At 57.8% G+C, this 57,671-nt stretch carries 47 protein-coding genes (1 of these 47 running past the window's edge); 27 read left to right on the plus strand and 20 right to left on the minus strand.

Features of this window, described 5'->3' with window-relative positions:
- Both VG146_21715 and VG146_21720 read right to left on the minus strand, forming a co-directional pair.
- A partial coding sequence (locus VG146_21715; protein HEV2394976.1) for a hypothetical protein occupies positions 1 to 574 on the minus strand: 574 nt, incomplete at its 3' end.
- A 465-nt stretch (positions 575 to 1,039) separates the two neighbouring features.
- Entirely contained in the window at positions 1,040 to 2,254 is a 1,215-nt protein-coding gene (locus VG146_21720; GenBank protein ID HEV2394977.1) for an acyltransferase, read from the minus strand.
- Between the two features lie 295 nt (positions 2,255 to 2,549).
- On the opposite strand from VG146_21720, the gene VG146_21725 reads away from it, so the two are divergent.
- The 4 genes from VG146_21725 to VG146_21740 all read left to right on the plus strand — a co-directional run bounded on the left by VG146_21725 (position 2,550) and on the right by VG146_21740 (position 6,409).
- A complete protein-coding gene (locus VG146_21725; protein HEV2394978.1) occupies positions 2,550 to 3,287 on the plus strand; it encodes a methyltransferase domain-containing protein in 738 nt (245 codons plus the stop codon).
- Positions 3,288 to 3,498: 211 nt separating this feature from the next.
- On the plus strand, positions 3,499 to 4,440 hold the full coding sequence (locus tag VG146_21730; GenBank protein HEV2394979.1) for a glycosyltransferase: 942 nt from the start codon (positions 3,499 to 3,501) through the stop codon (positions 4,438 to 4,440).
- Positions 4,441 to 4,451: 11 nt separating this feature from the next.
- Positions 4,452 to 5,168 carry a class I SAM-dependent methyltransferase gene (locus VG146_21735; GenBank protein HEV2394980.1) on the plus strand — a complete coding sequence of 239 codons (717 nt, stop codon included), beginning with the start codon at positions 4,452 to 4,454 and terminating at the stop codon, positions 5,166 to 5,168.
- Positions 5,169 to 5,185: 17 nt separating this feature from the next.
- Positions 5,186 to 6,409 (plus strand): glycosyltransferase family 4 protein, encoded by a 1,224-nt coding sequence (locus VG146_21740; protein HEV2394981.1) that lies wholly within the window; start codon positions 5,186 to 5,188, stop codon positions 6,407 to 6,409.
- A 282-nt stretch (positions 6,410 to 6,691) separates the two neighbouring features.
- On the opposite strand, the gene VG146_21745 is transcribed toward VG146_21740, so the two are convergent.
- Positions 6,692 to 8,251, minus strand: coding sequence for an oligosaccharide flippase family protein (locus VG146_21745; protein ID HEV2394982.1), 1,560 nt, complete (start codon positions 8,249 to 8,251; stop codon positions 6,692 to 6,694).
- Here VG146_21745 and VG146_21750 point away from each other — a divergent pair.
- Entirely contained in the window at positions 8,250 to 8,516 is a 267-nt protein-coding gene (locus VG146_21750; GenBank protein ID HEV2394983.1) for a hypothetical protein, read from the plus strand. The genes VG146_21745 and VG146_21750 overlap by 2 nt on opposite strands.
- A gap of 253 nt (positions 8,517 to 8,769) precedes the next feature.
- Here VG146_21750 and VG146_21755 read toward each other — a convergent pair whose 3' ends face one another.
- Both VG146_21755 and VG146_21760 read right to left on the minus strand, forming a co-directional pair.
- Positions 8,770 to 10,740 carry a hypothetical protein gene (locus VG146_21755; protein HEV2394984.1) on the minus strand — a complete coding sequence of 657 codons (1,971 nt, stop codon included), beginning with the start codon at positions 10,738 to 10,740 and terminating at the stop codon, positions 8,770 to 8,772.
- Positions 10,741 to 10,753: 13 nt separating this feature from the next.
- Positions 10,754 to 12,088, minus strand: coding sequence for a PQQ-binding-like beta-propeller repeat protein (locus VG146_21760; protein HEV2394985.1), 1,335 nt, complete (start codon positions 12,086 to 12,088; stop codon positions 10,754 to 10,756).
- 988 nt (positions 12,089 to 13,076) lie between these two features.
- On the opposite strand from VG146_21760, the gene VG146_21765 reads away from it, so the two are divergent.
- Complete coding sequence (locus VG146_21765) at positions 13,077 to 13,754, plus strand: response regulator transcription factor (protein ID HEV2394986.1); 678 nt, start codon at positions 13,077 to 13,079, stop codon at positions 13,752 to 13,754.
- Between the two features lie 54 nt (positions 13,755 to 13,808).
- Here the strand turns inward: VG146_21765 and VG146_21770 are convergent, their stop codons facing one another.
- The 8 genes from VG146_21770 to cysK all read right to left on the minus strand — a co-directional run bounded on the left by VG146_21770 (position 13,809) and on the right by cysK (position 22,892).
- Positions 13,809 to 15,890 carry an FAD-dependent oxidoreductase gene (locus VG146_21770; protein HEV2394987.1) on the minus strand — a complete coding sequence of 694 codons (2,082 nt, stop codon included), beginning with the start codon at positions 15,888 to 15,890 and terminating at the stop codon, positions 13,809 to 13,811.
- Positions 15,891 to 15,989: 99 nt separating this feature from the next.
- Positions 15,990 to 17,000 (minus strand): dTDP-glucose 4,6-dehydratase, encoded by a 1,011-nt coding sequence (rfbB, locus tag VG146_21775; protein HEV2394988.1) that lies wholly within the window; start codon positions 16,998 to 17,000, stop codon positions 15,990 to 15,992.
- 25 nt (positions 17,001 to 17,025) lie between these two features.
- Positions 17,026 to 17,895, minus strand: a complete 870-nt coding sequence (rfbD, locus tag VG146_21780) for a dTDP-4-dehydrorhamnose reductase (GenBank protein ID HEV2394989.1) — start codon at positions 17,893 to 17,895, stop codon at positions 17,026 to 17,028.
- The gene (gene rfbC / locus VG146_21785) at positions 17,892 to 18,440 is read right to left on the minus strand and encodes a dTDP-4-dehydrorhamnose 3,5-epimerase (GenBank protein ID HEV2394990.1); all 549 of its coding nucleotides are present in this window, start codon (positions 18,438 to 18,440) and stop codon (positions 17,892 to 17,894) included. The genes rfbD and rfbC overlap by 4 nt, the downstream gene beginning before the upstream one ends.
- Before the next feature lie 56 nt (positions 18,441 to 18,496).
- Positions 18,497 to 19,372: a glucose-1-phosphate thymidylyltransferase RfbA gene (gene rfbA / locus VG146_21790; protein HEV2394991.1), complete on the minus strand. Its 876-nt coding sequence runs from the start codon at positions 19,370 to 19,372 to the stop codon at positions 18,497 to 18,499.
- Between the two features lie 110 nt (positions 19,373 to 19,482).
- Entirely contained in the window at positions 19,483 to 20,418 is a 936-nt protein-coding gene (locus VG146_21795; protein ID HEV2394992.1) for a WYL domain-containing protein, read from the minus strand.
- Between the two features lie 129 nt (positions 20,419 to 20,547).
- Complete coding sequence (rho, locus tag VG146_21800) at positions 20,548 to 21,690, minus strand: transcription termination factor Rho (GenBank protein HEV2394993.1); 1,143 nt, start codon at positions 21,688 to 21,690, stop codon at positions 20,548 to 20,550.
- Between the two features lie 218 nt (positions 21,691 to 21,908).
- Positions 21,909 to 22,892, minus strand: coding sequence for a cysteine synthase A (cysK, locus tag VG146_21805; protein HEV2394994.1), 984 nt, complete (start codon positions 22,890 to 22,892; stop codon positions 21,909 to 21,911).
- A gap of 1,478 nt (positions 22,893 to 24,370) precedes the next feature.
- Between cysK and VG146_21810 the strand changes: the two genes are divergently transcribed.
- The 3 genes from VG146_21810 to VG146_21820 all read left to right on the plus strand — a co-directional run bounded on the left by VG146_21810 (position 24,371) and on the right by VG146_21820 (position 27,395).
- On the plus strand, positions 24,371 to 24,916 hold the full coding sequence (locus tag VG146_21810; protein ID HEV2394995.1) for a hypothetical protein: 546 nt from the start codon (positions 24,371 to 24,373) through the stop codon (positions 24,914 to 24,916).
- Between the two features lie 326 nt (positions 24,917 to 25,242).
- Positions 25,243 to 26,133 carry a prepilin-type N-terminal cleavage/methylation domain-containing protein gene (locus tag VG146_21815; GenBank protein ID HEV2394996.1) on the plus strand — a complete coding sequence of 297 codons (891 nt, stop codon included), beginning with the start codon at positions 25,243 to 25,245 and terminating at the stop codon, positions 26,131 to 26,133.
- Positions 26,134 to 26,198: 65 nt separating this feature from the next.
- Complete coding sequence (locus VG146_21820) at positions 26,199 to 27,395, plus strand: pyridoxal phosphate-dependent aminotransferase (protein ID HEV2394997.1); 1,197 nt, start codon at positions 26,199 to 26,201, stop codon at positions 27,393 to 27,395.
- A 12-nt stretch (positions 27,396 to 27,407) separates the two neighbouring features.
- Here the strand turns inward: VG146_21820 and VG146_21825 are convergent, their stop codons facing one another.
- Complete coding sequence (locus VG146_21825) at positions 27,408 to 28,826, minus strand: sigma-54 dependent transcriptional regulator (protein HEV2394998.1); 1,419 nt, start codon at positions 28,824 to 28,826, stop codon at positions 27,408 to 27,410.
- Positions 28,827 to 29,258: 432 nt separating this feature from the next.
- Between VG146_21825 and VG146_21830 the strand changes: the two genes are divergently transcribed.
- Positions 29,259 to 29,570 (plus strand): isoamylase early set domain-containing protein, encoded by a 312-nt coding sequence (locus VG146_21830; protein HEV2394999.1) that lies wholly within the window; start codon positions 29,259 to 29,261, stop codon positions 29,568 to 29,570.
- 8 nt (positions 29,571 to 29,578) lie between these two features.
- Here VG146_21830 and VG146_21835 read toward each other — a convergent pair whose 3' ends face one another.
- The gene (locus VG146_21835; GenBank protein HEV2395000.1) at positions 29,579 to 30,568 is read right to left on the minus strand and encodes a malate dehydrogenase; all 990 of its coding nucleotides are present in this window, start codon (positions 30,566 to 30,568) and stop codon (positions 29,579 to 29,581) included.
- Between the two features lie 160 nt (positions 30,569 to 30,728).
- Positions 30,729 to 31,034 (minus strand): hypothetical protein, encoded by a 306-nt coding sequence (locus VG146_21840; GenBank protein HEV2395001.1) that lies wholly within the window; start codon positions 31,032 to 31,034, stop codon positions 30,729 to 30,731.
- 289 nt (positions 31,035 to 31,323) lie between these two features.
- Between VG146_21840 and VG146_21845 the strand changes: the two genes are divergently transcribed.
- The 7 genes from VG146_21845 (at position 31,324) to VG146_21875 (ending at position 40,265) form a co-directional block, all read left to right on the plus strand.
- On the plus strand, positions 31,324 to 32,115 hold the full coding sequence (locus VG146_21845) for an alpha/beta hydrolase (GenBank protein HEV2395002.1): 792 nt from the start codon (positions 31,324 to 31,326) through the stop codon (positions 32,113 to 32,115).
- A 1,096-nt stretch (positions 32,116 to 33,211) separates the two neighbouring features.
- Positions 33,212 to 33,742, plus strand: a complete 531-nt coding sequence (locus VG146_21850; protein ID HEV2395003.1) for a hypothetical protein — start codon at positions 33,212 to 33,214, stop codon at positions 33,740 to 33,742.
- 284 nt (positions 33,743 to 34,026) lie between these two features.
- Positions 34,027 to 34,188, plus strand: a complete 162-nt coding sequence (locus VG146_21855; protein HEV2395004.1) for a hypothetical protein — start codon at positions 34,027 to 34,029, stop codon at positions 34,186 to 34,188.
- Between the two features lie 203 nt (positions 34,189 to 34,391).
- Positions 34,392 to 34,691, plus strand: coding sequence for a type II secretion system protein (locus VG146_21860; protein HEV2395005.1), 300 nt, complete (start codon positions 34,392 to 34,394; stop codon positions 34,689 to 34,691).
- Positions 34,692 to 35,073: 382 nt separating this feature from the next.
- The gene (locus VG146_21865; protein HEV2395006.1) at positions 35,074 to 35,823 is read left to right on the plus strand and encodes a YebC/PmpR family DNA-binding transcriptional regulator; all 750 of its coding nucleotides are present in this window, start codon (positions 35,074 to 35,076) and stop codon (positions 35,821 to 35,823) included.
- Positions 35,823 to 38,606 carry an MMPL family transporter gene (locus VG146_21870; GenBank protein ID HEV2395007.1) on the plus strand — a complete coding sequence of 928 codons (2,784 nt, stop codon included), beginning with the start codon at positions 35,823 to 35,825 and terminating at the stop codon, positions 38,604 to 38,606. Before VG146_21865 ends, VG146_21870 begins: the two co-directional genes overlap by 1 nt.
- 234 nt (positions 38,607 to 38,840) lie before the next feature.
- Positions 38,841 to 40,265 (plus strand): hypothetical protein, encoded by a 1,425-nt coding sequence (locus VG146_21875; GenBank protein ID HEV2395008.1) that lies wholly within the window; start codon positions 38,841 to 38,843, stop codon positions 40,263 to 40,265.
- 219 nt (positions 40,266 to 40,484) lie between these two features.
- Here the strand turns inward: VG146_21875 and VG146_21880 are convergent, their stop codons facing one another.
- Entirely contained in the window at positions 40,485 to 42,815 is a 2,331-nt protein-coding gene (locus VG146_21880) for an IPT/TIG domain-containing protein (GenBank protein HEV2395009.1), read from the minus strand.
- A gap of 141 nt (positions 42,816 to 42,956) precedes the next feature.
- On the opposite strand from VG146_21880, the gene VG146_21885 reads away from it, so the two are divergent.
- On the plus strand, positions 42,957 to 43,694 hold the full coding sequence (locus VG146_21885; GenBank protein ID HEV2395010.1) for an HAD family hydrolase: 738 nt from the start codon (positions 42,957 to 42,959) through the stop codon (positions 43,692 to 43,694).
- A 128-nt stretch (positions 43,695 to 43,822) separates the two neighbouring features.
- Here the strand turns inward: VG146_21885 and VG146_21890 are convergent, their stop codons facing one another.
- Positions 43,823 to 44,611 (minus strand): PRC-barrel domain-containing protein, encoded by a 789-nt coding sequence (locus tag VG146_21890; protein HEV2395011.1) that lies wholly within the window; start codon positions 44,609 to 44,611, stop codon positions 43,823 to 43,825.
- A gap of 298 nt (positions 44,612 to 44,909) precedes the next feature.
- Positions 44,910 to 46,124 carry a type II secretion system F family protein gene (locus tag VG146_21895; protein HEV2395012.1) on the minus strand — a complete coding sequence of 405 codons (1,215 nt, stop codon included), beginning with the start codon at positions 46,122 to 46,124 and terminating at the stop codon, positions 44,910 to 44,912.
- A gap of 479 nt (positions 46,125 to 46,603) precedes the next feature.
- Between VG146_21895 and VG146_21900 the strand changes: the two genes are divergently transcribed.
- The 3 genes from VG146_21900 to VG146_21910 all read left to right on the plus strand — a co-directional run bounded on the left by VG146_21900 (position 46,604) and on the right by VG146_21910 (position 49,914).
- Positions 46,604 to 47,848 carry an outer membrane beta-barrel protein gene (locus VG146_21900; GenBank protein ID HEV2395013.1) on the plus strand — a complete coding sequence of 415 codons (1,245 nt, stop codon included), beginning with the start codon at positions 46,604 to 46,606 and terminating at the stop codon, positions 47,846 to 47,848.
- A gap of 284 nt (positions 47,849 to 48,132) precedes the next feature.
- A complete protein-coding gene (locus VG146_21905; protein ID HEV2395014.1) occupies positions 48,133 to 49,365 on the plus strand; it encodes an outer membrane beta-barrel protein in 1,233 nt (410 codons plus the stop codon).
- Positions 49,366 to 49,611: 246 nt separating this feature from the next.
- A complete protein-coding gene (locus VG146_21910; GenBank protein HEV2395015.1) occupies positions 49,612 to 49,914 on the plus strand; it encodes a hypothetical protein in 303 nt (100 codons plus the stop codon).
- Here VG146_21910 and VG146_21915 read toward each other — a convergent pair.
- Positions 49,911 to 50,357 (minus strand): DUF2721 domain-containing protein, encoded by a 447-nt coding sequence (locus tag VG146_21915; GenBank protein ID HEV2395016.1) that lies wholly within the window; start codon positions 50,355 to 50,357, stop codon positions 49,911 to 49,913. The two genes, VG146_21910 and VG146_21915, sit on opposite strands and share 4 nt — an antisense overlap.
- A gap of 205 nt (positions 50,358 to 50,562) precedes the next feature.
- On the opposite strand from VG146_21915, the gene VG146_21920 reads away from it, so the two are divergent.
- The 6 genes from VG146_21920 to VG146_21945 form a co-directional block, all read left to right on the plus strand.
- Complete coding sequence (locus tag VG146_21920; protein ID HEV2395017.1) at positions 50,563 to 51,327, plus strand: UvrB/UvrC motif-containing protein; 765 nt, start codon at positions 50,563 to 50,565, stop codon at positions 51,325 to 51,327.
- Positions 51,328 to 51,809: 482 nt separating this feature from the next.
- Positions 51,810 to 54,338, plus strand: coding sequence for a heavy metal translocating P-type ATPase metal-binding domain-containing protein (locus VG146_21925; protein HEV2395018.1), 2,529 nt, complete (start codon positions 51,810 to 51,812; stop codon positions 54,336 to 54,338).
- A gap of 177 nt (positions 54,339 to 54,515) precedes the next feature.
- Positions 54,516 to 54,704: a cbb3-type cytochrome oxidase assembly protein CcoS gene (ccoS, locus tag VG146_21930; GenBank protein HEV2395019.1), complete on the plus strand. Its 189-nt coding sequence runs from the start codon at positions 54,516 to 54,518 to the stop codon at positions 54,702 to 54,704.
- Positions 54,701 to 56,926, plus strand: coding sequence for a cytochrome-c oxidase, cbb3-type subunit I (gene ccoN, locus VG146_21935; GenBank protein HEV2395020.1), 2,226 nt, complete (start codon positions 54,701 to 54,703; stop codon positions 56,924 to 56,926). The genes ccoS and ccoN overlap by 4 nt, the downstream gene beginning before the upstream one ends.
- The gene (locus tag VG146_21940; GenBank protein ID HEV2395021.1) at positions 56,923 to 57,126 is read left to right on the plus strand and encodes a cbb3-type cytochrome c oxidase subunit 3; all 204 of its coding nucleotides are present in this window, start codon (positions 56,923 to 56,925) and stop codon (positions 57,124 to 57,126) included. The genes ccoN and VG146_21940 overlap by 4 nt, the downstream gene beginning before the upstream one ends.
- Positions 57,119 to 57,671: the 5' portion of a cbb3-type cytochrome c oxidase N-terminal domain-containing protein gene (locus VG146_21945; protein ID HEV2395022.1), read on the plus strand. 47 nt of this gene lie beyond the right edge of the window; 553 of the gene's 600 nt are visible here — the first part of the coding sequence; its start codon is at positions 57,119 to 57,121; its stop codon lies off the right edge, out of view. Before VG146_21940 ends, VG146_21945 begins: the two co-directional genes overlap by 8 nt.

Below are 57,671 nucleotides of genomic sequence, written 5' to 3' on the forward strand. Positions count from 1 at the left end.
AGAAGGTTCCTGTATGAAACTCGTCGCCGCGGGTGAATCCCTGCTTCCAAGCCAGAAAGATGCCGAATAGAAGCAGAAGCGCGATTGGAGCTCCACGCGCCGAACGTCTCAATCCCGCCGCCAGACTCCCGGCAACCAGGAGAAAAGCCAGAATCGCACACGCGAGGCGATTGGGGTCCGGAACGACCCCCATTGCCATTTGGTAACCGCGCGCGACTTCCTGCGTGCTCTGCAACCAAACCGGAATATTACCCCAAGGCTGGTGTGCCAGCTCACGCCAGGAAAAACCAAAAGCCAAAGCAAATCCGCCAAATATCGAAATCCCGCGGAGCGCCTGTCTGTTCAGCAGGCACCAGAGTAAGCCGCAACCAAGCATCACGCATATAAAGGCCAGATAGGTGCCTTTTACGAGCGCGATCAGGCCGAGAGCGGCTGTGCCTGCGATTTCGGGCCAACCGATCCCCTCCATACTGCAAATTCTCACGCCCAGAACAGTGATAAGCAACAAATAAAAGGAATCCCAATCCAACGCTGGTAACAAACCCATCAAACCGAGGATCATCCACTGCGGCATGCTCCTCATTTCGTTTCTTGGGGGAGACATCTGCGCAAGTCGCCATACCAGCGCCAAATAAATAGCCCTCGAGCCAGCCTCAAAAAGCGCCACGGCCAACCATGTCCCAGGGGCATATTGGTTTTGGGCCAGGTATCCTAGCGGCCCGTAGGTGAAGACCAAATCGCGCCCAAATTGGAGGTGGTGGACCGCGGCGTAATTCAGGACCGCTTGCCACGAAGGATCGGTTGTCGGAATCGGCAGCCGTGATGGAAGAACTAACAGGCAAAACCAGGCACCCACCAGGAAAGCTCGCAGAAGGATTTTGCGGGTGGCTAACCCGGGGCGACAGAGGCACTGGTTCGTTGCGCTTTCGATGGCCGTCAATGCCTGGATGATAGCGGCCTCCGCCGCCCGGTCAATCCGCGCCTCCAGGCATTACGATACAATCTTGTAACCGGGTCCCTTTCTCGTGCTCGACACTCGCTAACGCAACTTGACCCCAGTGGCTTCGAGATGGTCGGGACCTTCAGCAGCGGAAACCGACTGGGGGTCTGGGGGCCGCCTTTCGGCCTGGGTTCGCCGCTTATGAGAAAGAGCGATAAAAGGATGTTCGAAAAGCCGATAGGTCACCGCGGAGCAGGCGACCACAAAAACAGCGCATGCGCCGATCAAGCCCCAGTAGGGCAGAGGTTTCATGGCCACCACAGGATAAAAATGGTTCATAATGCGCAGCGCCAAATACAGTGCGATCCCATGAAGCAAATAGATGCTATAGCTGATGGTTCCAAGGACCTTGGCGCCACGAATACGTAGAAGACCCAATAGATCATTACCCAGTGCAAAGCACACGAAGGCCAGTCCTGCAAACTGCACATTCCAGAAGCTTCCATGGCTAAGAAGACTCAAGACGACAAGGAGCATGGCCAAAGCCCCGACCCAACTTCGTTTTGCTGTTCGGCAAACCAAGCTGCCTGAAAAATGTGCGACGAGATGGGCGGTGCACATCCCATAAAGAAAACAGAGGATCCTGTCTCCTGCGGGCCATTGGGGAAGCCAAATCCACGAACATGAGGTGATGATTGCTGCAAGTACCACAAATCGCCAGGAGAGGGGTCGGCGCACCAGCCGGGCTGTTAAGGGCAGGAGTAAGTAGAAGGCCCATTCATATCGAAGAGACCATGTCACCCCGGCATTCACTGGTCTTGTATCCACGCCGTTTATGACCCCAACGGGTCCCATCCCAAGAGACAGTGCGCGGCCAAGTTCAGCCATCAGGCCCAATGGACTGGAAGAAATGTGAAAATGCGAACGCTCGGCTACGATCAGAAGAATGACCAAAATCGAAAAAAGGTAAAGGGGTGCTAAGCGGAGGAACCTGTTTCGATAGAGACCGAGGGCCGGCAGGTGCCCGTTTTTAGCGATGGCCTTGGACCAAAAAAGGAATCCCGTGATCATGAAGAAAAACATAACTCCTGTAGGTCCCAAGGCGCTGTAAAACTGCGATCCAACCGCTCCCCAAGTCCCAGTACGATAAAAGTTGTATTGCACCACGGCGTGATGGAAAAACACCGCCAAAGCCAAATAACCCCTCAGTCCGTCCAGAGCCTCATAATGCGTGGCTTGGCTCGCCTGAATAGTTGCTCGGAAAAATGGAATCGACCGAAAGATCATCGCCCCCATCCCGAGCAGTAGCACCATGATGCCAAAATACGGGAGAGTACTGTTTACGGACTGCATCATTCCGTTGCTCTGTCAGCCTTCCGGCGATTCGTTATGGTACAACACGGTAGAAGATTGCCTGGTGAATCTACGCCAAGCAAGAACTCCCTGCTGGGCTTGGGGGAATGACGAGCGCGGCGCACCGGCGTTGACGGATCGTTACCTTTAGTTATCCTGCCGGCATGGGCCTGCAGCAAGATTCTGGCTTTTGGGCCAGGAGAAATCACAAGAAGCGCTTACCCACGCTTATCGCACGGCGCGGGTAGGACAACTCATGCCTGGAAATTTTACAACGCAAGCCCGGTGGGACGTCAGCTACCGCGATGTGGCTCTTCAGGCCGCTCCGCTAGGCGATCCGGTCCGAGGATGGCTGGAGCGCTGGGTGCCTCGCGGCCAAGGCCCCTGCCTGGAGTTGGGCTGTTTTCCAGGACGTTATTTGGCCGTTCTCGGTGAACTCGGTTACGAATTGCACGGAGTGGATCTGACGCCGCGCGTCGAATCCGATTTGCCAGCCTGGCTCCAGCAGCAGGCATATCGGGTGGGCCAATTCATAAAGGGAGATGTTTTTACCCATACTTTCGCCAGGAAATTCGAGGTCGTCTGCTCGTTTGGGCTGATTGAGCACTTTGGCAACTGGACTGAGTTGGTGGATATCCACGCAGGCCTGGTTGAGCAGGGAGGACTGCTTGTGCTGGCCACTCCAAATTTCCGTGGCTGGGTGCAGCATGGTTTGCATGCCTGGCTCGACGGCGCAAATCTGGCCGAGCACAACCTCGCCGCGATGCGTCCAAACCAATGGTCACACCAAGTTCGGGACGCCGGGTTTGAGATATTGATTTCTGGCTGGTTTGGCACTTTCGATTTTTGGGCAAACGCCGATCCCAGGCGGTCCCGATTCAAAAGAGCCATCATAAAAGTCGTCCGGCGTCTCATTCCAATGTTTCGACTGCTACCGGAGGGGGTCACGGCCTATGCCCCCTATTGTGGGTTGGTGGCACGGAAGGCAGGTTGAAATCATGATCCGGCGCCTCAGGGAATTTGTCCGCCGCCTGCTTCTACGCGGGCCGCTGTTAGATTGGTGGGTCGCACGGCGAGCGCGCCAATGGGAGGCGGCCTTTCGCGGACAATTGTCGGCGTTCGTCCGCGAAGCGGTTCCTATGGCTCCGCGGCCCCCTTTGGTCGTGGACGGGGCATTACGGCGTATTCTTTTTATCGCAGACTGTATGTGGGAGCTGAGGGACCTCGTGCCCGAGTTGCAAAAAATCGCGGCGGTATCAGTCCTCGACCTGCGGGATTCATTGAAGGACCCGGTTAGAACTGGCACAGATCGTCAGGCGGTTGCCTCAGCGTTGGAATGCCTCGCTGGAAACGGCGGAAGTCCCCTTCCAGACCTGATCCTGTTTTACGCCCGGCCCGCTCTGCTCTCCGAGGAAGCATTCCAGCATTTGCGGCGGCGCTGGAAGTGTCCTTTGTTCGGAATGAGCCTGGATGACCGGTTCGAGTTTTTTCCTCACGGTGTTTTCGCCTCCGGGAACGATGATTATCAGCATTGGGCCGGACACTTCGATATCAACCTCACCAACTGCCTTCCGGCAACCGAGTGGTATCAACGGCGGGGCTTGCATTGCATCTACATGCCTCAAGGCGTCCGGCAGCTAGACGCTCTCAGTTCACCCACTGCCGCAGATTACAAATACGAATTCAGTTTCGTCGGGTCTAGGAAACCCGAGCGGGGGACCGTCATTGATCAGCTTTTGCAGGCGGGGATTCCGATTCGCCTGTTTGGCGAAGGCTGGCCACACAGCCAATGGACCGATGATCCTTATTCGGTTTACCGCAGCACCCAAATTAACCTTGGCATAGGCTTCGCCACGCCATCCTCAGTCATCACGACCGTTAAGAATCGTGATTTTGAGTGTCCAGGCGCAGGCGGCTGCTACCTTACGACCTACAATTGGGAACTCGTAAAGCTTTTTGAATTAGGCAAAGAGATTCTCTGCTATCGGTCCGTTGAAGAGCTAATCGAGATGTACGCCTACTACCGCAGACGTCCCGAGGAGTGTTTGAAGATCGGGCAGGCAGCCTGGCGCCGGTGCGCCAACGAGCACACGTGGGAAAAGCGTTTCCGAAAGGTCTTTCTGGAAGCCGGCTTCAAACTCGATTAACCCAAGCTCCTATGGGCTATCTCGATTATTATAAATACCAGGCAACGGCGCGCGGCGTGAGAAGCGTCCAGGATGTTTATCGCATCGCCCATGAAAAAGCTTACGTCTATGATCGCATCGTTCTCCCGTGGCTCCCTGCGGACAAGAACAGCCCCATTGCCGAACTGGCCTGCGGTCATGGAAGCTTTCTGGCCTGGCTTAAAGAGCAACAGTTTCAAAAGCTGGTCGGAGCCGATTCGAGCGCCGAACAGATTCAATTCGCCCGGCAAATCGGTGCCGAGGTCTTCGAGACAGATTTCAAGAGTTGGCTAGCTTCCGAGCCGGACTCCAGCCGAGAGGCGATTGTGGCAATTGACCTGATCGAGCACATTTCTAAAGACGAGTTCATGGACTTGCTCGGCGACTCGTCCCGAGTGCTCGCCAGGGGCGGGCGGCTGATTTTGCGCTACCCCAACGGCGACTCGCCCCTGGTTGGTCGCAACCTGTTCAATGATATCACCCACGTTTGGACTTACACCACTAACTGCATCGAGACCCTGGGCCGCATGCATGGATTCTCACGATTCGACTTTGTGGACGAGAGCAGCGCAGCGATCCGCGACTCTCGCTGGCTGAAGGTCCCCCTTTCAAAGCTCGGCACCGGGGTTTTGAAGCTCCTGTTCCGGGCGGCGACCAAGGAACAGATCGATTTCTGGAGCCCTCATATTTGGGCGGCGTTGCAGAAATAGCGGTCTATTGAGAGGCGATGAAAGCCCGCATCCTGGTCCTGGTATTTACGTACGCCCCGAACGTGGATGGCGTGGCAAATGCCGCTGGGCTCGTCGCCGAGGGGTTGGCTGTGCGTGGCCACGAGGTGAGCGTCGCAACCTTGTGGCATCCGCAACGCAAATCGCCTGGTGCATCCGACAACCCGAAAGTCTTCCAGTTCAGGGTTGGTGGCTCAGCTCATTGGCGCGACCCGCTTCGGGGCGAGACATCGGCCTTTAGGCAGTTTGTCATGGGTTTTAAAGGCGACGTCATCCTTTGCCACTGCCTGGACACTGCCCCGGTACAACTGGCTCTTCCGGAATTCCGTCGCATAAAGGCTGCAAAAGCCCTGATCAGCCACGGCTTCGAGGCGCACAGGCTGGTCCTGCAGCCCGGCTTCCCTTGGGGGTTGCCCACTTGGCTGGGCTGGCAACCTTTCGTCTCGCGGCTCCCGTGTACATTGAGAAAATTCGAGCGTCTCGTCTTTTTAAGTCCTCGGCGCGATTTCGGCCGGTTTTTCGACCAGAAGGTCGCCTCAGCCATCGGACACAAAGGACTGCGGGTGATCCCCAATGGCGTGGATTGGAAAACGACTGAATTCAACCTGCCGGATTTCCGCCTGGCTTATGGTTTGCAACACCCGCTGATGTTCCTGTGTGTCGCCTATTACTGCGATGGCAAGAACCAACTCTCGGCCTTGCGCGCCTATCGCCAGGCGCGAATTCCCAATTCCGCCCTGGTCTTCATTGGAACCGAACGCAATGATTATTCACGCGCCATGGAACAGTTGGATGCCCAAATGGCTCCGGAATTTCCCGAGGGACGAGTCTTGGTCCTGGACAAACTGGGGCGCGCCATGACTGAGGCCGCATTCCGAACCATGGACATCTTTCTGTTTCCAACTAAAGCCGAGACGCAGCCCTTGGTCCTGATTGAAAGCATGGCAGCCGGCAAGCCGTTCATCTCAATGGACCGTGGGTGCATCAGTGATTTTGCCGGCGGGACTGTTGTCCAAACCGAGCCTGAAATGGTTAAGGAGATCCAGCGCTTGGCCCTAAATGCGGATTTGCGGGCCAAACTCGGCGCTCAAGGGCGCCGCGACTTCCTGGCGAAATATACGAAACAAAGTGTGGTCGATGCCTACGAGGAGGTGATCACCGAGCTGGTGGAACGCTCCGGGGGCTGCAGGAATGTTGCCCGCCGCAACCCGCCCGAGACGTAACTGTGCAGTTGGTTTTGGTCCCTGCATCAGGGCGTTACCACACGAAAGAACGCCTGCGGGCCGGACATAGGCCGGACAAACTGGATCGGGCCGGACGTTACCGTGGAGTTTGTGGCCACCGGCGACCACCCAACCAAAACCGGCCGCGCGCTCAGTCGTCCCTCCGGGACTTTTGTCTCATCTCGGGCTCAAACCCAACGCTGAAGCGTTGGGCTATTCTCGGGTGTCCCTCCGGGACACTCATCGCCTGGCGAGCCTTTAAACTTTTTGATCCCTCATCCTTCATCCCTCATCTTTCATCCTTGTAGAAGCGATTGTTCGTAAGAGAGGCTGAAATCGAGCGGGCGCCCGAGCCAGTATCTCCTTGCGAAGCTCTGCATCCAGGCCAAAACGCAACAGGAGCGGCAGGGCGAGCAGCGCGCTGGCCGCTCCGCGGATGAGCAGTTGCGGGCGCAGAGGAAGTGGCCGGGTCAGCCACCAAAGCAGGCCCGCCAATGGGACCAGGCCCAGCGCCAGGCGCAACGGGGGAAGCCACCACTCGAACGAGGGGACCTTCCACGGAACGTTGAAATACTGGCTGGTCCGCCAAAAGCCGTACGGCGCGCTGAAGAGCATGGTGCCCGCAATCGAGCAAAGTAACATGGCCGTAATGCCCCCCCACCGCAGCACCAGCAGCCCCAGGACCACGAAAAAGGTGCCTTCGGCCAGATAGATAAAACGCATCGAACGGATTTCTTTGCTCACCCCCACCAGCCCCAGATGGCAACGGGTGGTCGCTTGCAGCACCAGCCAGAACGCTAACAAACCATCGTTGAGTGGCCACCAGCCGTATTGTCTGCGCATCCAGAGCGCCACGAATGGCTGGTTGCAAATGGCAAAGATGGTTCCCGCGCACACGCTGAGCGAGGCGGATAACACCACCAGCGAACGGAACCGCTGGTAGAGCCGCTCCCGCTCGCCGCGAACGATCATTTCGGCCAGCGCCGGCCCGGCATAATCGAATACCCGGTAAATAATCTGGCTGACCAGGCTGAAGGTCCGTGTGCAAACCGACCAAAGGGCTGAGGCCTCGAGGCCGAGTTGGCGGGTCAGGATGACCGTTTGGCTCGCGCTCAGCATCTGGAACCCGAGGGCATAGAGAAACAGGTCCGAGCCCAAGGCAAACAATTCTCGGAAGCGGCTCCAAGTGGCGCGTCCCCAGCAACGTCGAGCCGGGAGGAGTTGCATCCGCAGCACCCAGACGCAGGTCAAGGCGCCGTTTACAAGCCAGGAGGCGAACTGGGCCCAAAGCGTGCTGTAAATGCCCTGGTGATGCACGAATGCAGCCCACATTGCGCCAAGGCCCAGGGCGAACCCGGCGGTCTGGGTATAATTGACGAGGTCATAGCGTTGATGGGCCGAGAGGACAAATGGGAAAATTCGGCTCAAAAAACCGGCCCCAAGGACACCGCATTGTCCGATTGTCAGGTATATAAACTGGTGCTTGAGCGTTCCCGGGATGTGCAGCACCGGGACCAGGGCAACGGCCAGCCCGATGCTGAGCAGCACAATGAGAATCGCCTGGATAAGGCTCACGACGAGAAATGTTTTAATCACACTCCCGTAATCGCCCGCGTCCCGGTGGTCTTTGTAGTCGATGAGAATCCGGGAAGTGCTGGTCATCCCCAGGTCAATGAGCGCGATGTATTGCGCCAGGTTTGTTACGACTGCCCAAAGGCCGAATTCCGCCGGGCCGAGGTATTTCCCCGCCAGCCGGAATGAGGTCAAGGTGTAGATGACGTTTGCGCCGAGCAGGACGTATCCGGACGCCAGAGAATGCGCGAGCCGTTTGATCCGCGACATGGCTCAGGAAAAGGAGCCCGGCTCGCGGGTGGACCGGATGTTGGCCCGCGTGCGGGACCGGCAGCCCGGCATCCGGTCGTCAGCAAATTCGATTCGCGCCGCGCGCCAATACATGCCGCGCACGATAGCTTTGCCCTTCCCGCCGCACAAGGAGGCAGAATGGATTTTTGAATTTGGATTTTGGATTTTCGATTTGCACCTGTGGGATGGAGTTCAGCCGTCCCTCCGGGACTGGATAGGTTTTGACGACCGGTCCCAATGCTGAAGCATTGGGCTATTATCAAATGTCCCTCCGGGACAGGCTGCCGCTTGCGCTACCACACCAACATCGGGATTTTGCATTCTGCCGAAATCGCCGGCGGTTTCGGGATTTGAAAGACAAAGGGGTTTTAGTGGCAATGCTTGTCCCCGAGGGACATCCGACAATAGCCCAACGTTTCAACGTTAGGTGACATTTGGAGTTGCAATTAGTCCCGGAGGGACGGCTGAATGGGGCATGCCTCACCCAACGCCCATTGTTACTGCAACTCCACCACCCGCCACTCCGACGGGCCTTCACCGGCGCGCAAATCCAATGATAGCGTCTGGAACGTTCGCGCGCCAATTTCCGAACACCACTGCTCCACAGGGATTCGGAATTCCTCGGCAAAGCGCGGGGAATGCAGGGCGATAAACCGGATGCCTTCGGCGCGGAGTTGGGCGGCGGTGTCGACCGGGCACACATCGATAACGCGGCGCGACCCGAAAGGTTTCCATAAACTCGTTTCGGGATCATCTACACCTATAAACCCGAGCCTCTTGTCGTCCGAGGGCAGGAGCCGAGTCAAAGGTTCGAGACCTTCGCCTCGAATCGAATAGGCCGAATACACCCGCTCGGTTCGCACGGCCAGCGGGCTGGACCACCCATGCTGCCGCAGCTTTTTGACAATCGTTAGCATTGGAAGCAACGGTCGAGGCGGGCTGAGCGCCAAAGGAATGATTGCCATGGCCGCTACGGCCAGGGCGGCAATCCGCCACCATCTTTGACGCACAATCTGCGCGTGGGCGAGCGGAAGGAGAAACGGGACTACCAGGAACGGGTAGTAGGCGCTCATGAGGCGCGCCTCGAACTCGGTGGCAAAGGATGCCGCGAGGAACACCAGGGTCGTCAGCGCAATGGCCGCCAGAACCCATGCCTGGCTTGGGCTCACAGCGCAGCGCGGGCGTCCTCGCCCGCGAGTTTGGGCGGCGTCTCGCCGCCCCAAACTCGGGCCAGACGTGGGGGACCTCTGAGCCCACGCAAACCGCAAGGCTGCAATCGTCGAAACCAACAAGAGGCCGCAAGCACCCAAACCCATCCCTGTCGTCTCTTCGATTGCCAGTTCGTCCAACCGGAACACAGGACTCTCCCGCATGTCTTGTCCAAAAGCCCCCATTTCTGAGGTCATGGCCTGCGAGGCTAGGCTCGGGGCCACCTGTGCATTCCACCATTTCGCAAACGGCGCTACTGGGGGCGCGAAGTTTTGCATAAACAAGACCCCGCTGTTTGCCTCGATCCTTGCCAATGGATGCGGGCTCCTCAATGGCGGAAACCCTTCGGCTTTTGTGCCTGTCCAATCCCCCGCATACCACGAGTTGAGAACGGCGGTTGGGAAAAAAGAAATCAGAAGGCAGACAAGCGCGGTTGAAACTGTGGCTATGGGCCTGGCAGAAAGCAGGCGCCAGCAGGGGGCAACCACAACCGCCCACACAAGCACCAGCGGGAGGTTGTTCGCCTTCACGCCCGTGGTCAGCGCGATGGCCAGCATCGAGAGCCATAGGTCCCCGCTTCGGCCCTGCTGGCGACCGCGCAATCCATAAGCAAACGCGCCCAACGCGAAGAATGCCGCGAACAGGTCATTGCCCAAACTGGCCGCCTGCAGCAGAAAGCAATAGCCCGCTGGCAGAATCCACATCCACTGCGCGGCGACTCGGCCTCTCACACCCACCCCGCGCAGGCTCATAAAAAACAGACCGGGCATCAGCGCGAACGAGATGAAGTTGATGAGGAAAAAGGGGCGATCGGTCTTTGTCAGCGCGATGAGCGGGGCCATCATCCATTCGAAGCCGCACCCACGCAGGTTGACCCGCGGAAAGACCGTGTGTATCCAGTGCCAGCGCCCTTCTGCCAGCCAATGCAGGACTCGCGGCACGCGGTAGGTGAGGGCATCCCAATTGGTCGGCGGATGCAATGCGCCCCCCACAAACGCCAGTGTTGACAGAATCAAAAAGGAGAGCGGCAACGGGCGTTTGAAGCGACGAACCAACTTCGAGGCAGGAGGAAGGCGCAAGCCAACCTCGGTTGTGCAAGCCCACAAGGCAAATCCGCCAAGGGCCAGGGCGAAAGCGACGATATACCCCAGCCCATTGAGCTCATGCAGGAGAGATAAAATCCAACCCGCACAACTGCAAAAGGCGCAAAGGAGAATCCACAGTGCGGCGAGATCGGGGGCTTTCTTGAAAGAGCGCACGAGAGACGGCATTCTATCGCACACTCTGAAGTTCAGCCGGCGCGGCGCGGCCAGTGTTTTCCGGGTTGCCCCGGAACTTCGGCCAGGGGGATTGGGCCAGAGGCGCATCCGTGCGCAGGGCCTGAAAGCAGATGCCATTCGTTGGGTACTGACCTGCGGTGTAGATACTACCGGAAGGCGCCACTGCGGGCGAGACCGTGCCGTTCCCGTACATGTAATAATGCCACTTCCACTTGCCATCGGCATCCAGGTTGGTGAGCAGCCCGTAATGCGATATGAAGCAAACCGAACCATCAGCCAATGCCAGCGGCGCGACTTCAACCGGGTCCCACCAGGCCACACCCAGCCCATACTGCCACTTCTTCTTTGGCTCGCGCGTAAGGGCCCAGAGCTGTTGGTTCACCCCCACATAAAGCATCCCGTCCTGCCCAATCACCGGCGAGGACTCGGTGATGCCGCCGGTCTTGAGCCGCCATTTCAATTGGCCATCCGGATCCAGGGCGTAAAAGAAACCATCGACGGAGGTGAAATACACCGTGCCGTCGCGGTCGATGGCTGGCGATGAAATTATCGGGCCGCCGGTGGCGAATGCCCAGGCCTTGGCTCCATCAGGCGCCAGCGCGTAGAAATTCCGGTCGTGTGACCCGAAATATATCCGTCCCGCGGCGCCAATCGCTGGCGAGGAGACAATCTCGCCGGCAGTCGGGAACTGCCACTTTTTCGAGCCGTCCGGATTCAGGGCGTAGAAGGTCTTGTCCCACGAGCCCACGTAAATGGTGCCGTCTGCGCCGATGGCGGGCGAGGAGTCCACCCAGGCGCCGGTCTTGAAATCCCACTTCTTTTTGCCGTCAGGGCCGACCGCATAGACCTTCCGGTCACGGCAGCCAAAATAGACCGTGCCGTCGCCGCCCAGGGCCGGAGCCGACTTTATCTCATGGCCGGTGCTGAAAATCCACTTGCGCGAGCCGTCGGATTTCAGCGCCCAGAGTTTGCCGTCCCACGTGCCGAAGAAAATATTGCCTTCGCTGTCAATGGCCGGGGATGAATCGCAGGGGTATTTGATGAGAACGGCCCATTTGTTGGAAACCGTGCTTACCTGTGCCGAAGCCGATGGGTTCAGCCCCAATAAGATGCCAAGAGCGGCCAGTGCCGCACCGGCCCCGCCATTTTGGAGTGCGGCGGCAAGCCCTGCGCGACGCCGCTTTGGATAGACGCGGAGTGCGTCCCGTCCCGGGCGCAGCAGGCGCCAAAGCACACCAAGACGATCCCTATCCACGGCTTGCGTGGGTCGAGCGGGGCCGGATTCTCGATGGGTGAAACGTTTCTTCAGCCAGACTGCAATCAACACCGCGGCAGGGTAATTGGAAACGCGAAAAGCAGAAAGCAGAAAGCGCTTCGCGCCCCTCTTGTCCCGGTCCGCGCGAAGCGTCGTGGACTGCGCCAGTCCTCTGGCGCTTTTCGGGCCGCCCCTTGCATAAAGTTCCACTCTCACGTCCAGTGGCATCGAATTGGGGGGGGGCAGGGTCAGAACGGCAGGACATCCAAAAGCGGCAGAGGACCGCTCTGGGACGGCACGGGACGGTCTGGGACGGCAGTGGGACGGTTGCAAGAGTGAGAATCGCCCGTGTTTACCGGCCTTGGGACGGTGGGACGGCTGTACACCCCCAAACCGCCCCCCTACCCCCCCTACCCCCCCTTGCCGCCGCATTCCCACAAAAGAAACGTGGAGCGTTGACGGTGGAGCGTGAGAGCGTCATAACCCGGTCTCGAGTCAAATTCCGGTAACCTCCCGGTAACCCAACGACCACCCGCGGTAACCGATGGTAACCGATAGGTAAGCCACGGAAGCCCACGGTAACCTACGGTAACCGATCCGGCCCTCCAACGCACAAGCAACAGCCGCCTCAAGCCGCCTCGGCCCCCTTACCCGCCGTTGCCGCGCACCGCCACGAGAATCTCCTTCATCCGCCGCGCCGGCAAAGAAAAATGGCCGCCCGGTTTTCACTGCGACGGGAGGCCGCCCCAACCCGCCGGCGCGTTACGGAGCTTTGTAATGGCCGCGGAATCCGGCAATAACCCGGGGATTTCCTTGTGGCCCTGATTGGACGATGCTTTTAAATTCAACCCGCTACGCGCCTGGGTTGGAAAAGCCGGTAATGCCTCAGTGACTACGGGGCTGCCGGCTGAAGCCGGCGTTCCGGACGCGCGGAACGCCGCCTTTAGGCGGCAGCGCCCGCCGTCACTAACCGATTACAAAAGCCGGAGCAAATGTCTTTACTTCCTAAGGAGGTTCTGGTAGCATTGGCGGTGAACACAAAGCGCAGAAGCTATAGCGGATGGTGAGTGCGACAAAAGAAAGAATCCGAATACTGGTGGTCGATGATCATCCGGTGGTGAGGCAGGGGCTGCAATCCTGCCTGTCACGGCTGGACCGGCTGAAAATAATCGGCGAAGCTGCGGACGGCCAGGAGGCCTTCGAGAAAGCGCTCAAGCTCTCACCCGATGTTGTTTTAATGGATATCTCCATGCCCCGCCGTGACGGGCTGTCTGTCACCCAGGATTTGCGCAAGGCGGCGCCCCATATCAAAGTGCTGGTGCTTTCCGTCCATAGCACCAAAGAATTCATCTTCCGCATTATCCAGGCCGGGGCCCATGGTTACGTGTCCAAAGAGGCCTCTCCGGAGACCCTCTTGCGCGCCATCGAGGCGGTCTATGCCGGCCAGAGCTCCTTTAGCCCCGAAATAGCCCAGGCTGCTCTGAACCAACTGGTCAATAGCGGAGGCAAAAAAGAGCCCTTCGCCCAGCTCACCGAACGGGAGCGCGAAGTGCTGGTGTTGATTGCCCAGGGCCGCAGCAACAAAGAAATTGCAGGCCAGCTTGGGATTGGTGTCCGGACCATCGAAACGCATCGGGAACGCATTATGCGCCGGCTGGACATCCACTCCGTAGCCGGCTTGACGAAGTTCGCGATCTCCAACGGGTTAGTCCCTCTCGAAGACGGGGCGCCGCAGTAGAGCGGAAAGGCTGAAGGCTGAAGGCTAAAGGCTAAATAAAAACGCAATACTCCATCACTTCGTTTCCCCGTTTCCTCTTGTTTCCTTCTGCACGTTTCCGGCCTGGTGATCCCGGCGCGCCGCCGTTTGCTTAAAGACATACGCCATGAGCCGGCGGACTCGCAGGCAGCCGGCCAGCTTCCGGCTCTCCTTATGCTCCACAACGGGCAACGTCTTGAGCCGATACTCGCGAATGACATTGCCGGCCACCGCGCAGTGGTCGTCGCTGGCGATTGTGACGGGGTTTTTTGTCATGAATTCGCTGACGGGCGTGTCGGGTGTGCCGTTATTGGCGTGGCAGCGGAGGAGATCGGTAATCGTGACGACCCCATCGAGGGTCTGGTTGTCGCTTGAAACAAAAAAAAACTCGTGGGGATGCTCGACAAAGGCATGGCCGGCATCGCGCATGGTGTCGGAGGGCTTGAGCAGCGGTTGGGGGACGGGTTCCATCAGATGCCGGACCGGGGTTTGTTTGAGCAGTTCGTGAACCTGGGGCTGGTCCTTCCACACGTCCAGGGTGCGGCGGTTGAGGGTTTGAGCCAAGGCATCGCGCAGCGGCGTCAGGGCTTCCGAGAACTGCGTGAAAACGTTTTTACCCATCACCAGGACATCAACCGGGGAGCGGGCCCGGACCGACATCACCCGCGGGCGGTTGCCCAGGAGCGCGCGCTCGCCGAAGAAAGAACCCGAGCCGAGCACGGCGATGACTTCACCGGCCTGCCCATCCTGGGAGCGCACCACCTCGACCTCGCCTTTTTCGAGCACGTAAAAATGCGTGGGGGCCTCCCCTTTGCGAATAATGAACTCACCCGGATCGTAATGGGCGTGCGACACCCGCTCGGTTTGCTCAGTGCGGACATAAGCCAGGTCGCGCGGGAACACCAGTAGAAATGCCCAATCAAATCCGACCTGCAAACGCCGGCCAAAGGTGGGGAGCTTGAACAGATAAACGCCACGCCAAACGAACCACGCGAGAAAGCCCGAGAGATGCATCCCGAACAGATCGGCGACGGCCGAATGGCCGCCGATGGAGCAGAGTTCACCCAGTTGTTTAAAGGAGAAATGCCTGGTGGGCCGTCCACGCAGGGTGCAGGCGATATTTTGGGCGCACTGCCGGCCTTGTCTCTCGGCAAACTGGCCGGTCGTTGGGGAAGGTTCCCCGTTATGCGAATTGATAATCCAGGCGCAGTCTCCAATCGCCCAGATATTCTGGCGCCCTTTGAGACGCATGTCCAACTCGGTCACCAATCGTCCTTTTTCCTTGGCCACATCCAAACCCGCAACCACGGGGGCAGGCGAACTGCCAATCGTGCAGACGATCGTGCCGCCCCGGAGAAAACGGCCATCTTGCAAACCGACGCCTTCCGGGGTGGCGGAGGTGACTCGCGCATCGAGGACCATCTGGACGCCCGCCTGTTCCATCTTCTTGCGGGCAAACTCGCGCAGGCTGGGACTGATCTCGGGAAGAATCTGGTCGCGCGAGTGAATCAGGATGACCTTTACATCGGACTTCTGCCACGTGCGAAAATAGCGGGAGCTGTCCCGCAGGAGATCGTTGATTTCGCCGGCGGCTTCCACCCCGCTATAGCCGCCGCCAACCACCAGCACCGTCAGATGCCACGCCCGCCGAGCCGGGTCGCGCGAAACTTCGGCCTGCTCCATTTGTTCCATCAAATGGGCCCGCAGATTGGCGGCGTCGCCGACCGTTTTGAGCGGGATGGAATGGTCCGCCATGCCCGGGACAACGTTGAGGTTGGTAATATTGCCGCAAGCAATCACCAGGTGATCGTAGCCCATCCGGGTGAGCTGCCCGTCCTCGCCCAGGTACTCGACTTCGCTGGTTGCCAGCGAGATGCTCCGCGCCTCTTCGGTGCGGCAAAAGACCCGGGGCAGCAATTGGCGCAACGGGACGATGACATCCAAAGGTTCGATTGACGAACCGACGACCTCCGCCAAAAGAGGGCTGAATACGAGATGATTCTGCCTGTCAAATAAAACAACATCCGCCGCGCCCGGCGGCAATTCGCGGCAAAGGCTGCCGGCGCATTTCACGCCACCAAAGCCCCCCCCAATGATGACAATTCGCTTTTTGTCCATATCCCTCACCCGGCCTTTCTGTTGCACGGGTCCGAGGCGTAGTCAATCCGCCCTGCGGCGTGAGCGGGCTACCTGCTCGTATCGGAGCGCGTCGAGGGTTCACCGGGCCATCACTGTTCGGACCCATTCCTGGTTATCCAAGTACCACCGGACGGTCTCGCGGATGCCTTGCTCGAACTTGTGGGCCGGGACCCAGCCCAGCTCTTTTTGAATCTTGGACGCGTCAATCGCGTAGCGGCGATCGTGGCCGAGGCGGTCCTGAACGAACGAAATCAACTTGCGCGAGTTGCCGCCCAGGCGCGGCGCCAGCTCGTCGATGAGATCGCAGATCAACTCGACGATGCGCAGATTGGCCCATTCATTGTGTCCGCCGATGTTGTAGGTCTCTCCATTGCGCCCTCGCATGAGGACCTGCCAAAGCGCCTCGGCGTGGTCGCGCACATACAACCAATCCCGCACATTCATGCCGTCGCCATAAACCGGAACGGCTTTGCGGGCCAGGACGTTTTGAATCACGACCGGGATGAGCTTTTCCGGGAACTGATATGGGCCATAGTTATTGGAGCAATTCGTGATGACTGTGGCCAACCCGTAGGTGTGGTCATAGGCGCGCACCAGCATATCACTCGAGGCTTTGCTGGCCGAATAGGGCGAATTGGGGGCGTAGGGGGTTGTCTCGGTGAAAAGGCCCTTGGGGCCCAGGCTGCCATAGACTTCATCCGTGGAGACATGGTGAAAGCGTGTGCCGGAGGCCGGAGTTTTCCATTGCGCGCGGCAGGCCTCGAGCAGGTTAAAAGTGCCCACTACGTTGGTATGGATGAAATCTCCCGGGCCGGTGATGGAGCGGTCCACATGGGATTCAGCGGCGAGGTGCATCACGTGCGTGATGTCGTGACGCTTTACCACATCGAAAACGGCTGGCTTATCGCGCAAATCCACTTTCTCGAAGGCGTACTTCGGGTGACGGCTGATTTGGTCGAGATTGGCCAAGTGCCCGGCATAGGTGAGGCAATCGAGGTTGATCAGGCGCTCGACTTCAGGGCTGCCGATGATGTGGTGGATGAGATTGGACCCGATAAACCCGGCGCCCCCGGTGACAAGCAGTTTCATGGATGGGAATAAAGTATCAAACCAGTCATTTCTCGAGAACGTGCGTCAGGCTCTCCTTCCAGTCGGGCAATTGCAGGCCAAAAACGCGCCGGAGCTTTTCAGAGGAGAGGACGGAATAAGCGGGGCGGCGTGCGGGCAACGGATACTCCTGAGTTGCTATCGGCTCGATGAGTTGGCACTTCTTCTGCGCCTCGGGCATGAGGGCCACAATCGCCTCGGCAAACCCGTGCCAGCTTGTCTGACCGGAGGCCGCGAGGTGATAGAGGCCCTCCCAATGGCCGGGCTCGGGGGCCCTGAGGACTTGCGCGAGTGCCTGGGCGGTAGTCTCGGCTATCATTCTGGACCACGTGGGGCACCCGAGTTGATCGCGCACCACACGCAGTTTCTCCCGCTCCCGGGCCAGGCGCATCATGGTGAGCATAAAGTTTTGACCGCGCGCCCCATAAACCCAGCAGAGCCGGAGAATCAAACGGCGGCAGCCGACCTGCTCGATGGCGCGGTCCCCGGCGAGCTTCGAGCGGCCATAGGCGCCCAGCGGGTTGGGGACGTCCTCTTCCACGTATGGGGCCGTTTTGGCGCCGTCGAAAACGTAGTCGGTTGAATAGTGGACTAGAAGCGCGCCGAGGGTTTTGGCCTCTTCTGCCAGTATTCCAGGAGCTATTCCATTGATTTGGTTGCAGCGCTCCGGTTCGGTTTCGGCCTTATCCACGGCGGTGTAGGCGGCGGCGTTGACGAGGAGGGCCGGTGAGGTTTTGCGGACCCAGTTTCGGATGGAGCTGCCATCGGTCAAATCAATCTCGGGATAATCAACGGCGGTTATCTTGCCCAGCGGCGCGAGTGTTCGCCTGAGTTCCCAGCCGACCTGGCCGATGCGGCCAATGATAAGAATGTTCATGGGAAAAGGCGTTCGCGGGCGATGTCTCGCAACAGCAGACCTTTGGCGTCTTTATCGGAGAGGATGGGAGCGGCCATTGGCCACTCGATTGCGAGTTGGGGGTCGTTCCAGAGCAGGGTCATTTCGTCTTTTGGAGAGTAAAACTCAGTGCATTTGTAATGGAACATGGCCGATTCGCTCAGCACAAGAAAACCATGGGCGAAGCCGACCGGCACGAAAAACTGGCGCTTATTCTCGCCCGAGAGATGCGCGGCGTGCCATTTGCCGAAGGTGGGCGAATTCAAGCGTAGGTCAACGGCTACGTCGAAGACCTCACCCTGAAGGACGGAGACGAGTTTGCCCTGGGGGCCTGGGTTTTGGAAATGGAGGCCGCGCAGGATGCCTTGGCGGGATACGGAGAGATTATCCTGAACGAAAGTGGCAGGCACCCCGGCCTGCTGGTAACGTTTTTGGTTCCATGTTTCCATGAAGAATCCGCGCGCATCACCGAACACCTTTGGTTCGAAGATCAGCAAACCCTCAATGTCGCAGCGGATAACATTCATAAGGTGCGGGGGCGGGCTGCGGCTTTAAAGTCCATGCGCGAGTTTCCGGGCTTGCTTCATGACCTTTTGGCCTCGGCGATGACCTCGTTTTCCAGGTAATCCCGGTACTCGCAGCGAGGCATTCGCTGGACCAGCCCCTGTAGTTGTTCGAGCGAAAGAAAGCCGCGCCGGAAAGCAGCTTCTTCGGGGCAACCGATCTTGATTCCCTGCCGCTTCTCGATGGTTTGGACGTACGCGGAGGCTTCATGCAGGCTGCTGCTGGTCCCGGCGTCCAGCCACGCGAATCCACGGCCCAGGCGGTACACGCGCAATTGGCCACGGCGCAGGTATTCGACATTCACATCGGTGATTTCCAACTCGCCGCGGGCCGACGGCTTCAGGCCTTTTGTTACCGGAACCACTGTGTTATCGAACATGTAAAGCCCCGGCACGGCATAGTTGCTTTTGGGTTGCTTGGGTTTTTCTTCAATCGAGATGGCCTTTCCCTTTGCATCGAACTCGACCACCCCGTAGCGTTCGGGGTCGTTGACGTGGTAGCCGAAGATCATGGCGCCAGTCTTGAACTCGGCGAAGGCGCGGTGAAAGCTGTCGCCGCCGTAGAATACGTTGTCGCCCAGTATCAACGTAACCGGGTCCTGGCCGATAAAGGATTCAGCGATGAGAAAGGCCTGTGCGATGCCCTCAGGCTTGGCCTGTTCGCGGTACTCGATGCGCAAGCCCCAGGCGGCGCCGTCTCCCAACAACTGCCGAAACCTCGGCAAGTCCTGTGGCGTTGAAATGAGGCAGAATTCCCGGACGCCTTCTTCGATGAGGGTGGTCAGGGGATAATAAACCATGGGTTTATCATAGACCGGCTGGAGCTGTTTGCTGGCGACCAGTGTCAGCGGAAACAGTCTCGAGCCGGCGCCGCCGGCCAGGATGATGCCTTTCATTTCGGGCGGCAAGATGGGTTAAGGCGTGTCAAAATGCAACGCGAAGCTGTGGCGCCGAGTGCGATAACCAGGACCGAGCCACGGTCTGAGGCGCGCCTCGCTAGGGGATCCTATCCCTTTAGAATCTTTTCTGCTGCGCGTTTGACTGATTTAGCCAGTTCACCAGGGCGCACGACAACAGCGTCGCCGCCCCAACTCAATACCCAACGCTCTACCTCGGCCAGGCTCGAAAGTTTCAGGCGCAACTCGACGCCTCCCTCCTTGAGTTCTCTCAGCTCCTGGGAATCGTGCCATTTCTTTTCCCGCACATAATCCGCCACCTGTTTGTTGAAGCGAATCACCACGCCAAATTCGCCCCGGCCCGAAACGACGCCGAAGCTGTCGCGCAATCGTTGTTCGAGCGAGAATTGCTGGGGCCGGCCAAAGACCTTGCCCGTCATACGAACAGCTTTAATGCGGGCCGGGACAAAGGTCCGGATGTCTTTTCGCAGGTGATCGAAAGCAAAGAGGAACCATTCGCCGTTGATGTTGGCCAAGTGGTAAGGGTCGATAATCCGCGACTCGGGCTGTTGCTGGCCGGGTTTGCGGTAGGTCAATTCGAGTTGCTGCCGGGCAGCGGTGGCCTTGGCAAGGGCATCAAAAATCCCCAGGTCCACTATCGGTTCGGCCCGCGTCCGAAATGAAATCGTGCGCTCCACCTCGGCCAGGTCCAGCGTGATGGTGTCCGGCAAGGATTGTTCCATCTTCCGGATAGCGCTCAGGAGGGGTTTCTCGAAGCTCGTCCCCCGGTATTGTTGGAGAGATTTCTCGGCCACAATCAGCGCAAAAAGTTCTCCTTCGGTAATCTGGACGGTTGGGAAGGCGCTGACTTCCTCGGTGTAAAAGTAGCCCAGCCGCGCTCGATTAAATTCGAGGGGCAAATCGAGCCTGTCCCGCATGAACTCCAAATCCCGGTGGATGGATTTGGTGCTGACCTCGAGTTCGGCGGCGAGCTTCGAAGCATTGGGAAACGCGCCGGTCTGAATCGCCTGATGTATCCGGAGCATCCGCTCGAGAGGAGGCCGGGAATGGAGCGAGTCGATTGCGGCCTTGGGACGCGCTGGCATTTGTCAGTCGATAGAGTCGTGGCTAGCAGCGTGGGCGCCAGCCATTGCGCCGGAGGCGGACGCGCTCCTTCAGACCAGTTTGGCCAGTAATTCCTCGTTGGTCTTGTGCTTCTTGAGCGCGGCTACCAGGGTTTCCATCGCCTCGACCGGGTTCAGATCGACCATCATACGCCGGAGTTTGCGCACGGCTTCGATTTGGTTTTTGGGGAAGAGCTTCTCTTCCTTGCGCGTGCCGCTTTTGGGGATGTCAATGGCCGGAAACAAGCGGCGGTCCGAGAGCTTGCGGTCCAGAATCAGCTCCATATTGCCGGTGCCTTTGAACTCCTGGAAAATCAGTTCGTCCATGCGTGAGCCGGTATCGACCAGGGCGGTGGCGATGATCGTCAATGAACCGCCCTCCTCGATCTTGCGGGCGGAGGCGAACATCTTGCGCGGTATTTCCAGCGCGCGCGCATCAACACCGCCGGTCATGGTGCGGCCGCTGCCGCCATGAACGCTGTTGTAGGCCCGGGCGACTCGAGTGATGGAATCCAGCAACACAAAAACATCTTTACCGGCCTCGACCATGCGGCGGCAACGCTCGATCATGAAACGGGAGAGGCGCACATGCGTTTCCAGGTCCTGGTCGTTGGACGAGGCGACCACCTCGGCTTTGACCGAGCGCTGGAAGTCGGTGACTTCCTCGGGCCGCTCGTCAATGAGCAACACGAGCACGAACACTTCCGGATGATTGGTTGTGATGGCATTGGCCATCTGCTTGAGCACGGTGGTTTTGCCGGTCCGGGGCGGGGCAACAATCAACCCTCTGGTGCCTTTGCCCAGGGGCGTGACCATGTCGATGACCCGCGTCTCGATCAGGTCCGGGCTGGTCTCGAGCCGGTATTTTTCAATCGGGTCGATCGTCGTCAGGTTTTCGAACCGGACGGATTTGGTGTACTCCTCGAAGCGCATGCCGTTGACGCGATCGACCGCCTTGAGCTGGGGGCTATTGCCCCGGTGCGGCGGTTGCGTGGGGCCTTCTACCAGGCTGCCTTCGCGCAAGAAATTGCGTTTAATGGTATCCGGTGTGACGAAGATGTCCGCCGGTTTTGGGTGGAAATGGTTCTCGGCCGTCCGGAGAAAACCGAAGCCTTTTTCGGAGATTTCGAGGTAGCCGGCGCCGAAGTCGGCGGTTACAGGGCTGTTATTGTCGTGTTTGGTCGCTGTACTCATTTTTTATGTGTCTCTCGAAGGCATTCCAGAATTAATCCCCGAAAACTTAGAGCTTTGAATTTTTGGGAAGCCGCTGCACCGGTTGATAAGGCACTGACACAGACCCACCCCGTGCAGCTAACAAACCTTCGATACACGTAATACTTACCGCCAGAGCCTCGCTAGCGCAACTCTTTTTTTGCGACTTTGCGTCTTTCGGTTCCAGCGGCCTGCCGTGCTCAGCCGCCCACCTGGGCCCTTGCTTCAGCGGCCAGCGGCGTGCTGAGGTAACGCTCACCGGTCGAGCAGGCGACCGTCACGATGACTTTGCCCTTGTTTTCCGGGCGTTTGGCCGCCTCGATGGCTGCCCAGACGTTCGCGCCTGAGGAAATCCCGGCCAAAATGCCTTCTTCCTTGGCTAACCGGCGCGCCATGGCGAAGGAGTCGTCGTTGGTCACCTGGATGCATTCAACTATCTGCGCATTGCCTTTGAAATCCTTCAAATGAAGGTTCTTGGGAATGAACCCTGCGCCGGTGCCTTGAATCTTGTGCGGGCCCGGTTTAAGCGGTTGTCCAGCCAGGCATTGCGAAATCACGGGTGAATCCTTCGGTTCGACCGCGATGGCCTGAAATGAGGGCTTGCGCGGCTTGATCACCTCGCAACAACCGGTAATCGTTCCCCCGGTTCCCACTGCCGAGACCAAAATATCGACCTTGCCGTCTGTATCCTGCCAAATTTCTTCGGCGGTAGTTTTGCGATGAATTTCCGGGTTGGCCGGATTGTCGAATTGCTGCGGAATCCACGCATTGGGGGTTTCTTTGGCCAATTGTTCAGCCTTTGCGATGGCCCCTTTCATCCCTTCAGTTCCAGGTGTGAGCACCAGCCGCGCCCCTAACATCGCCAGCAGGGTGCGCCGTTCCAGGGACATCGTCTCGGGCATCGTTAGGATTAATTGGTATCCTTTGGCCGCCGCGACAAATGCCAGCGCGATGCCAGTATTGCCGCTGGTCGGCTCAATGATGACGGTGTTCTTCTTTAAAATCCCGCGCTGCTCCGCGTCTTCGATCATCGACATCCCGATCCGGTCTTTGACGCTGCCCAGAGGGTTGAAGAATTCGCATTTGAGCAGGATAGTGGCGGGGGCTCCGTCGGTCACCTTGTTCAACTTGACCAGCGGGGTGTGGCCTACCGTCTCGACGATATTGTTATAGATGCGTCCCATAAAGTTGTAAACAGTTAGAGCTTGGCTTTCGTTCGGTTAGGAGAATCTGTTACAACACTGTTAGTCAGGCAAGCCTATTTACAAAACATAAAGCCCCTGCCCAACCTTTCGGTCGGACAGGGACTAAATGGGGGATGGGAGTTCGCCAAGCTCTCTTTCCCGTGCTGGCATTGGGCGCCCCGCAGGGCTGCCAGCTTCCCGACGCTATTCTCCACGGCAAGCGGAGTCTTCGGCCTCGTAGCAGGGCCGTCCAGCGCCTTGCGGCCGCTGAATTATCGAGTGAGGCTTTTAAGCTCGCTTGGGCTGGTGGTTGCGCCACCGGCTTGCGAACCAGGCAAAGACACGTTTGTGCCTGCTTGTCCGCGTCTTCACCACGATGCTCCGGGTCTGCCGCCGCTTTTAGCAGCGCGTTCGCCCGGCGCCACGGGTCTCGCCTCTTCTCTCTCAGGTTGCCTTTCACCACAAGCCAGCGGTAGCGTTTGTACCATCGCCGGCGTTTCGGAAGGTTTTCACGGATCCTGCCTAGATCCCGTGCCCTTCCCGGCCCGAGCTCTCACTTTGTCCCGCCTTTCGGCGTCTTTCCTTTGGCTGACCCAAGTTTTTGGTGCCGCCAGAGCCGCTCGTCCGTGCTGATGCACAGTAGCAACCGGATACCCTCTGGGTAACTGCGATTGGCCCGGGCTCGAAACTGGCCCGGACGACTTGACTCGGCTCAGAGCGGTTTCTTATCGCGCCTTGCCGCACAGTTCCTTTTTCGCGTGTACTGACGATGCGCGAACACCGCCAGAGGAACTGGTGAATCCTGCCTCCACCGCCGGACCTCGCGGCCCGGTTTCAAGAGGGGCTGAGCCAACCAGCCTGACTCAACCTTTCCCCAGTTACCTGGGATTATCTTTGAGACATCCAGCCGCAATCTGTTGACTGCCGTTGGAGCATCTCAGTGCTTTCAATGAACTGGCCACAGCTTATCAAAAATTCGTGAGCATACAATGAAAACTTATGCACAGAATTATTCACCAAATCCCGCCTGTCAGTTCTTTGTGAATAATTCATTTCCCTCCGGTAAATTCCGATTCAAGTGTGGCTGCCTCGCCGGAATTATTCACCGTCCGGCAGCTTCAACTCCTGCGGCTGTGAACAACTTCAAACAGGAGATAACAGAAAACAGAGGTGTGAAAGCGAAGCCAGAACTATGTCTTGCACCCTTGTGGCTGCTCACTAAATGGTGAGGCGCCGTTTGTGCCTCCATTGGTCTCAAAGAGCTTCAAAAATCTCTGTTCTCTCCGTTTCCTCCTGTTTCTTTCTGCATGTTTCCGGCTAAGAGCCTATAGGGGAAGGCTGGGTTGCTTTTTTTTCGTTTTTCCGGCGATTTTTTTGCGTTTTAGATAAGCCTTCAGGCGTTTTCGCTTCTCGACCTTGTTGTATTGCTTGCTCATAGTTCTTTACTTCCTCGCTGCAATGCGATTGTTTGGCGCACTATGGTGATTCACAGGCGTCGATTCAATATCTATCTACTGGTGGCGCTGCAGGCGGCTTTGCTTTGCGGCTGCAAGACCGGACAAAGCGAGGCAAAAAAGCAGCTTGGCACCCTTCGGGTGTATGAGGAGGTCAACCCCGATCCGATGGGCCACAGCCAGGAAGTGGCGATTTATCGCGAACACCCCAGTTCTTTAACTGTGTCCAAGGAGCCGTTCCTCAATGAGGTCCATGTCAAGGAGGCCAAAGTCATCGATGTGGTGGGCGGGTTCGCCTTGCGAATTAAATTTGACAGGGAGGGGAGCTGGCTGCTCGAACAATACACCTCCGCTGACCGTGGCCGGCATCTGGCAATGTTCAGCCAGTTCTATGAGCCGTCTGAGAAGAAACTCAATGCCGGGCGGTGGTTGGCTGCGCCGCTCATTACCAATCACATCACCGATGGGGTGCTGATCTTCACGCCAGATGCCACCCGCGAAGAGGCCGAACAAATCGCGCGGGGTTTGAATAACGTCGCCAAAAAGCTCGAGAACGCCGATACGTTCTGAGCCGCAAGCTTTCATACAGGCACAGGAGCGGAGCCCCGGCTAATGACAGAGTCGAAGCAACGAGCCGCCATTCCTGAGTGTAGGAGACGCCGTAAGGAGTCTCTGATCAGCACCTTCCGGGTGAACTCAAAGGCGGCCAGGTGACAATCCTGATCAGCAACTCCTTATGTCGCTCCTATAAAGGTTTGGAACTGACCTTGTCATTGGTCTTGGGAGGGGAGCGCACCCAGGACCGCACCCCCAGCCCCGCAGCCCCAGGCTTTTCCCAGTGACATATTCGCCTGGTTCGAGTATGGTATAAAAGTTCCATTAGGCATGTATGTGCGATGCAATGGCCCGTCCATTCGGTTGAAAGACCACGCGAAAAGCGCCGCGATAGCCTTATCTCCACCGGCTCTCGTTGCTGGGGCGCGTTTACGCTCATCGAACTGCTGGTGGTGATCGCCATTATTGCCATTCTGGCCGCCATGCTGCTGCCGGTCCTTACCCGGGCGAAAGAGGAGTCAAAAACGGTAGCCTGCTTAAACAATCTCAAACAGTTGCAGGTTTGTTTTCATTTGTATGTGGTGGACAACCAGGATCACTTGCCGCCGAACAACTCCATCATGAGCATCGATTCTGGCAGCGCTCCCGGCACCGGCGCCGGCAGTATCGCCAGGGGTATTTCCTGGTGCCCGGATCATGCGCGGACAGATACCAACACGGTGGATTTGGAGAATGGCGTGCTGTTCCCTTACAACACATCGGTCTCGCTGTACCACTGCCCCGCCGACCTCTCGAAGGTGGTGACCCCCGGTGGCCAGGAACTCCCGCGCCTGCGCAACCGCAGCTACAATATGAGCCAGTCCGCCAACGGCTATGGGGAGTACCTGATACCGCTTGGTTACGGCATCATCCCCAGTTGGGAAAAGCTCACATCGATCATCCGGCCGACGCCATCTCGCCTTTTCATTTTTATCGATGAACATCCTGACACCCTGCTGGATTCTCAATTTGGCAACCCGGTCGGCATGCCATTCTTTCCGATTCAGTGGTGGGATACTCCCGCCGATCGGCATAACCAGGGCGCCTGTCTCTCGTTTGCCGACGGCCACGTCGAGCATTGGCGTTGGAACGTCCCCAAGATTGTGTCTTACCTGGGCCAAACACCCAGTCCCGAGGAGATGCCCGATTACCTGCGCGTCCAGAGCGCCATGAAACAGTGGTCCGATAACTGAGAGGGACGGCTTGCCCCAATTCCGGCTTGCGCGGGGAGCTTCCGGTGCTATTTGTCTCAGCGGACATGAACTATAAGATTTCACATCGCGCTGCTGCGCTCTCACCGTCGCTGACCCTGGCCATTGATTCGAAGGCCAAGCAGATGAAGGCCGAGGGGCAGGACGTGGTTGGTTTTGGAGCCGGCGAGCCGGATTTTGACACGCCGCAGCACATCAAGGACGCGGCAGCCAAAGCCCTGGCGGCAGGTTTTACGAAATACACTCCGGCAGCGGGCATCCCCGAGCTGCGGCAGGCGATTGCCGATAAGCACAAACGCGAGAACGGGCTTACTTTCAAACCCTCTCAAATCATCGTCTCGTGCGGCGGCAAACACTCCTGTTTCAACGTGATCTTTGCCACCTGCGAGGAGGGCGATGAGGTGATCATCCCAGCGCCTTACTGGCTGAGCTATCCTGAGATGGTGAAAATGGCTAGCGCCAAGCCGGTGATTATCGAGACGACCGATAAGACCGAGTTCAAGCTCACACCCGAAATGTTGCGCCGGGCCATTACCCCGCGCACGCGCCTGCTTGTCCTCAATTCACCCAGCAACCCCACAGGCACTGTTTATACGCCCGAAGAGATTAAAGCCCTGGGAGACGTCTGCGTGGAGAAAGGCGTTCTCATCATGAGCGACGAGATTTACGAGCACCTGCTTTACGACGGGGCAACGCACAAAAGCGTGGCGAGTTTTTCCCCAGCTCATTTGGAGCATACGATTATTGTTCACGGTTTTGCGAAGGCTTGGAGCATGACTGGCTGGCGCCTGGGCTGGTGCGCGGCCCCTGAACCCATTGCCAAGGCCATCGATGCGGTCCAAAGCCACAGCACCAGCAACCCGACTTCTTTCGCCCAGAAGGGCGCCGTTGCCGCGCTGACCGGCCCCCAGGATCATCTGAAAGTCTGGCTGGCCGAGTTCAACCGGCGGCGCACCTTCGCCTGGCAGAAGCTCAACAGCATTCCAGGGATTTCCTGCGTCAATGCCAGAGGCGCGTTTTACCTGTTCCCCAACATCTCGAAAACGGGGTTCAAATCCACCGAGTTCTGCGCCCGTTTGCTGGAGGCCGAGAAGGTGGCGGCGGTCCCAGGAATTGCCTTTGGCGCCGATGATTATATCCGGCTTAGCTATGCGACCAGCATGGCGAATATCGAGAAGGGCTTGGAACGAATCGAACGGTTCTGCAAGGCAAGCCAGGTAAGTGATGGAAGAAGCGGAAGTTGAAATTTGGGGATTTTACGCCTTTGCCGGATGGATGCCAAACTGGAGGAGCTTTTCCCGCATCGTCAGCCGCGAAACACCCACCCAGCGGGCAGCTTTGGCCTGGTTACCCTGGGCCAGCTCGATGGCCTGGCTGAACAGTTCTCTTTCGGCCACCTGTAAGAGGCGCGAGTGGATATCGGCCAGTTCGCCCCGTTCTGCCGCAGCCAGCAACTGGCCCACGTAATCGCGCAGAGTCTGGCTGGCCGCCTCGACCGGGAGGCCGTTGCGGGCCAGGGCGGCGCGGACATGTTCCATCCCAATGGTGTAGCCCTGTGCCAACAGGAGCACCTTGCGCACGACATTCTCCAATTCCCGCACGTTGCCGGGCCAGTTTTGCTCGCGCAGAAATTCAACCGCCTCGGGCTGAATCGAGGGGCTTTGTACGCCAAGCTCGGCAGCGTAACGCCACAAGAAATAATTGACCAGCTCGGGTATGTCCTCGGGCCGTTTGCGCAGGGGGGGCAAGTGAATGACGACCACGCTGAGGCGATAATACAAATCTTCGCGGAACTGGTTTTCCCGGATAGCAGACTCGAGGTCGCGATGGGTTGCGGCGATGACACGGACATCCACCGCAATGGTTTCCTTGCCGCCAAGCCGTTGAAGAGTTTTTTCCTGGAGCACCCGGAGGAGCTTGACTTGTGTCCCGGGGGTCATGTCCCCGATTTCATCCAAAAAAATCGTGCCGTGGTCGGCTTGCTCGAAGCGCCCAATGCGGCGGGCTTCGGCCCCGGTAAAAGCACCGCGCTCGTGTCCGAAGAGTTCGCTTTCGAGCAGGGTCTCCGGGATGGCGGCGCAATTAATGGCAATGAAAGGATTCTTGGCGCGATCGCTGTGCTGGTAAATGGCCCGGGCGATGAGCTCTTTGCCAGTGCCGGTTTCGCCTCGGACGAGGATGTTGACCGGTTTGGAGGCGATTCGGCCAATTTCCTTGTAGATGCCCTGCATGACGCGGCTGTTGCCGACCAGGGCCTCGCGCGCTTCTCCGGCAGCGCCCAATGCGACTGCTCCGGTCATCAACCGCCTGCTGGCAATGGCCCGCTCGACCAATGTAATCAGTTCCGGCATCTCGAAGGGCTTGAGCAGGTACTCGTACGCGCCGCTCTTGGTTGCCTCGATAGCGGTTTCCGTTGTGCCGTGCGCCGTCATCAGGATGATGGGCAGCCGCGGTTTGGCCGAATGAAGCTCCCGAACCAGATCGAGGCCGTTCAGGCCGGGCAATTTCATGTCAGTTAATACTACTTCCACTGCATCATCGCTCTGTGCGCGCTTCAGCCCGGAATCACCCCTTGTTTCTACCAGAACGAGGTGACCCTCGTCTGCCAGAACACGGCGCAACGTCATGACAATCCCGGGATCATCCTCGATCAGCAATACCTTCGTCCCACTCATCGTTTCTAATCTTTCCCGCTGTTTACACCAAATAGCCTCCAAGATGAATACTAATCTACAACCGGTCCCTCCGCGCCTGGCATCGCCTGGAAGGCGGCACTTTGTCTTTTTCCGCGCTCGTGCCGCTTTACCTGAGGAGTCCGTAACATGAACTACATCTCGAATTTGCCGATGCTTCTCCCTCTCCCCTTCCGAAGGGGCGAGGGCCGGGGAGAGGGGTCCCTCTGTGTGTAGTCCATCCCACCGTCGCCCCAGTAAGGCCCGCCGCCGCGAACCACTTCCGCTTTAGAGCCTGAGCTGCCTCAAATCGTTGGCTGAGCGAATTTTAATTAAAATTGACCTTGCATTGCCAGGCGGGTCTTGGTTTTCTCTCCATGCGGTTTTTTGTGGCCGCTTGAAAGAATTGAAAGTTGTAAAATTAAGTTGTTCTCCATGCATAACGCCAGTCCTCTGTTTGCTCCCGATCGTTACTCCGCCAAACGAATGGCGAAGCCCGTTCACTTTGTCTGTCTTGCCCCCTCAGCCCGCGAGGTCTTTTTAACCGGAGACTTCAACGGTTGGAACCCCGGGGCGCATCCGATGAAACGCCAGCCGGATGGGGCCTGGCTGGTGGAGGTGCCGCTGCACCACGGGCATCACCAGTACATTTTCGTGGTCGATGGCAGGCCGGTGCTTGATCCCAAAGCCAACGGCATTGCCCGCGACCGGAAGGGTGAGAGGGTCTCGCTTCTGGCAGTCAGTTGAGCCCGGGGCTACTTTGGGAGCAGGTCTGACACAAGGCTCTTTTCCTCTTTGAGTTCATTGACCGTAGCGTCAATCCTGGCCCGGCTGAATTCGTTGAGCTCGAGGCCTTGAACTACCGCGACTTTTGCGCCGTTGCTGCGAGTGGGGAATGAGGCGATCAGCCCCTTCTCGACGCCGTAGCTGCCATCCGAGCAGAGAGAGACACTATTCCAATCGCCCGCGGGGCTGGGTTGAATGATCGAGCGGACGCTCTCGACGATGGCGTTGGCGGCGCTGGCGGCGCTGGAGGCCCCGCGCGCTTTGATAATAGCCGCTCCCCGCTGTTGCACGGAACTGATAAAATCGCCTTTGAGCCAGGCCTCGTCTGAAATGACATCAGTGGCCCGCCGGCCATTGATCTTTGCGTTGTAGAAATCAGGGAATTGTGTCGAGGAATGATTGCCCCAGATTGCCACGTTGCTGACGGCAGTCACGTCCAGGCCCGCTTTCCTGGCCAGTTGGGATTTAGCGCGGTTTTCATCGAGGCGTGTCATCGCGAAGAAGCGTTCGCGAGGCAAACCGGGGGCATTGTTCATGGCGATGAGGCAATTGGTGTTGCAGGGGTTGCCCACAACCAGCACACGCACGTCGCGGGCAGCGTTGTTTTGAATCGCCTGGCCCTGGCCCACAAATATCTTCCCGTTGATGCCCAGGAGGTCCTTGCGTTCCATCCCCGCTTTGCGCGGCACGCTTCCCACCAGCAGCGCCCAGTGGACGCCACCGAAGCCCTCATTGAGATTGGACGTAGCCACCACTCCTTTGAGCAGCGGAAACGCGCAGTCCTCCAACTCCATCACCACTCCCCCCAGGGCGGGCAGGGCCGGCTCGATCTCCAGCAGGTGAAGAACCACCGGCTGCCCGGGGCCGAACATCGCCCCCGAGGCGATGCGAAAGAGAAGAGAATAACCAATCTGACCGGCGGCGCCGGTGACAGCGACACGAATAGGGGCGGTGTTCATAGGCTGATTGAGTGCTTCATTGGCTCGGTTGTTAAGGAATGGCGCATCGAGGGACTTACAGATAAAGAAAACTCCTCGCCCGGGCAACCCTGTATCTGTCAAAGATAACGAAGATAGGAACGCTAATTCCTAGTATTTCAAAACCCTGACACCGGCCCCTCTACCCTGCTCTGCACTTGGGGCAAAGAAATTGCGTTCCGTCAAAGAAGGCCTTCAAGGGGACAAGCTTCTCATCGCACTGGTCGCAGGTTTCCAGAACATCCTCCATCTTGAGCGGCACGGCTTGGAGAATGATGCCGTGGCGTTGCCGGAGCTGGATGATTTTTTCCTCTACCTTGTCATCGACGTAATCGAAGAGGACCGCGCCATAGACTTCATTGGACAATCCCAAACCATCCGGGGTGGTCGCCAGGTACATGCCGTTGTCGGCCTTGACGACAACTTTGATGTCCTCAGCCGGTGTCATGACAACCAGCCTAGCATGATTCAAAACCACACGTCAAATGATGTTTCAAATGAGATGCAGCCCAGGAAGCCCCAAGGCCAGCCGGACAAAGATTGCCTGCCTGCCGCCTTTGTTTCATCCCGGAAGTTGCTCAACAAGAGACCCCTTACATCCTCGCCTGCAAAGGTTTAGAACCGGCCTTGTCATTGGCCAAGGACTCCGGAGGCTCCATACCAATGGGGCAAAAGCCGTCAACTGGCGCGCGCGCCCGGAGTGTGGCAGGCTCTTCGGAATTACTGAAGCATCCGTAATGTTGCGCTGGTTCGAACATCGCCAGGTCTATCAGCCCAGTCGCTTCTCCTTTGCGACCGGCTCCGAGTTGGGCCGCCCTTTCGAAAACGTCTTCTTCCACACGCGCGATAACGTCCGTTTGCACGGCTGGTTTTTTCCAGCCAATGCCAATTCACCCCGGGCAGCTTTGGCCCTCCTGTTCTGTCACGGCAATGGCGGCAATATTTGCCATCGCCTCCAAACCGCCCAGGCCCTCCTGGCCACCGGCCTCAACGTCTTCCTCTTCGATTACCGCGGCTACGGCCAAAGCCAGGGCCGGCCCAGCGAGGAAGGCACCTACGTCGATGGCATGGCCGCTTACGAGTGGCTGCGCCAAAAGGGCTTCGCCGGCTGCTCCATCCTTCTTTATGGTGAGTCCCTTGGCGGCGGCGTGGCCGCCGAGTTGGGACTGCGCCTCGAAACCGCCGGGCTTATCCTCCAAAGCACCTTCACCAGTCTGCCTGCCCTCGGCGCCGAGCTGTTCCCGTGGCTCCCTGTCCAACGCCTCGCGCGAATCCGTTATGACACGCTCCGGAAACTGCCCCAGTTCAAAAGGCCGGTCCTCATCCTGCACAGCCCTCAGGACGAGTTGGTCGCCTTCCATCATGCCCAACAAAACTTCGCCGCTGGTCTCCAACCCAAACTCCTTTGGGAAATCAAGGGCAGGCACAATGATCCCCTCGCCGACACCAACCTCTTCATCACCGGCATCGAACAGTTCCTCCGCTTAATCGAGCCCCCCAAAACCAACGTCAATCCCCACCGTGTGTAGGAGTCTGACCTGCCTCCAACAATTCAGGTTTCCGCGCAAAGAACGCCAGCAACTTGCGAAAGGCGACACAACCAGGCAGGGTTTTTCAAGTCGCGAACGCAATCATAAGTGGAATGGTCATGTTTAGTCGTCACCGGGATTTTTTTACCTTGACCTGGCATGACTAGTCTTGACGGTGAGGCTGGGTTTGGCGCGACACGGGGGGGCGGAACCACAACAATTCGCCTCCCCCCCCCGCCAGCGAGCGGCGTCGCGCTGGAGCGGCAGGATTAGGACGTTCTGCAATCGGGCGGTTCGATGGAAGGAAGTTGGAAGCAAGGGGGTTCATTTTTATACGCGAATTGGTGTCTATTGGTGTCTGTTGGTTACTTTTGGTGACTGGGGCTGGGAGTGATGGGAGTGATGGGAGGAATGGGAGGAATGGGATGGGACGATGGGATTCATTTTACCGTTTCTTTGCCGAGTTGACCGGATTTTCGGAGGGATGGGGAGCACTTTTATCCGCGAATTGGCTTCATCTGGTTGAATTTGATTTGATTTACCTTTATTCGGCCTTAATGCGGTTTCAGCGCCATTCGAGCAGAGGGCGCCAAGGCCGAGAGAGAACGATCTCTCCCTATGTATAGGGCCACAAAACCTGTTCCAGAGGAAACGAGCGCCAAATTTCCGACTATTTCGCATTTTCGACATTCAGTTGTGGCGGCTGTGATCCCACAATCGCTCTATATAGTACGGACCATCAGAAACGCGATTTTCCCGTTTGGCGGCGAAATTTTGTCGAAATTATTTCAATAAATTGTCAAAATCGGCATAAGAATTGCTAAACACGCAACCTGATGGGCGCATCAACCTTGCCATTATTACATCCGACGGGGAGACGGGCTCGGCGGCCACTTCCTCTCCACAAGGGGGAGTCCGCGCTCAAATCTCCAGAAAACTGTTCGTGAGGAAATTCATGACGACGCCTTTTTGAGGAGCGATGGATGCGCTGCCGAACAAACCGAATGCAACGAAGCCCGCGATTGTGACACGCTTGCATGTCAATAGCCATGAGCGCGGGCTCGCTGGTTCGGACCGTTAAACGCAGCCGCACTGTATGAGGCTTAAGCATCTCAGCGTAATTGTGGTTGCCGGCATCCTTCTTGCCTGCACCGGCACGCCCAAGGAGACGACGCGTCCAGCCGAGGCCCAGCCGCACTCGTTCGGCATTTACCTGGTCGCCTTCACGGCGGACAAGCCATGGGGTCCGGCGACGCTTGGAGAGTTGGCTACACTCCCGCTGGCCAAGGAACCGGTTCTTTCTGCCGCCGACATCCTCAGCTACGGTTTTGCGCGCCACAGAATGTTCGTGAAACGAGAGGCGCTGCCGCATTTGCCACAACCCTCGGTTTGGGGGGCGCCTTTCGTCGTCATGGCGGACGGACAGCGAGTTTATTTGGGGGCTTTTGGCACGATGCTCTCGTCGTCCTCAACGGCCGTCCCGACCATCCTGGTTGATTTTCGAGAGTTCACAAACTCGCTGACCATAGACAGAGCGTATCCGGCCCCTGGCTTTGCGGCCGGTCCTGACCCCCGCTCGGACCATCGCATCCGCATGGCGCTGGCGGGGTTGAAGAAACTCAAATGATAATTTCCCATACACGCGCGCTCAACAAGCGGTCTGGAGCGGACGCGGGATGGCGCGTGCCGTCTGCCATCGGAAGCCGTAGACCCCGCGCCGCTTAGGCCGGGTGTTCGCCGAAGCATCACTTGTGAACTGTCAGTTGCCCAACTGGTGTGTCGGATTAGTGGAGCGCACGCTCGCGTGTGTGCTTTTCGTCATGTTGCTGCCTGCCTTGATCCTCATTGGCTTCGTGCTTCGCTCAAACACCGACGGACCTGTTCTCATCACCGATCAGTTGCTGTGGACCGATGGCACCAAGCTCCACCTCCATCGCTTTCGCACAACGGGTCGAGGAACTCATGCGTTTCGATTCATTGGCCGATTTCTTCGTTTGTTCGGTATTGATGACATCCCTGCCGTGTGGGATGTTGCCCGTGGTCAAATCGGGTTCAGGAACCTGGCTCAACTGAATAGAAGATCATGAGGACTCAATTGGCGAACCACTGGCTGTTGACGACTCGGGTTTACGCCTTGCTGTCATTGCTGAGCCAGTGGCCCGGAGCGCCAGAGCAGGGTCGTTCGACAAGTCCTGACCGCGCCGAAGCAGGTTTGGTATGACCCCAGCCCGGACGCTGGGCGGAAACAAAGCGGCCTTAGCCGGGTTCTCAGCAACATGAGCCGAGCACGTCCACTAAAGCCGTGTAGTTACGCCTTCTCTCTGGTTGAGTTGCTGGTCGTAATCGGCATCGTCGCACTGCTCGCCGCGCTCATGGCGCCGGTTCTTTTGAGAGCTAAAGCAAGAGCGCATCAGATTCAATGCGTCAGCAACGAACATCAACAGGGGATCGCTTTGCAGGCCTTTGTGGCGGACAGCCATAAATCGCCTAAGGTGTACCTTCTTTTTGAAGACACGACTGAGGCCGCCTTGGTGCGGTGGAATCGTGATCACCAACCCCATCGTGACAGCTTATGAAAATGGCGACATCCCGGGCCTTTCAATGCGCAAGAATCTGGTGAGGTTGGCTTTTCCCGCGGCGTTGCCCCCGGCTGGTATGCAGCGCGCTTGCAGCGCGCGCCGGTATCTGCGGTCTCATCACTCCGTCACTCCATTCCCCCATTCCCACACAAAACAGGACCTCTCTCAAACATCGAGCCCCCTCGAAGGCGAAAAAGCTTTTTCCAAGTCTCGTTTTGCGCTTCAATAGCGGCGGGTATGAGCCAGAGGTATCCTGCAATGAGCTCCCCGCCAGGGACAGTCTGATACAGGAGGATGGAGCGCGGCGGCCAAATGCGGCCCGCCAGGCAGGCGCCAGCTCGGGCTCGGCTCCAAGTTTTTGTGAACCAATCGATTCGTTATGGCCGGACATAGCAAATGGGCTAAGGTAAAACATTTCAAAGGCGCTATCGACGCAAAGCGCGGAAAGATTTTTTCGAAGCTCGGCAAGGAGATTAGCATTGCCGCCAAGCTGGGCGGGGCTGACCCCGCCATGAACCCGCGCCTGCGCATGGTCTTGCTTAAATGCCGGGCGGCCAACATGCCCAATGATAACATCGAGCGGGCCATCAAGAAGGGCACCGGCGGCGGGCAGGCCGTCAATTTCGAGGACCTGGCTTATGAGATTTACGGGCCGCACGGTGTCGCCGTGCTGGTCGAAGTCACCACCGACAATCGGAACCGCACGGCCTCTGAAATCCGCAGCATCGTCACAAAAAATGGAGGGTCAATCGCCACCCAAGGCTCCGTCAGCCGCCTGTTTCAGCGCAAAGGCCAAATCATTGTGCCCCGCGAGGCCTCCGGCGAGGATCAGTTGATGGAAATTGCCTTGGAAGCCGGCGCTGAGGACTTTAAAGCCGAGCCCGAAGGCTACGAGATTCTCACCGCCCCACCCCATTTTGAAGCCGTTCATAAACAAATCGAGGCCAAAGGCATCAAGCCCGCTGTGGCCGAGATTACCGAGTTGGCCACTATCAGCGTCCCGTTGGAAGATGATTCAGCAGCGGCGGCCGTCAACAGGCTGCTGGACGCTCTCGAAGACCACGACGACGTCAAAGAGGTCTATTCCAACGCCCTCTTCCCCGAGGACCGCCCCAAGGTCCAGAGTTGATGAAGATCAAACGCCTCACCGAAGACAGCCTGGTGGCGCGCGCCCTGGTTTGGCTCGCCGGGGCTTTGTTCCGCCGGCGCTGGCTTTTTGTCTATCCCCAATTGGCCCTGTTCGTCTTGTGCGTCGGCTATACGGTCAAAAATCTCCAGTTCGATACCAGCCGCAGCAACCTCGTCGGCGCTAATAAAAAATACCACCAGAACTTTCTCCGCTTCAAAAAGGAGTTCCCCACCCAGGACGACCTCGTGGTGGTGGTCGAGAGTGAGGACCCGGACAAGAACCGCCAGTTCGTCGAGCGCTTGGGCGCCAAGCTCGAAGCCGACACCAAGAGCTTTCACGATGTCTTTTACAAAGGCGACCTCAAGATGCTCGGCTCCAAGGCCCTCCTCTTTGTCCCCGAAACCGACCTCGCCGACCTGAAAAAGACCCTCATCGATTATCGGCCCTTTATCCAGAAGTTCACCCACACCACAAACCTGGTCTCGCTCTTTAGCATGATCAACACCCAGTTCCGCACCGCTAAACGCGAGCAGGACGCCGATACGGAGTCCATGATCAAGGCCTTTCCCGCCTTGGAACGCATCGTCTCTGAAGCCAGCGCTTCTCTCCTCCGGCCCGGCACCCCCCCCTCTCCCGGAATTAACGCCCTCTTTAGCCCCGGCGAAGATGCCGAACAGCAGATTTACATCACCTTTGCCAAAGGAAAAATTTACCTCGTCACGGCCCAAGCCCCACGGGACGAACTCAACGCCCAGGCCGTCGAGCGCCTCCGGGAGCTGGTCGCTCAAACCCAAGTCGAAGTCCCCGGCCTCAACGTCGGCATCACGGGCGAGCCCGTCCTCGAACACGATGAAATGGCCCAGTCGGAGAAGGACACCACCGTGGCCAGTATCGTGTCGCTGCTGGCTTGCGCCCTGATTTTCATCTACGGCTATCAGGAGACTGGACGCCCCGTGAAGGCCACCCTCTGCTTGATTATCGGGCTGGGCTATACCTTGGCCTTCGCCACACTCGCTGTCGGCCATCTCAATATTCTGACGATTACCTTTGTCCCCATTCTAATCGGCCTGGCTATCGATTACGGCGTCCATCTCATCTCGCGCTACGAGGAGGAATTGCGCAAGGGCCGCTCCGACCACGCCGCCTTGGTCAAGGCCATGGTTTATACCGGGCAAGGCATCTTTACCGGCGCCTTTACCACCGCCGGCGCCTTCCTGGCCATGGCCTTTACCGATTTTAAGGGTATCCAGGAGATGGGCATCATCTGCGGCGGCGGCTTGCTGGTCTGTCTCATTCCCATGATGACCATCTTGCCGGTGCTCTTGCTCAGGGGAAAACAAAACGTCATCGATCAGGAACACCCGCAGCTCGCTGAACGCCGGGCCCGCATCGAGAACCTGTGGCTCCAGCGCCCCGTCCTCGTTACCGCCATCACCCTGGCCTTGTGCATCGCCGCTGCTACCCAGCTTCACAAGGTCTATTTCGATTATGACCTGCTCCACATGCAAAGCGCGGGGCTCCCCGCCGTCGTCTTCGAGCAAAAGCTGATTGATTCGGCTGATAAATCCGTCCTGTTCGGCGCCGTCATCGCCTCCAATCTCCAGCAGGCTGTTACTCTCGAGGAGCAAATCAAGAAACTCCCTTCCGTCGCCAACGTCGAATCCATTGCCTCCTTATTAACCGAGGACCAGTCGCGCAAACTCGCTATCATCGGCGACATCAAGGCTGCCCTGGCCGGCATCTCTTTCTCTCCCCCTGACACCTCGCCAGCGGATGTTCCCGAGCTAAGCCGCACCCTCTATTATCTCTCAGGCTACCTCGGCGCCGCTTACGACGATGTCCAAAACGACCAGCCCACCCTGGCTAAAGAGCTTCTTTCTCTCAAGGACGCCATCGGCCAGTTCCGCAAAGAGATGCTCAGCGACGATGTCGCCAGCCTTGAAAACCCTGCCCTAAAGCTGGCTTCCTTTCAACAGGCCCTGTTCAACGATGTCCGTCAGACCTTCGAGGCGCTCAAGGCCCAGGACAACAGCGCGCGCCTCCGGGTCCAGGACCTGCCTCAATCCCTGCGCGACCGCTTCATCGGTGTCACCGGCAAGTACCTCCTCATGGTCTATCCCAAAAAGGATGTGTGGCAGCGGCCCAACCAAAAGGAGTTTATCGAGCAGTTGCAGGCCGTGTACCCCAATGTCACCGGGACACCCGTGCAGCTTTTTTATTACACCGACCTCCTTAAACGCAGTTACGAGGAAGCGGCTCGCTATTCTCTGCTCGCCATTGTCATCCTGGTCTTGATCCACTTCCGGAGCCCGCTCTCATTGGCCCTGACCTTGGTCCCGGTTGGCGTCGGATTTTTGTGGCTTGGCGGCCTCATGGGTGTCCTCGGTGTGCCACTCAACCCCGCCAATATTATGACTCTGCCATTGGTCATCGGCATCGGGGTCACAAACGGCATCCACATCCTCAACCGTTATGCCGAGGAGCAAACCCCAAACATCCTTGCCCGAAGCACAGGTAAAGCCGTTCTCGTCTCGGGTTTGACAGCCATCGCCGGCTTTGGCAGCTTGATTTTAGCCAAACATCAGGGCATTCAAAGCCTCGGTTACGTCATGGCTGCCGGCTTGGCCACTTGTATGGTTGCCGGCCTGACTTTTCTGCCTGCTTTATTAAATCTGCTGACAAGGCAACCGCAGGAGACAAAACGACCCAGTGTCAACAATGCACGATCGACACCGGGTCGAGAGGAACCGAGGTCTAAAACCTCAAGTATGAGAATAGATTAGGCAAACGCGTGTTTTTGTCAATTTTGAAATGAAATGGGCGGTTTTCTACCCAAAAACGAGTAGCGATAACGTTATCGCAAACGGGCTGTTGCAGGCCAAAGACTCGATTCCATCGAAGGCCGTTCGATGAATGGCCCGGCGACGGATTGCCTATCCGCGATACAGCGGTGTGCCAGTCGGCACTACGGGAGCAGGTTGGTGCGGCGACAGGCCTTATCAGGCGCCTTATCTTTGATGGCCGGCTGGAGCCTTTGCCTCCTGTTCCTGATCGCCTGCCCCCCAGGTTGGGCTTGGGGTCAGGACCCCCTCCAAGCCGGGCCCTTATTCGATGATTCTAAACTAACTCTCGATTCCGGTTACCGCACTGAAGTTCTGGGCCCCTTGTTCTATCACCAGCAAAAGGAGTCTGAAAGTACCTGGGCTTTGCCTCCCCTGCTTTCGTACACCCGGGACCCTGCCATCGACCTCACCGAATTCGACTTTTTCTATCCAATCCTGACATACGATCGCTACGGCGAGCAGTACCGCTGGCAATTCTTCCAGGTATTGAGCTTCGCCAGCGGCCCGTCGCCCAACGAGCCTCTCAGAAGGCGTGTTACCCTGTTCCCCCTCTACTTTCAGCAACGGTCATCGGACCCGGCGGAGGATTACACCGCGTTGGCCCCCTTTTATGGCCACCTCAAGCATCGCCTCTTTAAAGACGAAATATTCTTTGTGATGTTCCCGTTCTTTTCAGAAACAAAGAAGAAAGGGGTTGTGACCGACAATTATGTTTATCCCTTTTTCGATTTGCATCACGGACCGGGCCTGAAGGGGTGGCAGTTCTGGCCAGTCGTCGGCCACGAGCACAAAACTGTCACCACCGTCACCAACGGCTTCAATGAAACCCAAACCGTCGCCGGATTCGACCATCTCTTCGTTTTGTGGCCCATTTTCTTTAATAATCATGACGGCATCGGGACGAACAATCCCGTTTGGCAACAAGCCGTCCTGCCCCTCTACAGCTTTGAACGCTCCCCCCGCCGCGACTCGACCACCGTCCTGTGGCCCTTCTTCTCGCATGTCGATGATCGTGAGAAAGAGTATCGCGAGTGGGACGCCCCCTGGCCCTTAGTCGTGTTTGCCCACGGCAAAGGCAAAACCACCCACCGGGTCTGGCCGCTCTTCAGCCGCGCCCACAGCCCCACCCTGGAGGATAATTTTTATCTCTGGCCTGTTTACAAATACAACCGCGCCAACCTGCCGCCCCTGGACCGGCGCCGGACGCGCCTTTTCTTTTTCCTCTACTCGAACACCCTCGATCGGAATACCGAGACCCACTCCGGGCATCGCTCCGTTTATCTCTGGCCCTTCTTCATTCGCGACCGCGATTTCAACGGCAATTCCCGCTTGCAGGTCTTTGCGCCACTCGAGCCCTTCGTTCTGGGCAGTCACAAAATCAAGCGCGATTATTCACCCTTATGGTCGGTTTGGCTGGCCGAGAAAGACCCGCGCAGCGGCGCGTCGAGCCAATCGTTGCTATGGAATTTGTACCGTCACCGGACGGACCGGAACTCAAAAGAGGTTTCCGTCTTCTTCGGCCTCTATCAGTCCCATTCGGACGCGCGAGGAAAGCGAACCAAGCTCTTTTTCATCCCGCTTTCGCGGCAGCCCCGATAGTTTAGCCGAACGTCCCCAAATCCGCGCGCCAGCGTCGTGGACTGAGGCCAGTCCTCTAGCGCTTTTGGGACTAACCTTGCGCTCAAGGTTCCCCCCCGCGTTTGGACTCGTATTTGAGTGGGTGGAAATGGTGGGAACGGTAAGACATCCCAAAGCGGCAGAGGACTGGCGCAGTCCAAGACGCTTCGCGTTTACCTGGCTTTGCGCTTCAACTCCAGCCTACCGGCGCAAACGGTAGAAGCGCGAGGATGCGAGGTTCGTCTCGGTGACGACCTCCAAACTGTTCGAGACCACCGGCAAGCTCACCACGTTTGACCAGAAGTAGCCGGCGGCCACCCCGCTTTCGGATTGCAGAACAAAATGAATGAAATTAGTCGGCCAGGAAAGGCGCACCAGTTGATTTGTTGCCACGCTGACCGACAGCAGCGGCATGACACTGGTTGTGATGGTCGCTATATTGTTGGCCGGCACCGGGTCCGTATAGTCGCTCCCGACACTGCCGCCATCCACCAGCGTCTCCGCCACAGGCGGCGAGATGGACAGCGTCACGGTTGCCGCCCCCCCATTGGGTATGGCGCCCAGGCTGGCCAGGATTGGATTGCCCGTCGTGCTGACGCTCCCCTGGGATGTGGTTGCGGAGTTCAGCTCGGCCCCAGCCGGCAGAGTGTTGGTGAGTTGGACATTGGGCGCGTCGTAAGGCCCCTGGTTTACGACAATCAATGTGTACACCAGGTTGCTGCCCATCGGCACCGGGTCGGGGGCGTCGGTAATGCTCAACCGCAAATCACTTGTATAATCCAAAACGAAATCCGCCGCGCTGCTATTGGCGCCGCCGGGCGCTTCGACGGTTATCGGGCCTGTCTGCGCCCCGCCAGGGACCACCGCAACTATCTGCCCGTTATTCACCGAATTTATCTTCCCGCTCACGCCGCTGAACCGCACGGCAGTCGCCCCGAGAAAATTTGTTCCGTTGATTGTGACCAGAGTTCCTGGCAAGCCGTGAGTCGGATTGAATCCGCTGATAATCGGCGGCACATAGAACAAATTGGCGCTGGCGGCGGAACCTGCGGGCGTGGTGATGGAAATGGGGCCGGTAGTAACGCCCGCGGGCACTGTTGCGCCGGCGGTCGTGTTGTTGGTTACGGTAAAAGCTGCGGCAGCGCCGTTAAAGGACACAGCCGTCGCTCCAATAAAGTTCTGGCCTGTGATCTTGATACGCGTGCCAAGCGGCCCATTCGTCGGGCTAAATACGCTGACAATGGCAGGCAGGAAAAAGTTGCTCGAGCTGGTGCTGCTGCCGTCAATGGTGGAAACGGTAATAGGCCCGGTGGTCGCCCCTGCGGGAACCAAGGCCGTGAGCTGACCGAATGTGATGCCGCTGATCGAACCAGAGGGCACCGGCGTGCCGTTGAAACTCACCGCGAGATTCGCGGCGTTGAAATTCGCGCCGGTGATTGTCACCCTCAAACCGACCGCTCCAAAGGAAGGGCTAAACCCGAAAATGGAGGGCTGCACGACAAAATTATTCGTCGAGAAAGTCGAAAAGGAGGGCGTGGTGACGCGGATGAGTCCCGTGGTGGCTCCGCCCGGCACAGCGGCGTGGATGCTGTTGTTATTGAGAACCGTGTAATTGCTCGAAGCCGTCCCATTAAACCTCACGGCTGTGGCGCCTAAAAAGTTAGAACCGCTAATTGTTATCTCGGTCCCGGCCCGCCCATTTGCCGGAGTAAAACTCGTGATGGCCGGAGGCACAAAAAAGTTAGAGCTGGTAACAAAGTTACCCAAGGGCGAATTGACCGCTATGGGCCCGGTGGTGACTCCGCCCGGGGCATTGACCTGGACCTGGGTGTCCGAACGGACTGCAAAACCGGCGCCCGCAACTCCGTTAAAAGTGGCGCCGGTCGCGCCGGTGAAATGCATCCCGCTGATGAACACCTGCTGGCCTGCGGTTCCCATTGCAGGCGAAAAACCGGTAATAAACGGCCCCGGCCCCACCACCGTAAACGCGGTCGGGCTGTTAGTGGTCCCAGTTGCGCTGGTGACTCGCAGAAGCCCGTTCGTCGCGCCATACGGCACATGGACATCAATCGAGGTGCCGTCCGCACTCACGACCGCATCACTCGAAGCCACGCCGTTGAAACTTACCCCCTTGGGTGCTGTCCCTGCAAAATGGACTCCGCTAATGCTTACCAGGTCATTGGTGGCGCCGTAGCCCGGCGAAAAACCCGAAATATAGGGACCCGGGCCGACAGCAAGAAAGTCATCGGCGGTGTAGGCGGAACCGCCCGGGCCTTGAATGCCGATGGGTCCGGTTGTGGTATTAGCTGGCACATAAACAGTCATCGAGCTGTCGCTGCTGATGAACTGGACGCTCGCTTGCTTTCCATTCCAAAAATAAATAGAGACCCCGCTGGTGAACCCGCTCCCAATCAGCGTGATGAGGTCCCCCGGCGCGCCGGCGGTGGGCGTAAAGCTGGTGATGGTCTGAGCGCCCAGCGGTCTCAGAGCCAGTGTCAATAAAAACCCCCAGCATGCAACGGAACGATTCATCTATTCTCTTCTCAATCTGGCGGCGTGCCTACCGGTACAGCGCCGCGCGGATTCCTCACGGCAAGGCTCGACACCGGTTAAATCATTGAGGGCTGATTATATAAGGGCCACAGGCCAAAAGCAATCAGCATTGCCTGGGATGTGACCGCATCCTATCCTGGGGGGACGCACATGGTCCGCCTCGTCTTATTTGACATTGATGGCACCCTGGTCCGCACGGGCGGAGCAGGGGTCAAGGCGTTCGCCAAGGTCTTCGCAACCGAATTCGGAGCTACTGACGGATTCGAGCAGTTAAAATTCGCCGGCCGGACCGATGTCAGCCTCGTGCGCGAGTTCTTCAGCTTTCACGAGATAGCCCCGACTCGAGCGAATTTCGAGCGGTTCTTCGAGCAGTATGTATTTTGGCTGGACCAAATCTTGCGAGAGAGCAAAACGGGGGTCTGCCCGGGCGTTCGGGAACTGTTACATGGGTTGAAGGGCCTGCCTCAACCACCTCTGCTCGGGCTGTTGACGGGCAATATCCGGCTGGGGGCGGAGATCAAATTGCGCCACTTCCAGCTTTGGGACCTGTTCGAAACCGGGGCATTTGCGGATGATCACGAGGACCGCGATCAAATCGCGGTGGTTGCCCGCCAGCGCGGATGCCGGCTCCTGAACGAGGACTTGCGCAATGAGCAGGTCCTGGTAATTGGCGATACACCTTTGGATATACGCTGCGCACGGGCCATCGGAGCCCAGGTGCTCGCGGTGGCCACCGGCGGCGCCAGCCTGGACGAGCTGAAGAGGCATCAGCCCGATTGGATTGTGGCAGACCTGAGAAGAATAGAGCCGATCGAAATTGTCAGCCAACCGAACACCTCCCCCGTCCTGAGGGGGTAAACTGTTCAATTGGGAACGGAATGAAAATCAAGCAGCGGAGGCTGAAGCGCCCTGATCCCGTTGATTCAGCTCTCCGCTACCCGAAAAGGGCTGGCGGACGGGAAACGAACCCGGTCCGCTGCTGTGTGTTAGTGTCCGCTGCTGGAACCTGGGGTCGAGCTGCTTCCTTGGGAGCCGCTGCTACCAGGATAGCTCGAGCTGCTTCCGCTGGTTCCTCCAGGAGACTCGGCTGCGCCGGTCGCGGCGCCGGGCGTCATCCCGAAGTACGAGAAGATGCTATGACGCCAGCTTGGCTGGGAGATATCCGGCCAGTTAGCCTGGCTGAATGAAGGAGCGGATTGCAGTTTGCTGGTATCGCCCGCAAACACGAAGGTTGTCTGGGCGCCCGCAGTCCCGCTCGTTACAGTCGTGCTGGTAGCTCCTGCGGCACTGGAAGGCCGCAACAAGGGCCATGGGACGGCGACGAGTTTCTCACCTGATGTTGAGGTTGAACTGGTCGCGCCCGATGTGCTCGTTGATCCCGGAGCGCCCGCAGCGGCCGGAGCGCCCGCAGCGCCCGTTTCAGCCGAGGCATTGAGGGAGATGACCGCGAAATCAATCCGGCCAGAAGCGGGATTGATCAGGACATCATTAATGGTCCCGAGAGTCTGGCCGGAGGCGCCGTTCACCTGGGCGCCGGTCAATTGACTGGCCCGCTGTTCCGGGCCGCTCATGGCCCCCATGCGATGATGCATGCCTTGCCAACCTGCCTGGCTGCTGGACGATCCGCCATAATTTTGCGAGGAACCGCCGCTGGCACCGGGGTTGCCACTGCTGGTGGAATTGCCCGTCGATGGCTCGGTTGAACCTTGCCCTTGCGCCTGCCAAACCACGCATGCGGCGCACAATGCGACAATACTGAGTAATTTCTTTCTCATAAACCTGCCTTTCTTACTGTTTGAGTTGAAGTAAAAGCGACACCACTCAGCGCCGTTTTTTTAACGATGTGAGAATCTAAACCGCGAGGCTCAGGTCACAATGGGGACAAGACCGTAGGGTGGAGGAATTTCCAAGCTCGATGCGCCAGTTTAGTGGAACATCTCCCTTTGTCGGAAACTTTGTCGGAAACTTGTCAAAGCCAAACCTGTAAGCGTTGCTCGCTCTTCCCACTCTCTCCTTCGCAAGAGTAGAGGGGCCGGGAGAGGACCCTCGCCGTAGTCTTAGTAGCGCTGGCTCTTACCGGCCGCGGCCACTGACGATTTCGGGCATTTTAAAGATGGGCAGGAACATACAGATGACCATGCCGCCGACGACCACGCCCAGAAAGACGATGAGGATGGGTTCGATGAGGGCCGTGAGGCCCGAGAGGGTGGTCTCGATTTCTTCATCAAGGAAATCGGCAATGCGTTCAAGCATGTTATCGATTTTGCCGGTTTGTTCGCCGGCGGTGACCATGCGGATGATCATGGTTGGGAAGATCGGGTGTTTGGCCAAGGCAGTCGAGATGCTCTCGCCGCGCTCGATGTCGGTGGCGGCGGTGCGGATGGCCTTTTCCATGACAACGTTTCCAACGGTCTGGGAAACAATTTGGAGGACTTCGAGGATAGGCACGCCGCTGCGCACCAGGGAGGCCAGGGTGCGGGTAAAGCGGGCGAGGCAGATTTTATGGGCAATCGAGCCAAAAACGGGAAGCCGAATGCGGTAGGTATCCCAGAACTTGCGGCCAACGGGTGTTTTGATGAAATAGAACCAGCCATAAACGCTGGCGCCGCCCGCGACCAGGAGGAAGAGGATGTACTTTTGGACGAAATGGCTGATATCGATGAGTTTTTGAGTTGGAGCGGGCAGGTTGGCGCCGAAGCTCTTAAATATCTCGCCGAAGACCGGGACGACTTTGACCAGCAGGAAGATGGTAATCAGAATGGCGACAACGGTGACCACAGTGGGGTACATCATCGCGGACTTGATCTTTTTGCGAAGCCGGGCGCTGTTTTCGAGATAAACGGCGAGGCGCGTGAGGATTTCCGCGAGCAGACCGCCTTTCTCACCTGCCGCCACCATGCAGACATAAAGGCGGCTGAAGGCTTTGGGATGTTTTTGGAGCGCTTCGGAGAAGCTATCGCCGCCTTCGACGCGGGTGCAGATGTCTTTGATAACATCGCGCATCACTTTATTAGTGGTTTGCTCGGCGAGGGCCTGGAGGCACTGCACCATCGCCAGCCCGGCATCAATCATGGTCGCCAATTGCCGCGTGAAGATGACAAGGTCCGCCAAGGCGACCCGGCCACCGCTGGTGCGGCCTTTTTTGCCAATTCTTTCCTGAATGGAGACCACCAGGAGATTGCGATTCAATAAGGAAGCAATGGCCGCCTGTTCGCTCCCCGCCTCGACCGAACTGCGGATTTCTCGACCGGAGCCGGTTTCGCGCGCCACGTAAACGAAGGAAGACATAGAAAATCAGGTTAATGAATGGGAATAGTCCCCGGTTAAATCGCTCATGCGTCGTGTGATAAACATTCGGAACAGAATGATAGCAGGGTCTGTTCCAGGGCCAAACGCCAGAGAACAGATTAAAGCGCGGAATACTCGAAATATCGGAAATCACCTGATTTTTGCGGATACTTCGCGTATTCCGGCGCGCAAAAAATCAATTAGGCGAGGTTTTCATTGGGCCATCTAAGGTTTAAGAAATTGGTCTTCAGTCTCTTAGGCAAGTATAAAGGAATCAATAGCGACCTGGGGCTGCTCGTTTGGCTGCCCCAAGTCCGTACAATCCCTGTACCGATTCGGGAAGAAAAGTAGTTGTCACAGAACCGGTTTTTGCTATCTATTGCGCAAAAGCACACCGGTGGTGGTGCGAGGGTAAACCGGTTTTACCCTCTTGTTAGATGCAAGGTCAGAACAGATTAACCAAACGTTCGGAGGAACTAATGAGATTCGATAAATGGACAGCAGTTTTAGCTGCGGCCGGGGTAGTCAGCCTGGCTTCGGTTGTGAGAGCAGAGGAACAGCCAAGCACGGTGATGACCGCGTTAGGCTCGACAACATTAAGTGGTTACGTCGATACGTCTGCTGAATGGAACTTTGGCACCGGCAACGCCAACGTGGCCCCCTATAAGTTCAATTCCCCAAGTAAAGCAGATGGCTTCAACTTGGACGTGGTCCAACTCAGGATTGAAAAGCCGCTGGATGAATCCGATTGGGCGGCTGGTTACCGGGTGGACCTTTGGGCCGGCCCAGACGCCAACGTGCTCGGGACTCAATCGGTGTTCGGCGGGGGTTCGAAAGCGTTTCCCGGGGATTTTGCTATTCGGCAGGCCTATGTGGCGTTGCGGGCGCCTGTGGGAAACGGGTTGGACTTCAAAGTCGGTGTGTTTGACAGCATTATCGGCTATGAATCCGTAGCATCCCCTGACGACCCGAACTTTACAAGGTCATACGGGCACTCGATCGAGCCGCAAACGCACACAGGCGTGCTGGCCAGTTACCGGTTCTGTGATATGCTGAGCGCCTCGTTCGGTGTTGCCAATACCATCGGACCGGCCATTGATAGTCGCGCCTTCGCTCCGGTCCAACCGGTGAACCCTTATTCGGAGTCGTATAAGACGTATATGGGTTCGGTGGCGATAACCGCGCCCGAGAGCATGGGTTTTCTGTCTGGCTCAACGCTGTATGGAGGTGTGGTTAATGGATTCAACAACAATGTGCTGGGGAATCCCGGCCTGGCGATGCCTACTCTCAACGCCTATGTCGGCGGCACCATCGCCACACCAGTCACCGGCTTGCGCCTGGGCGCAGCATGGGACTTGCTAAATATGGATACGGCCCCTGCCGGCCCCGGCTCGAAACTTCAGGCCGATGTCTGGTCCCTGGCTGGGTACGCCTCCTTCCAAGCCACCGAGAAGCTTAGCTTCCATGGCCGTGTTGAACGGATTACAGGCGACGTCGATCAGGCGATAGGCCTGGCGTTTGTCGGAGGGCCTTCTTATGCCCAGAACGCAATCGACGCTGCCACGCTGACAGTCCAATACGACCTATGGAAAAACGTGCTCAGCCGTGTTGAATTCCGCTGGGACCATGTGGAACATGGCTTAGCTTTTGGCGGCACCGAGCTGGGCACGCCGACTCGCGAGAATGCCTTCTTGCTGGCGGCCAATATTGTTTACAAATTCTGAGCGGGTTTAACGCCAAGCCCCTCCCGAATAGCCGGGAGGGGCTTTTTTTTGTCTTGATTCCTGATGTCGTCTTTTGACCACAACGCGCAAGAAAGGGCGGGGAAAGGCCGTGAGCGGAATTGATTACTCAGATGTAAGTTCTTCATTTGCAGAATATTGTATATCAAAAGGCGTTTTGGCATACTATCTGCCTTCTGGCAGTCATCGCTAATCGCAGTTCCCTCCCAACTGGGCTCGTGCGAATGCCATGCAGGAACCAAAATAAAAAACGAACTAATCAAATCATGAAAAGGAATGGATGGACGTTAGGTTTGCTCGCAGCCGGTGTTGTCAGTTTGCCGACAGTGATTCACGCAGAGGAGAAGCCGACTTCGGTCCTGACGGCTCTTGGAGCAACTACGCTAAGTGGGTATGTGAATACCTCAATGATCTGGGACCCAGGCACAAGCACCGCCAGCATCCCAGGCCGCGCTTTCGATGGACCGGCCTCAAAGCAGGACGGTTTCAACTTGGATGTCGTCTCACTGACGTTGGCCAAACCCGTGGGGGAAGGCGATTGGGGTGCGGGGTATTTGGTTCAGCTCTGGGCCGGACCTGATGCGGTGGGGTTTAACACGTCCGCTCCGAACATCGCTGGCGCTGGCGGCGATTTCGCGGTGAAGCAGGCCTACGTGGACCTTCATGCCCCGCTTGGCAACGGACTTGACATTAAGATCGGCCACTTTAATTACATCGGGGGCTATGAGCAGCCTGACGCGGGGCTGAATCCTAACTACAGCCGTTCGTATGCCTGGACGCAAGAACCGGCGAGCCACACCGGTGTGTTATTCAGCTACACAGTCAATCCTATTCTATCCTTAATGGCGGGTGTGGCCAATACAGTCAATAACGGCATTGATTGGCGCGCGGTGCGGGATAACGGGATCGTGTCGCAGACCGAAAAGACGTACATGGCGATGGCGTCGCTCACTGCCCCAACCAATGGCTTCGGGTTCCTTGGCGGATCGACGCTCAGCGCTACGGTTGTCAATGGCTTGAATAATGCCTCCGGGGACTCGGGAACCACGCCGACTTCGGGCCACATCACTAGCCTGAATGTGAGCGCTACAGCGCCGACTCCTGTCGCAGGGCTCACGGTTGGGGCCTCATACGATTATACAGATGGTCCCGACCTGCCCTTTTCCCCTGGGGTCAACACCGAGAGCAAATACGTCAATGTCACCACCCTTTATATCGGGTACCAAGCAACCGAGAAGTTGAAGCTGTATGGCCGGGCAGAATACACCAGCGCCAGCAACGGATTCTGGTACGCTCCCTCTGCGACCAGTCACAACGCGGAGTTGATGGAGCTGACTGGGACACTGGATTATTCACTCTGGAAGAATGTCATCAGCCGAGTCGAAGTGCGCTGGGACCACAGCCTGACCGGGGACAGGCCATTCGGCGGAACCGCTGCCGATCCCGGAGGAGAAAAAAACGACGTCACCCTCGCGCTCAACCTCATCTACAATTTTTAGGCCGACTGGCTTCTCATGCCGCCTGGGACCGGTCCCAGGCGGCTTTTTGCCTGTTTAGGAGGTTACTTTAATGCAGCGATTTCTTGCGCGGGCTCGCCGAGCAAAAGCTCTGGATGCGGCGCCCTAAGCCGGTTGATGTGTGCCGAACCCGCCAGCGATGACGCCGGCGCTGCTTTGTCCTGAGTGCTGGCCATCCCGAGATTCGAACCGGTTTGCTAAACGCGCCGGATTGGCTACTCTCGCCGCATGGCAATGACGCGACATTGTTGGAAGTGCGGCATGGAGTACAAGCTGCCCGGCGCGCCCGGGCGCTCCGAGACGTGCCATCGTTGCGGTTCGGACCTGAAGGTCTGCCTGAATTGCGCCAGTTACGATACGCGCGCGGCCCAGCAGTGCCGCGACCCGCGCGCCGAACCGGTGTCCGAAAAGCATCTCGCCAATTACTGTGAGTATTTCGAGATGGTTCGCCGCGAATTCGCGCCGCCAGCGCAGGAATCGGGGCGCGAATCCAAGGCCCGTGAGTCACTCAAGAAACTGCTGGGCGACTAGCCGCCGCTGGCCAATTCGAGCTTGAGCGCCTGGAGCGACAATTGGATGTCGCGGATGAAGCCCACCAGCGAAACCACTAGTGAAACGAGGCAAAGAATAAAGAGGACGGTGATAATAAATCCGACTTCCAATTTCATCAGAGCGGCGACGAACAGCACGATGATGAAGACCGACGCCAGCAGCACGCTCAGCGCCGCCATGATGATCGACAGCCGGATGACCCGGGCGCGCAGGTAAAGAATGGCAACCTGCCCTTCCAGACGCCGCCGTTCCGCTTCGGTTCCCTCACGCAACTCGCGGCCAAGCTGACGGGAACGATCAATAGCGCGGCCAAAACGATTCGTCAGCGTCAGCAGGAGCAGACTAATACCTGAAACGAGAATCACCGGCCCAATGGCCACTTGCAGCACGGGTATGAGTTGGCTGACCGGTATTGATGGCATAAACGCGCCCCCAGATTAATGGGCATTAAGCGCTGATCGCAACCACAACAGGGCTTCACCTTAACTTTTCTGAATCATACGTACGACGGTTCACCGGGCTAAAGCCCCGGTGTAAATGAGACCGGAAATCGAGTATGAAATATCCAGCCCAAACCGCAGTTTCATTGAATGGGAGCGGAAATGGGCGCATATTATAAGCACGAAGATGAGTGATTCGGTCGATTTGAAACCACTCCTGAAGGGTTGGCCCTATGACCCTGACAACGACGCGCGGGTGACGCGCGGAGATGATAGACGCGAGATTCTACAGGTTCGCACACCCCTCGGGATTGAGCAGTACGAAATGGAAGGCCGCCCCGACGGGGCCCATCCCCATGGGATGGAATCGGCCCTTGATTATCATCTTCAGCGGCTGGAAAAAGCCAAGGCCGCCGGAGCCGAAAAGCAATTTGAGCTGGGAGCGCGCGAGTGCGGTGAACTGTTCAATGAGGGCACGCTCTATTATTTCCGCTATGTGCGGCTGTTCCAGCTCAAGGATTGGGCGCGCACGGTTCGCGATACGGCCCGCAACCTGCGCGTATTTGACCTTGTGCATCGTTACGCCCGGCGCCCGGAGGACCAGGATTTTCTGGAAAAGTGGCGTCCCTACATTGTCCGGGTCAACTCCAGCGCGGCGATTATGCTGGAACTGGAAAAGCGCTCTTATGACCGCGCCCTGCGCCTGGCCAACGAGGCCGTCGAGAAAATCGAGGCGCTGGCAGAGCGGGATGATGACACCTTCAATTTCGAGCGGGAACGGTCCTTGACCGCTCTGCGCGAGCTGGCCACCCAAATCCGCAAGAACCGGCCACTATCTGAACTGGAGCAACTCGAACAGCAATTGCGCCGCGCTGTCGAGCGGCAGGAATTCGAGCGCGCTGCCCAGTTGCGGGACCGGATTCGCGCCCTCAAAAGGGAGCACACCTGCTAGCACGCCGCTCCCTATAATTGCCCGGCGCCAACGAGCGCTTCCCCATCTTTGCTGCGAAAGAGGATAGTGGTGTGGTGTCAAAACATGACAGGAATCACGCCGGTATTGCAACGAGATTCTGATCGATGAAGACGTAAGGAGCGGACAAGGGGGGCAGAGTGGATTGTTAGCCGCAAAAGAACGCCGGGCGCGCGAAGAGAGGGAGAACCTGTCTAACGGTCTTGGCGTTCCTTCGCGCTCATGAGGGTCCGGGGCACAAAGCAAAGATTGCAATGCTTTTGACAAGAAATGGCGAGCCGGCCTAGAGGTGATATACTTTAACCCTAATGAACAGACGTTCTAATTTGCATCCGACAAAGCATTACGCTATAAATAAAACTTTGTAAGACCGATTGTCCGGAAGCTTCAGACCGGGTCAATCGCGCGAGGTTTTTTTGCGAAGCCGAGGGCTTCAGCGGAGAACAAGCGCTGTGAGTGGAACTTTGAATCGAACTTTGGATGAGGCATCCGAGGGCGTGTTGGCGGACGCCGGGCTCGGGCGCATGGGGTCCCGGCTCAATATTTTGAGCGAGGCGCCCAAGCACCCTCCTTGCTTTCATTGCGGCGAGCCTTGCGCGGACGAGGCGTTTTCGGAAGGCGCCAAGGTATTTTGCTGCCAGGGCTGCCTGGCAGTGCATGACGTATTGATCAAAAGCGGGTTGCGCCGGTTTTACGCGCTGAGTTCCAAACCGGGTGCGCGCATCTGCGGCCCGGGTGGCGAGCAGTGGAGCTACTTGGATGAGCCGGCGGTCCGTGAGCGTTTAGTGGATTATACAGACACCCGGACGACCCGTGTCACCTTTCAAATTCCTGCAATCCACTGCGTCGCGTGTGTGTGGTTGCTCGAGAATCTGTTCCGGCTGCATCCGGCTATAGGGGCTTCGCAGGTGAACTTCCTCCGCAGGGAACTCTCAGTCAGTTTCGCGACGGAAAAAATGCGGTTGAGCGAATTGGTGGAACTTTTGGTCTCGATAGGATACCGCCCACAATTGACGCTTGGCGAACTGGATGGCCCAGCCCGCAAGCCGAGTCACAGGCGGGATTGGTTGCAGGCCGGCGTGGCGGGGTTTGCTTTCGGCAACATCATGTTACTGAGCCTGCCGGTGTACCTGGGGTTGGATAGCTTTAGCGAACCGCTGTTCAAGAAGCTGTTTGGCTGCCTCAGCCTGGCCTTTGCGGCTCCGGTCATCGCCTACAGCGCCTCGGATTACTGGCGGTCTGCGTGGCTGTCGGTGCGTCAGCGAATGCTCACGCTCGATGTGCCAATCGCTTTGGGGTTGGCCGCCCTTTATTTCCAAAGCGCCTGGGACATCCTCTCGGGACACGGCGCCGGTTTCCTTGATTCGCTGACGGGTCTGGTTTTCTTTTTGCTCTGCGGTCGGATGTTTCAGCAGAAAACTCACGAGCGAATCGTCTTCGACCGCGATTACAAATGTTTCTTTCCACTTGCGGCCTCACGCAAGAAAGGGTGCGGGGAGGAAAGCGTTGCCATCTCCAGCCTGGCAGTGGGCGACCGGCTTTTTTTGCGCAATGGCGAATTGATTCCAGCGGATGCGCGGCTCATCGAGGGCCCGGCGCGGATCGATTACAGCTTTGTCACGGGGGAGTCCGAGGCGGTCGAGCCCGGGGCTGGAGACTATCTCTATGCCGGGGGCAAGCAGGTGGGTGGGCGCATCGAGATAGAGCTGGCAAAGGCGGTGTCGCAAAGTTATCTGGTCTCATTGTGGAACCACGAGGCCTTCCGCAAGACACGGCAGGAGAGCCTGGATACCCTCACAAACCGGTATAGCGGCTGGTTCACTCTGTTGGTTATTGGTGTGGCTGTGGGGGCAGCCCTCTTTTGGGCGCGCTCGGGCGACCTTGCGCGAGCGGGCAAGGCCTTTGCCTCGGTGCTCATCGTGGCTTGTCCTTGCGCGCTGGCGCTGGCGGCCCCTTTCGGGTTGGGCTCAGCCCAGCGCTGGCTGGCGCGGCGGGGCATTTTCCTTAGAAACCCGCTGGTGCTCGAACGCCTGGTAAACGTGAACGCCATCGTATTCGACAAGACCGGCACGCTCACAACACCGCAAGGTGCTGAAGCGAGCTTTTGGAATGCAGGCGCACAAGCGGCCAAAGAACGCTTGCTCAGTCTGGCCGAGGCAGGATGGGTCTGGGCCGTGGCCCGGCAATCCGCGCATCCGCACGCGGCGCGAATCGCTGAATCCCTGAAGGCCCCAATGCCGCCGAGATTGCAAGGGCATGGCTTTATAGAGAACTGCGGGGCTGGGATCGTCGGGGTTGCGGAGGGTCATGAAATTCGGCTTGGGTCACGACCCTGGCTCGCGAAAGGAGGGGTGAGCACGCCTGATGAACTGGAGCCGCTGGGCAGCGTCTCGTACCTGGCGATTGACGGGCAGTTCCGAGGCGCATTTGTCTTTGGAAACGGGTTGCGCCCGGCGGTGGGGCGATTGGCGCATGAACTTGGGCCGCGTTATAACCTGGCCTTGCTCAGCGGGGATAACGAGCGCGAGCGCGATTCTTTCCGTTCCCTGCTAGGGCCTGCTGCCGGTCTTCATTTCAACCAAACCCCTTTGGACAAACTCGCTTTTATCCGCCAGATGCAGAAGTCGGGTAAAACCGTCATGATGGTTGGCGACGGTCTGAACGATGCCGGCGCATTGAGCCAAAGCGATGTCGGAGTGGCTGTGGTCGAGAAAATTGGCGCTTTTTCGCCTGCCAGCGATGTCATTATGCCGGGGGCAAAGGTCGGCGAGCTGGGCGGCGTTCTCGAACTGGCGCGTGTCGCAGTCAGAATCGTTCGCGTCAGTTTGGGGATTTCTGCGGGTTACAACCTCGCCGGCATCAGCATTGCAGCGGCCGGGATTTTATCGCCGGTGTTCTGCGCCATTCTTATGCCGTTGAGTTCGATTTCAGTGGTGTTGTTTGCCTGCGGCGCTACCCACTGGGCGGCTGAACGGGCGGGGATCAAGCCATGATCTGCATCTTACCTCGGGACTTCGTAACATGAACTACATCTCTAATCCGGCAATGCTTCTCCCTCTCCCCTTCCGACTCGCCGCGCCGTCGCGCCGTCGCAGCGGGAGGGGAGAGGGCCGGGGAGAGGCTTGGGGAGAGGGGTCCCTCCCTGCAGTCCAGCCCATGGCTCCATCTCTATGAGCGTCATCCTCATTTTAATTCTCGCCAGCCTTGCGGTGGCTCTTTTCTTCCTGGGGGTCTTCATCTGGGCCGTCCGCTCCGGCCAGTTTGAGGACACCTGCACCCCATCGCTGCGCGTCCTGAGCGAGGACGACGCCGCGGGACAAAATATTTCCCAACCGACAACCAAAACGAATCATCCATGAGTGTAACTGCCTTCGAGCAGGCTCCTGCTCCTCTCCAGCCGGCGCGCCGGACTCCAGCCGGCCCGATTGAAACGTTTAAGTACGACAACCGCATCGTGCGGGCCTTTGCCATCATGACGGTGGTGTGGGGCGTGATCGGGATGTCAGCCGGTTTATTGGGCGCCGTAGAACTGATTTTTCCCGGCGCAAATCTGAACCTGCAATTCATCACGTTTGGCCGGCTGCGCCCGGTGCATACCAACGCGGTCATCTTCGCTTTTGTTGGCAACGGGATGTTTGCGGGCATCTACTACTCGTTGCAGCGGCTGTGCAAGGCCCGCATGTTCAGCGACATGTTGAGCTGGCTGAATTTCTGGGGATGGAATGCCATTATCGTAGGCGCGGCCATCACGCTGCCGCTGGGTTTTACGACCAGCAAAGAATACGCCGAGCTGGAATGGCCCATTGATATCGCTATCGCGGTGGTCTGGGTGCTCTTCACGGTGAACCTGCTTGGAACGATCCTCAAGCGGCGCGAGCGGCACATGTATGTGTCCATCTGGTTTTACATCGCTACAGCGCTCACTGTGGCAGTGTTGCACATCGTCAACTCGCTCGAAATCCCCGTCACCCTGTGGAAAAGCTACTCGGTTTATGCCGGCGTGCAGGATGCCCTGGTTCAATGGTGGTATGGGCACAATGCCGTCGCGTTCTTTCTGACGACACCCTACCTGGGCCTGATGTATTACTTTTTGCCTAAGGCCGCCAATCGTCCGATCTTTTCGTATCGGCTTTCCATTATTCATTTTTGGGCGCTGATCTTCATTTATATCTGGGCCGGACCGCACCACCTGCTCTACACGGCGCTTCCAGACTGGGCGCAATCCCTTGGGATGGCGTTCTCGGTGATGCTGGTCGCACCGTCCTGGGGCGGCATGCTCAACGGTCTGCTGACGCTGCGAGGGGCCTGGGACAAGGTGCGCGAAGACCCGATGCTCAAGTTCATGGTCGTGGCGGTCACGGCCTACGGCATGGCTACCCTGGAAGGCCCCACCCTGGCCATCAAGAGTGTCAACGCCCTGTCGCATTATACCGACTGGACGATTGCTCACGTTCACACCGGAACGCTCGGTTGGAATGGGTTTTTAACTTTCAGCATGCTGTACTGGCTGTTTCCGCGTTTGTACGACACGAAACTCTGGTCCACCAAGCTGGCCAATTACCATTTCTGGGTCGCGCTATTGGGCATGATGTTTTACGTCGTGCCGATGTACGTCAGCGGGGTCACCCAGGGGCTGATGTGGAAACAGTTTACCACTGACGGGTTCCTTCAGTACCCGAATTTTCTGGAAGTGGTGCAAACCATCCTGCCGATGCATCGGCTGCGGGCGGTGGGCGGCACGCTCTACCTGGGTGGCGTTTTCATGATGGCTTTCAATCTCTATCGCACAGCCAAGAGCGGTCAGTTCGTCCCCGAACAGGAAGCGCAAGCCCCGCGTCTGGGCAAAGAAGCCGCCGCTGAGGCGCCGCACCCGTGGGGGCACCGCTGGCTGGAGGCCAAGCCGATGACTTTCACCGCTCTGGCGGTGGTGGCCGTGCTGATTGGCGGCATGGTCGAGATCATCCCTATGTGGCTTGTGAAGGAAAACGTCCCCACCATCGCTTCAGTGAAACCCTACACGCCACTCGAACTGCTCGGGCGCGACATTTATATTCGCGAGGGGTGCGTCGGCTGCCACTCACAAATGATCCGCCCCTTCCGGTCCGAAACAGAACGTTACGGCGAGTACTCCAAGGCGGGTGAGTTTGTCTATGACCACCCGTTCCTCTGGGGCTCGAAAAGGACCGGGCCGGACTTGCACCGTATAGGGGGCAAGTACCCGGATGCCTGGCATTACAACCATTTGGACGACCCGCGCTCGACTTCGCCCGGCTCGATTATGCCGCGTTACCCGTGGTTGCTAAGCCAGAGCCTCGATACGACGTCGTTACCGGCGCGTATTCGGGCGTTGCGCAAGATAGGCGTGCCTTACCCTGCCGGATACGAGAACCGCCAGGCGGAAAAGGACCTCGAGGCGCAGGCGGTCCAGGTCGTGCAGAATCTCAAAACCGGCTCGGTTACAGCTCAAACCAACAGGGAAATTATCGCCGTCATCGCTTACTTGCAGCGGTTGGGAAAAGACATCAAAGGAGCCCCGGCATCGCCCACCCGAGTCGCAACAGCAAATGGGGCGCGTCTATGATTGAAAATGTAATGCATAAACTGGGCGGAGTGAGCGCTTTTGGCGTGATCTCGATCTGCATCTTCTTCTTGTTCTTTACCGGCATGCTCGTTTGGTCCGTCTTCCTTAAGAAGTCGTACCTCGATTCCATGTGCGAGCTGCCGCTGGAACGCGAGCCGCAAAGCGAACCCTCTGATCACCCTCGAGCCAATCATGAATGAATCAAAAGACCCTTTGTTATTGGACCACGACTTCGACGGAATTCACGAGCTGGATAATAAGCTGCCGCGCTGGTGGGTGTATCTCTTTTACGGCACCATCCTTTTCGCGGTCCTCTATCTGGGCTATTACCACGTTTATGCCAATATTCGCCCGGGGAAAGTCAAATCCAGCGCCGAAGAGTATTTGGCTGAAATGGCCATTGGGAACGCGATTAAGAGCAATGCCATGGCAAGTTTCGAGGCCGGCATCGCCAAACTCGAACCGTCCAAAGACCCGGCAGTCCTGGCTGATGGCAAGCAGACTTTCCTGACCCTCTGCGCCCCTTGCCACCGGGCTGACGCCGGCGGATTGGTCGGACCCAATTTATGCGACAACTATTGGATTCATGGCAGCAACTTCAGCGACAACGTCACGACGATTTGGAATGGCGTTCCGGCCAAGGGCATGGTCACTTGGAAGAACAGCCTCAAGCCTAAACAGGTCTTTGATGTGGCCAGCTACATCTACACCCTGCGGGGCACCCACCCCGTCAATCCCAAGCCGC

The sequence above is a fragment of the Verrucomicrobiia bacterium genome (assembly GCA_035946615.1).
Classification (GTDB): Bacteria; Verrucomicrobiota; Verrucomicrobiia; order Limisphaerales; family UBA8199; genus DASYZB01.

What these genes read in the sequence shown, in the direction of transcription:
- VG146_21855 (HEV2395004.1), top strand. Translation starts at nt 34,027, where the DNA reads ATGGCACCAAGCTCCACCTCCATCGCTTTCGCACAACGGGTCGAGGAA.
- VG146_21720 (HEV2394977.1), bottom strand. Translation starts at nt 2,254, where the DNA reads ATGGTGCTACTGCTCGGGATGGGGGCGATGATCTTTCGGTCGATTCCA.
- VG146_21870 (HEV2395007.1), top strand. Translation starts at nt 35,823, where the DNA reads ATGAAGATCAAACGCCTCACCGAAGACAGCCTGGTGGCGCGCGCCCTG.
- VG146_21920 (HEV2395017.1), top strand. Translation starts at nt 50,563, where the DNA reads ATGAGTGATTCGGTCGATTTGAAACCACTCCTGAAGGGTTGGCCCTAT.
- VG146_21750 (HEV2394983.1), top strand. Translation starts at nt 8,250, where the DNA reads ATGGCTCAGGAAAAGGAGCCCGGCTCGCGGGTGGACCGGATGTTGGCC.
- VG146_21840 (HEV2395001.1), bottom strand. Translation starts at nt 31,034, where the DNA reads ATGACACCGGCTGAGGACATCAAAGTTGTCGTCAAGGCCGACAACGGC.
- rfbB (HEV2394988.1), bottom strand. Translation starts at nt 17,000, where the DNA reads ATGAAACTGCTTGTCACCGGGGGCGCCGGGTTTATCGGGTCCAATCTC.
- VG146_21770 (HEV2394987.1), bottom strand. Translation starts at nt 15,890, where the DNA reads ATGGACAAAAAGCGAATTGTCATCATTGGGGGGGGCTTTGGTGGCGTG.
- VG146_21795 (HEV2394992.1), bottom strand. Translation starts at nt 20,418, where the DNA reads ATGCTCCGGATACATCAGGCGATTCAGACCGGCGCGTTTCCCAATGCT.
- VG146_21740 (HEV2394981.1), top strand. Translation starts at nt 5,186, where the DNA reads ATGAAAGCCCGCATCCTGGTCCTGGTATTTACGTACGCCCCGAACGTG.
- ccoS (HEV2395019.1), top strand. Translation starts at nt 54,516, where the DNA reads ATGAGCGTCATCCTCATTTTAATTCTCGCCAGCCTTGCGGTGGCTCTT.
- VG146_21820 (HEV2394997.1), top strand. Translation starts at nt 26,199, where the DNA reads ATGAACTATAAGATTTCACATCGCGCTGCTGCGCTCTCACCGTCGCTG.
- VG146_21905 (HEV2395014.1), top strand. Translation starts at nt 48,133, where the DNA reads ATGAAAAGGAATGGATGGACGTTAGGTTTGCTCGCAGCCGGTGTTGTC.
- rfbC (HEV2394990.1), bottom strand. Translation starts at nt 18,440, where the DNA reads ATGAATGTTATCCGCTGCGACATTGAGGGTTTGCTGATCTTCGAACCA.
- VG146_21915 (HEV2395016.1), bottom strand. Translation starts at nt 50,357, where the DNA reads ATGCCATCAATACCGGTCAGCCAACTCATACCCGTGCTGCAAGTGGCC.
- VG146_21765 (HEV2394986.1), top strand. Translation starts at nt 13,077, where the DNA reads ATGGTGAGTGCGACAAAAGAAAGAATCCGAATACTGGTGGTCGATGAT.
- VG146_21815 (HEV2394996.1), top strand. Translation starts at nt 25,243, where the DNA reads ATGCAATGGCCCGTCCATTCGGTTGAAAGACCACGCGAAAAGCGCCGC.
- VG146_21875 (HEV2395008.1), top strand. Translation starts at nt 38,841, where the DNA reads ATGGCCGGCTGGAGCCTTTGCCTCCTGTTCCTGATCGCCTGCCCCCCA.
- VG146_21900 (HEV2395013.1), top strand. Translation starts at nt 46,604, where the DNA reads ATGAGATTCGATAAATGGACAGCAGTTTTAGCTGCGGCCGGGGTAGTC.
- rho (HEV2394993.1), bottom strand. Translation starts at nt 21,690, where the DNA reads ATGAGTACAGCGACCAAACACGACAATAACAGCCCTGTAACCGCCGAC.
- VG146_21735 (HEV2394980.1), top strand. Translation starts at nt 4,452, where the DNA reads ATGGGCTATCTCGATTATTATAAATACCAGGCAACGGCGCGCGGCGTG.
- VG146_21845 (HEV2395002.1), top strand. Translation starts at nt 31,324, where the DNA reads ATGTTGCGCTGGTTCGAACATCGCCAGGTCTATCAGCCCAGTCGCTTC.
- VG146_21835 (HEV2395000.1), bottom strand. Translation starts at nt 30,568, where the DNA reads ATGAACACCGCCCCTATTCGTGTCGCTGTCACCGGCGCCGCCGGTCAG.
- ccoN (HEV2395020.1), top strand. Translation starts at nt 54,701, where the DNA reads ATGAGTGTAACTGCCTTCGAGCAGGCTCCTGCTCCTCTCCAGCCGGCG.
- VG146_21940 (HEV2395021.1), top strand. Translation starts at nt 56,923, where the DNA reads ATGATTGAAAATGTAATGCATAAACTGGGCGGAGTGAGCGCTTTTGGC.
- VG146_21830 (HEV2394999.1), top strand. Translation starts at nt 29,259, where the DNA reads ATGCATAACGCCAGTCCTCTGTTTGCTCCCGATCGTTACTCCGCCAAA.
- VG146_21850 (HEV2395003.1), top strand. Translation starts at nt 33,212, where the DNA reads ATGAGGCTTAAGCATCTCAGCGTAATTGTGGTTGCCGGCATCCTTCTT.
- VG146_21745 (HEV2394982.1), bottom strand. Translation starts at nt 8,251, where the DNA reads ATGTCGCGGATCAAACGGCTCGCGCATTCTCTGGCGTCCGGATACGTC.
- VG146_21810 (HEV2394995.1), top strand. Translation starts at nt 24,371, where the DNA reads ATGGTGATTCACAGGCGTCGATTCAATATCTATCTACTGGTGGCGCTG.
- VG146_21880 (HEV2395009.1), bottom strand. Translation starts at nt 42,815, where the DNA reads ATGAATCGTTCCGTTGCATGCTGGGGGTTTTTATTGACACTGGCTCTG.
- VG146_21910 (HEV2395015.1), top strand. Translation starts at nt 49,612, where the DNA reads ATGGCAATGACGCGACATTGTTGGAAGTGCGGCATGGAGTACAAGCTG.
- rfbA (HEV2394991.1), bottom strand. Translation starts at nt 19,372, where the DNA reads ATGAAAGGCATCATCCTGGCCGGCGGCGCCGGCTCGAGACTGTTTCCG.
- VG146_21895 (HEV2395012.1), bottom strand. Translation starts at nt 46,124, where the DNA reads ATGTCTTCCTTCGTTTACGTGGCGCGCGAAACCGGCTCCGGTCGAGAA.
- VG146_21725 (HEV2394978.1), top strand. Translation starts at nt 2,550, where the DNA reads ATGCCTGGAAATTTTACAACGCAAGCCCGGTGGGACGTCAGCTACCGC.
- VG146_21730 (HEV2394979.1), top strand. Translation starts at nt 3,499, where the DNA reads ATGTGGGAGCTGAGGGACCTCGTGCCCGAGTTGCAAAAAATCGCGGCG.
- VG146_21890 (HEV2395011.1), bottom strand. Translation starts at nt 44,611, where the DNA reads ATGAGAAAGAAATTACTCAGTATTGTCGCATTGTGCGCCGCATGCGTG.
- rfbD (HEV2394989.1), bottom strand. Translation starts at nt 17,895, where the DNA reads ATGAACATTCTTATCATTGGCCGCATCGGCCAGGTCGGCTGGGAACTC.
- VG146_21825 (HEV2394998.1), bottom strand. Translation starts at nt 28,826, where the DNA reads ATGAGTGGGACGAAGGTATTGCTGATCGAGGATGATCCCGGGATTGTC.
- VG146_21865 (HEV2395006.1), top strand. Translation starts at nt 35,074, where the DNA reads ATGGCCGGACATAGCAAATGGGCTAAGGTAAAACATTTCAAAGGCGCT.
- VG146_21860 (HEV2395005.1), top strand. Translation starts at nt 34,392, where the DNA reads ATGAGCCGAGCACGTCCACTAAAGCCGTGTAGTTACGCCTTCTCTCTG.
- cysK (HEV2394994.1), bottom strand. Translation starts at nt 22,892, where the DNA reads ATGGGACGCATCTATAACAATATCGTCGAGACGGTAGGCCACACCCCG.